Genomic DNA, 54,780 nt, shown 5'->3' with positions numbered 1-54,780 from the left:
TTGCGGTCCGAGTCGCCGAACAGCACCGCGAAGACCGGGGTGTGCTTCTGCCCCTCGGGCAGCGCCGCGTAGAAGGAGTCGAAGTGCCTGGCCCCGGCGCCCGCCGTGTTCTGCCCGTCCGTCATCAGCACGATCGAGGTGAACGCGTCCGCGTTGCCCTGCCCCAGGTGCTGGTACGCCGCCTCCAGGCTGCTGTAGACGGCCGTACCCCCCTCCGGCTGCAGCGACTTCACGTCACCCCGGATCGCGTCCAGCGCCGGCCCCGGATTTCCGGGCTCGACGACGTGCGTCAGCACCCGCTTCACCCGGTCGCCGAAGGGCAGCAGCGTCACCTCCTCACGGTCCCGGAACCGCTGCCCCGTCCCCGAACTCCCGCTGCCCGTGAGGTCGGTGAGCGCTGTCCTCAGCCGCCCGATGCGGTCCTCGTCGGCCATGGAGCCCGAGGTGTCCAGGACGTACACCGTCCGCGAGGGCCGGCGCAGTTCGTTCTCGTACGAGGCCAGCAGCCCGTCGGCGACCGAACGCGAGCCGGGGAAGGGCAGCTCGCGCCGCACCGAAGCGTCCAGCCCGGGCGCCGGCGCCACCCCGGCGGCCACCGGTCGGCGGAACGTCTGCCCGGTGATCGCCTTCTGCGCCTCGGGCCCGCGCAGGTACTCCGTCAGCGCCCGGCCCGACTCGCGGGCCCCGGCCGGGGCCGAGGCCAGCAGGGTCAGCGGATAGTGTGCGGTGACCACGCCGTCCCGCGGCCGGATCACCGTCAGGTCCGTGTGCGCGGTCCGGTTCATGGACAGCAGCACGGACTCGTAGTTGACGAGCGCGTCCACGTCCCCGCGCTTGCCGTACGCGCTCGCCAGCCAGCCGGAGGAACCCGAGGTCAGCTTCTGCCCGGCGAAGAACTCCTTCAGCGGCGGCCGGGCCTTCTGCACATCGGCGTCGGTCAGCGCCGACTGCGCCCCCGACAGCCCGGAGGCGACGGACACCAGCGCCGAGAAACCGGAGTTGGACCGCACCGGGTCCGTCATCCCGTACGTCAGCTTCCCGGCGGCCTCGGGCTGCAGCCGCAGATAGTCGTTGGAGGAGAGCCAGACCGCGTCGTACCTCCCGTCGGCCTTCCCGGAGGCGACCTGCTCGGCGGCGTCGAGGGTCCCGGACCAGGTGAGGTCCACGGTGACCCCCGTGGCCTTCCTGGCCTGCTCCAGCACCGGCTGCATGTCGGCCAGCTCACTGGAGGCCAGCACCCGCAGGGTGCCCTCCTTGTAGGCGGTGGGCTTCGGATCGACGGGCCCGTCGGAGGAGGCGCACCCGGTCGCGGCGGCGAGCACGACGAGGGCCAGCACGGATATCCAGCCTCGCCGGCGTTTGAGGCGCGGGGTCTGGGGCGGAGCCCCCGTCACGGGAAGGGGCGGGGCGGGGGAAGCCCCGCGCAGCGGCCCCACCCGCCGTCGGCCCTGTGCGCGCCCGCTCACGAGGCACCGCCTTCCAGGGCGGAGGCGGTCCGGGTCCGCGCCAGATGGGCGGAAGCCGTCTGGAGCTCCCCCGTCAGGGACTCCACCGTGGCGGCCATGCTCTCCGTGGCCTGCACCTTGAACGTGTCGATCGCGTCCAGCGTCCGGTAGATCTGCCCGAACGCCGCCCGCAAGGTCTCCGCCCCCACCGCCGGATCGGCCGCGATCCGCTGGATCTCCCCGCTCTGCGTGGACAGCATCTCCGCGTTCCCCCGGATCAGCTCCTCCGTCGTGCCCTTGAGCGCGTTGACCTGCTCGACCACCTTCCGCTGGCTGTCCAGCGCCGAGGCCAGCATCACGGCGATCCGCAGCGCCGACACGGTCGTCGTGGCCGCCCGGTCGACCCCCTTGATCAGCTCGTCGTTGTTGCGCCGGACCATGTCCATCGCCAGATAGCCCTGCGCGCACACGGCCAGCTGGGTCAGCAGGTCCTGGTGCTTCTGCCGCACCGGGAACAGCACGTCCGCCCGCAGCACGTCGGCCGCCTGCGGATCGGCGTACTCCGTCTCGGCGATCCGCTGCTCGACGGCGGAGTCCAGGGCCTCGGTGAGCACCGCGTACTCCTGGAGCTTGCCCATCGTCTCCCACAGGCGGGCCCGCTCGGTGTGCAGGGCGGCGTTGTCGCGGCGCAGCTCGTCCTGCCCGCCGCGCAGTGCGCCCACGATCCGGTTCAGGGTCGCCTGGGAGGAGGCGTACTTCGCCACGTGGTCCCGGAACCGGTTGCCGCCCGGCAGCTTCGAGAGCAGCTTGCCGAGCCCCTTCGCGGGCGCGTCCCGCGGATCGAGGTCCTCGACGGTGCGGCGCAGTTCGACGAGCGAGCCGGCCACCCGGGCCTGGGCGTCACCGCCGCCGTCGGAGCCGAGGGAGCGCACGGCCCGCTCCAGCATCCGGTTCGACTGCTGGGCGGCGGAGCGGATGTCGGCCGTGCCGAGCCCGGTGATCTCCCCGATGCGCTGCGCGAACTCGGGGGAGCGGCTGTCGATCCCGGCGAGCGAGCCGACGTACTCTCCGGCCCGGCGGGCCATCTCCTCGCGGACGCCGTCCTCGAGCGGCACCAGGCCGGCGGCCTGCTCCTTCTTGACGGGGGCGACGGGCTCGGGAGCGGTGAGGACGAGCGGGGCGTCCGCCCCGTCGGCGGGTGGTGTCAGTGTCACGGTGTGTCCCCCTGGCCCTTGGCGCGTGCGGCCAGCGCCATCAGGATCTTGACGGTGGGTGTGCCGACCTGGCGGATGCCGGCCAGCGCGGGGTTGAGGTAGGCGGCGTGCGGGGCGGTCGCGGCGGTGAACTCGGCCACGCCGTCCTGCGGGCGGAACCCGTGGCGCACGGCCAGCTCGCGCAGCTTCGGGTCGGTGGCGAGGAGGGTGCCGAGTTCCGCGGCCCTGTCGCCGAGCGGGACGAAGGTGTGCGCCGTGTTGACCGTGGTGTCCGGGTAGAGGACCACCATGTCGTCGACGTTCCCCGCTCCCTGCTTCTGCAGCAGCAGGGAGGCCACCTGGGACTCGTACACCAGGATCAGCGGTTCGCCGCTGCCGCTGATGAACGCCCGGAACGGGTCGTCGGTGCTCGGTTCCAGGGCGCCCTGGACGGAGATCAGCTTGCGCAGCAGCGGCGCGGTGCGCGCGATCGCGGCGTCGTCGGAGACGACGGTGTTGCCGTTCGCCACGTTGGAGGTCGCGGCGAGGAAGAGGGCACCGGAGTTGGAGGTGGCCGGGTCGGTGGTCTTGACGAACACGGTGCCGGTCAGCTCGGGGTGCGCGGCGGAGCCGGGCAGTTGCTGCCAGGTGCGGTCCTCGGCGGCGGCCTTGAGGAAGGGACCCATGAGGAGGGTCCCGGAGTTCTTCCCGTTCATCTTCACGAGGCCGTTGTCCGTCAGGACCCGGGCGGCGTTGGAGCGGGCGATGACGACGAGCGGGGAGAAGAAGGGCTTGGTCTCCTGGGCCCCCTTCACCCCGGCGGCCGCCTCCACCTCCTTGGCGGGTTCGCTGCTGCTGGGGAAGGCGAAGTCGTACTCCTTGAGGGCGAGCTGGTCCATCGCCCAGGAGCCCGAGGTCTCCGTCTTCACGGTGTAGCCCTTGGCGGCAAGGGCCTTGACGACGTCGGGGTCGCGGAAGAACTCGGACTTCTCCGAGCCGATGACGCCGCGCACGGTCTTCGTTGCCGTGCTGTCTGGGTTTTCCTGCCCCTTGAAGAGGGCGACGAAGATGACGCCGCCCATCAGGAGGAGGCCCAGGACGATTCCTAGGTTGCGTCTCACGGGTGCAGCGTGCTCGTGGAAACCCACATTCCGCGCGGAGTTGAGTGAACGCCAGGTGTCCAGGCGGTCCCACTTCGAAATGCTGTGTGAGCCCGCCGGTGCTGGTGGGCGGGGCGGTGGCCGAGGAGGATCGTGCCATGGGCGTGAGCACGAGCGCGTTGAAGTGGCAGGGCTGGCTGGTGGGTCTGGTGACACTGGCCGGACTGCTGGTGTTCGCCCCGCTGGGGCTGTACGTGTGGGCCAGCGGTGGCGGCGGCGGCCCGGCCGCGGCGCAGCCGCGGGCGGCTCTGGAGTCCGTACGGGTCACCGGGTGCCGCATTGATCCGGTGAGCCGTCGCGTGGTGGCCCCGGTGGAGGCGGTGGGCCGCCCCGAGGGCCCGGGCGAGTACATCGTCACGGTCGAATTCCGCGACTCACCCCCGCCTGACCCGAGTGCCCGCGCGGCACAGTCCCTGGTGAAACTCCCGGGCGTGGCCCCGGGCACGACGGAACGCGCGGAAGCGGTGGGCCCGGTCTGGCCCCCGTCGACAACCCCGTGGTGCGGGGCCGCGGAGGCGACGTTCACGCGGACGCCGTAGCCGCCACCCGGCCCGCGGGGACATGGCACCCGGTCCGGAGCCTCCGCGGCCCCGGACCGGGGCCGTCAGTGGGCGCCGGCCAGGTCCCGGGAGTCCAGGGACGCGAGGGCGGCGGCGTGCGCGTCCATCCGCTCGGCGGCGAGGATCGCAACGGTGGTGTCGGCGCGGGACGCGGCGACGAGCAGCGCGCGGGCGGCGACATCGTGCGCCCGCCGGTGCAGGGCAGCGGCGGCGGCACGGTCCGCGGCGGAGTCCGGAGCCGATGCCGGGGCCGATGCAGGGGCCGGGTCCTGCTGCGGAACCCGCGCGGGCTGGGCCCCGCGCAGCCGCGCGACCTGCGCGGCGATGGCGGCGGCACCCTCGGTGTCCCCCAGCCCGAGCTCGTCGGTCACGGCAAGGAGGGCCGCGAGGTGCCCGGCGAGCTGGATGTCCAGCGCCTCGCCGCGGCTGCGCTGCGGGTAGTCGTGCTGCTCGGTCGTGCTGTCACCCATGCGGTGGACGACCGACTTGGGGCGGATCGGCTCGTACATGAGGTGGCCTCCTGCGTGGTCAGGAGACCATCCTACATTGGATCCGTTCTAAAGTTGAGTTCGATCCTGAGGGTCCGGAGGGTTCTGGGAGCCTCGAAAGTCGACGGCAACGAGCGAGGGCCCGGAGTATCCGGGCCCTCATGCGGTCACGGCTGGCTGTAGCCGTCCAGGAAGTTCCCGATCCGCCTCACCGCATCACCCAGGTCCTTGGCGTTCGGCAGCGTCACGATCCGGAAGTGATCGGGCTCGGGCCAGTTGAAGCCCGTACCGTGCACGACCATGATCTTCTCGGCCCGCAGCAGGTCGAGGACCATCTGCCGGTCGTCCTTGATCTTGTAGACGGACGGGTCGAGCTTCGGGAAGAGGTACAGCGCGCCCTTCGGCTTCACGCAGGTGATGCCGGGAATCTGCGTCAGCATCTCGTACGCCGCGTCGCGCTGCTCCCGCAGCCGCCCGCCCGGAAGCACGAGATCGGTGATCGACTGGCGGCCGCCCAGCGCGGTGGCGACCGCGTGCTGCGACGGCATGTTGGCGCACAGCCGCATGTTGGCCAGGATCGTCAGGCCCTCGATGTACGACGAGGCGTGCTTCTTGGGGCCGCAGACCGCCATCCAGCCGGCCCGGTAGCCGGCGACGCGGTAGTTCTTGGACAGCCCGTTGAAGGTGAGGGTGAGCAGGTCCGGTGCGATGGCGGCGGTGTTCGTGTGCGTGGCGCCGTCGTAGAGGATCCGGTCGTAGATCTCGTCCGAGCAGACGACGAGGTTGTGGCGGCGCGCGATGTCCGTGAGCCCGCGCAGCATCTCGTCGTCGTAGACGGCGCCGGTCGGGTTGTTCGGGTTGATGATCACGATCGCGCGGGTGCGGTCCGTGACCTTGCGCTCGACGTCGGCGAGGTCCGGCATCCAGTCGGACTGCTCGTCGCAGCGGTAGTGCACGGCGGTGCCGCCGGCCAGCGAGACGGACGCCGTCCACAGCGGGTAGTCCGGCGCAGGGACCAGCACCTCGTCGCCGTCGTCGAGCAGTGCCTGCATCGACATCTGGATCAGCTCGGAGACGCCGTTGCCGAGGTAGATGTCCTCGACGTCCAGGTCGATGCCCTTGGTCTGGTAGTGCTGCATGACCGCGCGGCGCGCGGAGAGCAGCCCCTTCGCGTCCCCGTAACCGTGGGCCGTGCCCAGGTTGCGGAGCATGTCCTCAAGGATCTCCGGCGGGCACTCGAAGCCGAAGGCCGCGGGGTTGCCGGTGTTGAGCTTGAGGATGCGATGACCTGCTGCTTCGAGCCGCATCGCCTCTTCGAGCACGGGGCCGCGGATCTCGTAGCAGACATTGGCGAGTTTCGTTGACTGGATCACCTGCATGACGGGAGCTTACGGGCCCTGGCGCCCGCCCGCTGGGGTATTCCGGCGGACGGCGCGGGAGGGATATGTCCCGTTTCGCGCGATGGGAGGGTGCCGACCCGCTACGCCCTTGGAAACGGGGGCGACCCACCGCCGCGGCCTGCGGAATGGGTGGGGTCGAAGGGAGGGCCGGGCGGTGGTGTTGCGCTCGTCACTTGGGGGCGGGGGGAGGGTGCGGGGCCGGGGTGCGGGTTCTCGATGCGACTCCTGAGTACGGATCCTGAGTATGTGGGCTCATGCGACCGGCGGGCCCGGCTTGCAGCCTGGATCCAGGACCCGGACGGATGGATGCGGGCGCACCTCGGCGGGGCGCTCTGGGGAGGGACGGAGTCAGTGCGATTCGAAGTGGGCGACATGGCGATCACCACGGTCGGCACGGACGGCGACGACCGGACGATCGAGTTCCTGGTCACGCCCCCGGGCGCGGCCGACGAGGGCCGCTTCGCGATCCACCGCGAACACGGCCAGGGCTGGGAGACCGCCCGTCTCACCATCGACCCCGAGTCGGGCGGTATCCCGGTGGCCGCAGTGGAGTGGGCGGTGGAGTTCGCGCGCGAGTACCTCTAGCGCCTACCAGGACCTCTGGTCGCCGCTCGGCATCACAGCGCGTAGGTGGCCTGCGTGAAGCCGGCGCCGAGCGCCTTGGCCGACTGGAGGGTGAGCCGGATGTCCTTGCCGCCGAGCTCACCGAACAGCGGGATGCCCGAGCCGATCAGCACGGGCGCGGTGGTGATCGTCAACTCGTCCAGCAGGCCCTCCCGCAGGAAGGTCTGCACCATCCGGCCCCCGTCGACGTAGACGTTCTCGGCTCCGGAGTCGGTCAGCCCGGCCAGCAGCTCGTCCAGGGACCGGTAGACGGTGATCCGCGCGTCATCGGTGGTCAGCGTGGTGCTCAGGACGGCCACGCGCTTGCCCTCGTACGGCCAGAAACCGAAGGTCAGCACCTTCTCGTAGGTGTTGCGGCCCATGGCGAGGGTGTCGATCCCGGCCATGAACTCCTGGTAGCCGGTGTCGCCGACCTCCTCCTCGCTGTACCCGGTCAGCCACTCGATGTCGCCGTCGGGACGGGCGATGAAGCCGTCGAGGCTGACGCCGATGGTGACGGCCGTCCGGAAGGTGCGCTCGCTCACGGGGTGTCCTCTCGTTGGTGCGGGTGCGGGTGCGGGGGGATATGGGGGCGGAGGGAGGTCTCGAGTGCCGCGAGCCGACGCCCGGCCAGGGTCCCCTCGCGGTCCACGGCCCACAGCACCCCGGCGCCGGTCGTGGCCTCCTGGACCGACCGGGCCAGCAGGGCGGTGTCAGTCTCCGGCCGCAGCTCGCCGGCGGCCACCGCCTCGTCCAGCAACGTGCGTACGGCAGCCCCTTCGGCCTGCTGGGAGGTGAGGGCGAGCCGGTGCAGCTCGGGGTCCGCGAGGTCGGCGCACAGGAACGCCAGGTGGTTCGCGAACTCCTCCGCCGTCACCACGGCACTCCACGCCCCGGCCATCAGGGCCGCCAGCGCGGCCAGCGGCGAAGCATGCTCGGCCCGCACCCGCGCGTGCAGCTCCCCGACCTCGTGCGTACTGCGCTCGGCGAGCGCGACCAACATCCCCCGCTTGGACCCGAATCGCTGCACGAGCGTCCCGGCCACCAGCCCCACTTCCGCCGCGACGGCGGCAAGCGTCATCCCGCCCGGCCCAGCCCGCCCCATGACGCGCACGGCGGCCTGAAGGATCGCGGCATCGTCGATGCCACGGGGACGTCCGGCCATGCGCTCGCACCTCGATTTAATAAATGACTGTTCATTCATTAAATCAGCGACCCCGGATCCGGGCAAGCGTCTCGGCCGCCGTTGTCAGTGCCCAGGCATACGGTTCCCCCATGAAGCCGCTCAAGATCATCGCCGGAGACGTGACGAGCCCCCAGGCCAAGGGGCCGAAGATCATCGCGCATGTCTGCAACGACCTCGGGGGATGGGGCAAAGGCTTCGTGCTCGCCCTCTCGAAGCGCTGGCCTGGGCCGGAAGCCGAGTACAGAGCCTGGCACCGGGGCCGCGGCGGCAACGACTTCGGACTGGGAGCAGTCCAACTGGTCCGCGTGAAGCCGGATACCTGGGTGGCCAACATGATCGGCCAGCGCGGCATACGCACCGGCAGCGGTGGCCCCCCGATCCGCTACGACGCGGTGGCCCGCTGCCTCACGGCCCTGGCCGACCACGCCCTCGAACTCGGCGCCACCGTCCACATGCCCCGCATCGGCTGCGGCTTGGCCGGCGGCACCTGGCCCCGCATCGAACCCCTGATCACAGAAGCGCTGTGCGCGCGCAACGTAGAGGTGACGGTGTACGAGCAAGGGTGAGCCGCGAGAACGGGAGTTGAGCCCTCGATTGCTCAGGCAACGCGAGCGGTTGGCTGGTCAAGGCGCACGTTCGTCGTCTGAGCTGGCTGAATGTGTGCACTGTCCAACGGTGAAACTGGCACGCATGGTCAGGTCGTGCACATGTGCATTCGATCTGATCCGATCCGATCGGGCGGGGGCGCGGCGGATCAGCAGACCAGTGGAGGGGAGTTCACGGGGTGGGGTTCGAAGAGGAGTGGGGCCGTCTGCGGGCGGAGGCGGCGCAGCGTGCGATAGCGGCTCCGCACCCGGTGAAAGCCGGTCCGGTGGCCCGCCCCGGGGCCGAGTCGGCGGCCGGTGCGGTCGAGCGCCCGTCGGCGGAGCCGCTGGCCGCAGCCCGGGAGGCGGTGCTGGAGCGGCTCGCGGACTTCCGTAGCCGTCTCGTGCTGGTGCCGCTCGATGAGCGTGGTGGGCTGTGGACTGCCGAACTTGGGGGACTGACCTGAGGACGGCAGCCTGCTTGCCTACCCACCCCCCCCCGAGTCCGTGACCCCCGTACTCCCCCACCACGGTCGGCGCTGGCCACTGACCCTCGACGCGGACGGCGGGTACACGGTCACGGACCCCGAGTCCGGCCACGTGCGCCATTTCACGGACGAGGGCGTGCTCAGCCAGCTCGACGACCGCAACGGAGCCTGGATCGCCTTCACGTACGACGAGTCGGGCGCCCCCACCGCCCTGACCCACAGTGGCGGCTATGAGCTCCGCCTCACCTCGTCCGAAGGCCGAATAACGGGCCTCGCCCTCGCCGACGGCACCCGGATCCTGCAATACGCCTACACGGACGGGCACCTCACGCACGTCACCAACTCCTCCGGCCGTCCGCTCCGCTTCGGCTACGACGAACTGGGCCGGATCACCTCGTGGACGGACACCAACGGCCGCCACTTCGACTACGTCTACGACGAGCGGCACCGCTGCACCGCCCAGTCAGGCACCAACGGCCACTTGAACGTCCGCTTCACCTACGAGGACGGCGTCACCACCCTCACCGACTCCCTCGGCCACGACACCCGGTACCTCGTCAACGAGCGCGCCCAGATCACCGCGGAGATCGACCCGAGCGGGGCCGTAACCCAGTTCACACACGATGCGTACAACCGCCTGCTGTCCCGCACGGACCCGCTGGGGCACACGACGCGCTTCGACTACGACGAGCAGGGGCGGCTCACTCGGGTGGTCCGCCCGGACGGCCGCGAGGTGCGGGCGGAGTACGACGACCTGGGACTGCCACTCCGGGTGAGCCAGCCGGACGGCCGGATCACCCGCACGACGTACGACCAGCGCGGCAACCGCACCTCCGTCACCGCCCCGGCCGGTACCAAGACCCGCTTCACCTACGACGCCCGCGGCCATCTGGCCTCGGTCACGAACGCCCTCGGCCACACGACGACGGTCCGATGCGACCCTGCGGGCCTGCTCCTCGAGGTCACCGACCCCCTGGGCGCAACGACCACCCAGACCCGCGACGCCCTCGGCCGACCGATCACCGTCACCGATGCGCTCGGGCACACCACACGCCTCACCTGGAGCATCGAAGGCCGACTGCTCGGCCGCGAAACCGCAGACGGAGTCACAGAATCCTGGACCTACGACGGCGAGGGCAACTGCACCACCCACACCGACCCCCTCGGAGCGACCACGGTCTTCGAGTACGGCGACTTCGACCTCCTCACGGCCCGCACCGGCGCCGACGGCGTCCGGTACTCCTTCACCCACGACACCGAGCTGCGGCTCACCGGCGTCACCAACCCCGAGGGTCTGACCTGGACCTACGCCTACGACCCGGCAGGCCGGCTCGCGGTCGAGACGGACTTCGACGGCCGGACCCTGACGTACGGGTACGACCCGGCGGGCCGACTGGTGTCCCGTACGAACGCACTCGGCGCCACGATCACGTATGTGCACAACGCCCTTGCCCAGGTCATCCGCAAGGAGACGGCGGACGGCATCACGTCCTACGTGTACGACGCCTTCGGCCAGCTCGCGCGGGCCGTCTCCCCGGACGGCACGGTGCTGACACGCGAGCGCGACCCACACGGGCTTCTGCTCTCGGAGACGACCGACGGCCGGGCGGTCTCCTACACCTACGACCTCTTGGGCCGCCGTACGGGGCGCACGACCCCCACCGGAGCGCAATCCCAGTGGACCTACGACGCGGCCGGCCACCGCACTCAGCTCACCACCTCGGGCCGCACGATCACCTTCGAGCGCGACGCGGCGGGCCGCGAGCTCACCCGCACGATCGGCGCCGACCTCGTCCTGCGGCACGACTACGACCCGCTCGGGCGCGTCACAGGCCAGCGCGTGGTCGGCCAGGACGGCCGCACGCTCCAGCGCCGCGGCTACAGCTACCGCGCGGACGGATCGCTCACCGCGATCGACGACGCGCTGGCCGGCCACCGCACCTTCACCCTGGACTCGGCAGCCCGCGTCACCGCGGTCGATGCCTCCAACTGGTCCGAGCGCTACGCCTACGACGAGGCCGGCAACCAGACCTCCGCCTCCTGGCCGACGCGCCACCCGGGCTCGGACGCTCACGGCGAGCGGGCCTACACCGGCACCCGCATCACCCGAGCCGGCGCTGTCCGCTACGAGCACGATGCCCTGGGCCGCACCGTCCTTCGCCAACGGACCCGCCTCTCACGCAAACCCGAAGCCTGGCGTTACGAGTGGGATGCGGAAGACCGCATGGCCGGGGTGACCACCCCCGACGGCACGGTATGGCGCTACCGCTACGACGCCCTCTCCCGCCGCACCGCCAAGCAACGCCTCACCGCCACCGGCGAGGTGGCGGAGCAGACCCTCTTCGCGTGGGACGGAGCCACCCTGTGCGAGGAGACCACCGGCCCGGTCACTCTCACCTGGACCCACGACGGCCTCCACCCCCTCACTCAGGCCGAACGCCACCTCGGCACCACGGACCAGCGTTTCTTCGCCATCGTCACCGATCTCATCGGCACCCCCCAGGAGCTGATCGCCGAGTCGGGCGAAATCGCGTGGCGCGCCCGCGCCACCCTCTGGGGCGCCACCACCTGGCCCCGCGACGCCCCGGCCTACACCCCACTCCGCTTCCCGGGCCAGTACTTCGACCGCGAGTCCGGCCTCCACCACAACTACTTCCGCACCTACGACCCCGAGACCGCTCGCTATCTCTCCCCGGACCCCCTGGGCCTCACCCCGGCCCCCAACCCGGCCGCCTACGTCCACAACCCGCTCACCTGGTCCGATCCCCTAGGACTCTATTCTTGTCCCGAGTTGGGGCTGAGCAGTGACGCTCAGCGCGCCATAGAGAAGCTCGAGAATATTAAGGCGGACCCTGTCGGGGATATTAATTCGCAGCCTAATCACAATCACTACGATGCTGCTCGGCGAGAAGCGAGAGGGGAAGTTGTGGCGCGAAAGCCAGATGGAACCCCTTTTGACCATATTTCCGACCTGAAGCAAGCGCGCAATGGTCTCGATAAGGTGAGGAGGGTGCTGGAGCGTGAAATCGAGTTTCTCCCGGAGTCCCTCACTGATCGAGGCTTGGAGGTTTTGATCGGCAAGCGCAAAGAAACAATTCAGATGCTGGACCGGTTGAACGGATTCCTGCATTCGATTGGGCATCGATAGTCCGCCATACTCCATGTGGAAGTCGTCATGAACAAGCACCCTGAACGCAGCCGGACCCTCGATGAGCTTGAAGGGATTCGGTGGCCGGATCCCCCGCTTGGATCAACGGGGCTAGTCAGGACTGTCCATATGCTGCGACGGAAGCCCATTTCAGAGCTGACTGCTTATGAACTGGGCCGTCTGATCGGGCAGGATGTCGGCCTCCGGTGGACACTCCCGCTCGCGATTGAAATTCTCCGTGACGCGGCGTCGCGCCAGGCCGAAGGAGGATTCTTTGATGATGACCTCCTTTCGGCGGTTCTTACGAGGAGCGCAGAGGTCTGGTCCGCGCACCCTGGCCTTGCGGCAGAGGTGAGGGAAGTCGTAGGCACATTGACCGACCTCTCGCCGTATCTCGAAAGCGACGTGGATGGATTCAGAAAGGCCTCTGAAGGCAAGGGGTGACGCCGTCACGCTGCGCCCACAAGGATGCCGTGAGGGTTTTACGCCGGCGCGTTGACCGCGATGGCTCGGGACCGGGCGTTGCTCGTTGCGGATGACGCAGGGCGGGCCGAGGCGGTGGTGGCGTTCATCGTGGACGGCAAGGTCACCTCCTGGAAGGTGCACGTCGACGGTCTCGGCATGGTGCCTTGCCGCGCTGGCCGATCAGGTCGTCGAGCTGGGTGCGAGCGTCCATATGCCGCGCATCGGCTGTGGGTTGGCCGGCGGCAGGTGGTCACGTATCGAGCCGCTGATCACCGAAGCGCTGTGTGCGCGGGACGTCCAGGTGACCGTCTACGACCATGGGTGAATGGTCGGCGGACCGCGCGAAGTGACGGACCCCGGGCGGTTCCTCGCCGCGACCGTTCCGCTCCTGGGACGATCCGGAGATGGAATTTCGATACGCCGCTGAGGGTGATGTGACCGCGATGGCCGCCTTGTTCGCGGCCAACCATCGGGACGCGCTGACGGAGGGCCAGCGAACCGCTCACGGCTTCGTGCAGGGGACGTTCGATGCGGCCGTGTTGACCGCGATGGTCGCGAAGCGGGCGCTGCTGGTCGCGGATGATGCGGGGCGCGTCGCCGGGTTGCTGGGGCTGTGCCCGGCCGGAGAGGTGGGCGAGTCGTCACCGCCCGTGGCGGGGCTGTTGGCGGCGCAGGGGGCGCTGGAGTGGCAGGGGCGGCCGCTGAGCGAGGTGCGGTGGCTGCTGTACGGCCCGGTGGTGGTCGACGCCGCCTATCGGGGGCACGGGGTGGCCCGCGGCCTGTTCCGCATGGCTGTCGGAGAGGCGGCCGGGCGGGCGGAGGCGGTGGTGGCGTTCATCGAGGACGGCAACGCGACCTCGTGGAAGGTGCACGTCGACGGCTTCGGCATGACTCCGCTCGGCGGCTACGTCGCGGCCGGCCGGAGCTACACCGCGGTCGCCGCCCCGGTCGGGACGGCGGTCTGACCCCTAGCGCTCCACGATCACCAGCGGCAACTCGCGCGGTGCGGCCGCCGCCTGGTAGTCGTCGAAGGCGGGCCAGAGGGCCGTCATCGCCTCCCAGTACGTCTCCCGCTCCGGCGGCGTGGCCGTGCGGGCGGTGGCCTTGAAGGCGGCGGCGCCGACCTGGAGGCGGACCTCGGGGTGGGCGGTGAGGTTGCGGTACCAGGAGGGGTGGTCCGGGGCGCCGTAGGCCGCGGCGACGAGGATCAGGCGGTCGGCGTCCTCGCCGTAGATCAGCGGGGTGCGGACGGTGCGGCCGGTCGTGCGGTCCAGCGTGGTCAGGAGGAGGGTGGGGACCCCGTGCCAGAGGTGGCCGTCGGCGCCGGCCGTGGCCACGTACGCGCGGACGTGGTCGAGTCTCGGGCCGGGGAGGGGGTCGGCCGGGTGGTCCCAGTCGATGTCCAGTGCGTGCATTTACCTGTCCTTCGGGTTGTGGCCCCCTTGCGGCTAACGAGTCTTCGTTGCTTCTGGATGCGGGTGCGTGTGGCTGCGCCGCGTCGTCGGTGCCCGGTTGCTGCCGCTGCCGTTTGGTGTGGCCGGGCGGGCCGGCGGGTCCGTGAGGTGAGTGCGGGTCCGCTTCCTGGGGCTCCGCCCCAGACCCCGCGCCTCAAACGCCGGCGGGGCTGGATGTGCCCGCAGGGCTGGATGTGCTGGCGGGGCTGAAGGTGCCCGCGGGGCTGGAGGTGCCCGCAGGGATGGAGGTGCCCGCGGGGCGAGAGGTGCCCGCGCGGCCGGCTGTGCCGCGCGGCCGGCTGTGCCGCGCGGCCGGCTGTGCCGCGCGGTCGGCTGTGCGGCGGGACTGGATGTGCCCGCGAAGGCCCCGGTCCCGGGGCGGGCCGGGGGCCGGGGCTGGGCGTGGCATCCTTGCGGAGCGTTACGGCAGGTAGCGCTCGATGACCTGCGGGCCCTCCTTCGCGATCAGCTGGCGGGCCTTCTCGACCCGCTCCGGAGTCGGGTCGTGGCCGGTCGCCATCACGAGGTCCTCGGGGTCATACGGTCGGTCCCCGCCCGTGTGGAGCTGGTCCGACCTCGTCGGCTGCTCGTCCGATTCACTGTCCATCGCGTACCTCCATCCGGGTTTCCCCTGGCCCCATCCTCCGGCGGGAGCCCCATGAACGCACCTCGGGCGCGTGGGGGGACGTCGTGGGGCGGCGGGAGCGGGGATCGGCGGGGAATTCAGGAGGTGGCGGCCGAGCCCACCGCCACCGCCGCGGCCAGCAGGCCGCAGATCGACAGGTTCACGGCCCTGTGCTCCCAGAACACCGCGACGAACTCGCGGAGGGTGGCGCTCGGCCAGAAGTACCGGGCCGTCGGTGAGCCCAGAACCTGGCCGTTCACCCCGGCCTTGCGGGCCATCATCGCCGCCCGGAAGGCGTGGAAGTCGTTGGTGACGACCACGCACCGGTAGCCGGGCTCGGCCGCGGTCATGATCTCCCGGCTGAGCAGCATGTTCTCCTCGGTCGTACGCGACCGGTCCTCCAGCGTGACGTGCTCGGCCGGCACGCCCCGCGCGATCAGCCAGTCCGCCATCGCCCGCGCCTCCGGGACCTTCTCGTCCGAGCCCTTGCCGCCCGAGGGGAGCAGCACCGGCGGCCGGGCGCCCCGGGCCAGCTGGGCCTCGTAGATCTGCTGCCCCTTGCGCAGCCGCGAGGCCAGCAGCGGCGGCACCTGGTCGCCGCCGGTGAGCCCCGCGCCCAGTACCACCACGAAGTCGACGTCGCCGCGCACCTTGATCCGTCCGTACAGGAAGGCGTAGCCGAGGAAGCACATGAAGACGAAGGAGACGTATGCGACGACGAGGGCGAGGGCCGTCATGACGCCGTCGGCCAGCGGGGAGCCGAGCCGGCCGACGAGGGCCGGCAGCGCGATCATGCCGAAGATCCCGATTCCGGCGGCCATCGACAGCAGGTTGGCCGGGCGGCGGCCCTCCTTGCGCACCATGGTCACGCCGTTGGCTATCAGGAAGACGCCGAGGGCGAGGATGCCGAGGGCGGGCAGACCGAAGACGAGCAGGAGGACGGCCGGACCCGCCCAGCCCGGGAGCTTGGCCACCTGGAGGAGCAGGGCGAAGCAGGACGTGAGGAAGGTCAGGCCCAAGAGCACGGCGTTGCTGAAGCGGCGGCGGTCTTTTCGGACGCTTATGCCGAAGGCGAGGAGGAACAGGGCGGCAAGGGCGAAGGCGACCATGCCGATCATCGTAAATGTCAAGAATGTCGCCGAGGGACGGCGAAGGGAGAGGAGGACGGGCACGGGGACGGGGACGGGGACGGAAAGGGAGTGCGCCTGATCGACCGGCCCGCCAGGACGTCCGTGCGCCGGCCGTCCCGCATGACGAAGCGCCCGTCGATCAGGACGTGCGGAATGCCGGTGGGCAGGGTGCGCGGGTTCTCGTACGTGGACCCGGCCGCGACCGTCTGCGGATCGAAGAGGACCAGGTCGGCGCGGTGGCCGAGGCGGATCAGGCCCCGATCGGGCAGGCGCAGGCGTGCCGCCGGGCGGCCGGAGAGGTGTGCCACGCATTCCTCCAGGGAGAGCGTGCCCAGCTCGCGGACGTAGTGGCCGAGGTAGTGCGGGAAGGTGCCGTAGGCGCGCGGGTGCGGCTTCGCGCCCCGCAGGATGCCGTCCGAACCGCCGGTGTGCACGGGGTGGCGCATGATCGCGCGGACGTTCTTCTCGTGGCCGACGTGCTGCAGGACCGTCGGCCCCAGCCGGTCGCCGAGCAGCCGCCGGGCGGTGTCCCAGCCGTCCAGGCGCGTGCCGACGTACGCGGCGAGCGCCGGGTCGGTGACGCCCGAGATCTCGATCGTCGACCAGTCGACGGGGACCCCGTGGCAGCCGTCGGCGCCGGTGACCTCCAGCGCGTACCGGATCCGCTCCGCCTCCGCGTCGTCGCGCAGGCGGGCGAGGACCGCCTCGGGGCCGCCCTCGTTCGCCCAACTGGGCAGCAGCGCCACGAGCGTGGTGCAGCCCGGGGTGTACGGGTAGCTGTCGAGGGTGATGTCGCAGCCCTCGGCGAGCGCCGCGTCCAGCAGGGCCAGCAGCTCGGGGGCCCGGCCCTCGTTCTCGGCGAAGTTCATGGTGGCGTGCGCGAGGTGCAGGGCGCAGCCGGCCTCCCGGGTGAGGTGGATCATCTCGGCGTAGGCGGTGGACGCATCGCGGCCGTACGAGCGGTGGTGGGGGCAGTAGTAGCCGCCGTACGAGGCCACCACCCGGCACAGCTCGGTCAGTTCGGCCCGCGAGGCGTACATGCCGGGGGTGTAGGTGAGGCCGGAGGACAGGCCGACGGCGCCCTGCGCGAGGCCGTCGGCGACCAGCTGCCGCATCCGGTCGAGCTCGGCGGGCGTCGCGGGGCGGTCGTCCCAGCCGAGGGCGTAGGCGCGGACCGTGCCCTGGGGGACGAGGTAGGCGGCGTTCACGGCGCAGCCCTGGCCGCCGTGGGCCCGGTCCAGCCGGTCGAGGTACTCGCCGACCGTGCGCCAGTCGAAGTCGATGTCGTCCCCGGAGCCGTTCCATCCGGCGATGGCGGCCCGCACCTCGCCGAGGGTGCGCTCGTCGGCGGGCGCGTACGACAGGCCGTCCTGGCCGAGGACTTCGAGGGTCACGCCCTGCGCGGCCTTCGCGCTGTGGTCCGGGTCGCGGAGCAGCGCGAGGTCGCTGTGGGCGTGCATGTCGATGAAGCCGGGAGCCAGGGCCAGGCCGTGCGCGTCGAGGGTCCGGCGCCCGCCGCCCGGGATGCGGCCGATCCCGGCGATCCGGCCCTCGTGCACGGCGACGTCCGCGGTGTACGAGGGCCCGCCCGTGCCGTCGACGACGCGGGCGCCGCGGATGACGAGGTCCATCAGGCCGTCAGAAGAAGGTGCGGACGTAATCGGTGACCGTGCCGTCGGCCTCCACCACCGGGATCAGCGGCCACTTCTCGAAGATCGTGCAGGGGTGGGACATGCCGAGGGCCACCCAGTCTCCGACCTGGACGGCGTCGGCGGAGTCGGTCTCCAGCCAGGCGTGCTGATCGGAGAGCCTGACCACGCGGACGCCGGCGGCGGGCCGTTCGTCGCCGGTGAGCGCGTCGCGGACGAGCTCCGCCTCGGGCAGGCCGAGGTCGTAAGCGATGTCGCGCTTGCCGGCGTTGACGAAGGCCTGGGTGGGGGAGGGACGGGAGACGACCTGGGTCCAGAGGCGGAACGCGGGGCGCAGGCCGCCCTCTTCGGGGTGACGGTTGAAGGGGGTGAGGCGGGTGTACCAGCCGTGGTCGTGGGAGACGTACGCGCCGGAGCGGAGCAGCCTGAGGACGGGGCGGGACAGTTCGGGGATCTCGGCGAAGACGTCGGCGACGGCGTCGAACCAGGCGGAGCCGCCGGCGCTGACGACGATCTCGTCGAGGTCGGCCGGGAAGCGGGCGGCCTTGTCGAACTCGACGGCGAGGGAGGTAAGGCGGCGCAGGTACGCGTGGACGCGGGCTGGGTCGGCGTCGGGGACCTCGGCCTCGTAGCCGGCGATGCCGACGAGGCGCAGGGTGCCGGCCTCGGCCACGGCGTCGGCGACGGCGCGGCAGTCGTCGTCGGTACGGGCCCCCGTACGGGCGCCTTCGCCGGCGCCGAGTTCGACGACGACGTCGATGCGGGCCGGGGCGTCCCGGAGGGCGCGGTCCATGAGCTGGACCCCGCGCACGGAGTCGACGTAGCAGACGAAGCGGAAGGCGGGGTCGGCGGCGAGCTCGGCCGCGACCCAGCGCAGGGCGGCGGGATCGACGAGCTCGTTGGCGAGGAAGATCCGCTGGATGCCGAAGGCGCGGTAGACGCGGGCCTGGTGGGGGACGGCGGCGGTGATGCCCCAGGCGCCGTGGTCGAGCTGGCGGCGGAAGAGCTGGGGGGCCATACAGGTCTTGCCGTGCGGGGCGAAGGCCAGGGAGTGGCGGGCGGCGTAGGTTCCGAGGGCGGTGAGGTTGTGCTCCAGCGCGTCGGCGTCGAGGGTCAGGACGGGGGTGGTGAACCCGCCGGTGTACAGATCGCGCCGCTCGGCGGCGAGCGCGCCGACCGTGAGGCCTGCGGCCTGGGCGTCCGGGGGGAGGCCCTTGAACCGGTGGTCCACCGGTTCGTCGGCGAGGTCCTTGACGGGGTCGCTGGCGCTGGCCATGCGGGTGCCTCCCGGGGGTGTGGGTTGCGTGGTGTGCAACGGTCGTTGCGTGTGCCGCTGCATGCTGTCTAACATCCGGGATGACGAAGGGTCAACGCGCCGGGGCTCCGCCGGCCGTGCCCGTGCGGCCCGGCTTCCTGGGGCTCCGCCCCAGCCCCCGCGCCTCAAGAGCCGGCGGGGCTGGGTGTGGCTGGGCTGGTTGTGTGTGTGCGGCTCAGGGATTCGGGGCTCCGCCCCGTGCCCCGCGCCTCAAGCGCCGGCGGGGCTGTTGGTTGGCCTGGCTTTGCTGTCAGGTGCGGGTGGTTTGCCTGCAGTGCAAGCTGCCCACGGCGGGCTGGATTGCCCGCAGGGCAATTCCAGCCTCGCCGGCGTTTGAGGCGCGGGGGTCCGGGGGCCGGCCCCCGGCAGCGGCGCCGCAGGGGCATCTCCAGCCCCGCCGGCGTTTGAGGCGCGGGGGCTGGGGCGGAGCCCCAGGAAGCCGGGCCGCAGGGTCGCAAGGGCCGTACGAGAGGACGAGGGATGAGTCAGTCCGTGGAGCGGGCGCTGCGCATCCTGCCCGTGCTCGCGAAGGGGGCGGCCGGCCTCGGGGACGTGGCCGACGCGCTCGGCGTGCACAAGAGCACCGCCCTCCGACTCCTCCGCACGCTGCAAGCGCACCGCTTCGTCTACCGCCGGCCCGACGGCCGCTACCGTCTCGGCGCCCAGTTGTTCGCGCTCGCCGCCGAGGCCATCGAGTCCCTCGACGTCCGCGAGGTCGCGCATCCCCACCTCCTCGCGCTGAACAAGGCCACGGGCCACACCGTGCACCTCGCCCTCCACCAGGACGACGAGGTCGTGTACATCGACAAGGTCGACAGCCGCTACCCCGTCCGCATGTACTCCCGCATCGGCAGGCCCGTCCCCCTCACCGTCGCCGCCGTCGCCAAGCTGCTCCTCGCCGACCTCCCCGAACCGGAGCGCAGGAGCCTCGCCGAGCGGATCGAGTACCCCCGCTACACCGCCCGCTCCACCCCCGACGCCGCCGCGTTCCTCCGCGAACTGGAGCTCGTGCGCGACCAGGGCTGGGCCACCGACTTCGGCGGGCACGAGGAGTCCGTCAACTGCCTCGGCGCGCCCGTGCGCGGGCCGGACGGGCGGGTCGTCGCCGCGCTGTCCGTCTCCGCGCCGAGCGTGGTCGTCACCGCCGAGGAGTTGCTGGAGCTGCTGCCCCTGGTGCTCGCTACCGCCGAGTCCATCAGCCGTGACTACTCAGGAGAGACAGAATGACCGACAAGGCCGAGAAGACCGCCGTCACCCCCGCCGGCCACACCACCCCGCCCGCGAAGTTCTCGCACGGCGTCCGCAAGGGGAACATCCTCCAGGTCGCCGGCCAGGTCGGCTTCCTCCCGCACGTGGACGGGCAGCCGCCCACCCCCGCCGGGCCGACCCTGCGCGAGCAGACCCTCCAGACGCTGGAGAACGTCCGCTCCGTGCTCGAGGCGGGCGGCGCGGGCTGGGACGACGTGATGATGATCCGCGTGTACCTCACGGACACCGGGCACTTCGGCGAGATGAACGAGATCTACAACGCCTACTTCGAGGAGCAGGGCCTCAGGGAGGCCCCCGCCGCCCGCACCACCGTCTACGTCGGCCTGCCGGCCGGGCTGCTCATCGAGATCGACGCCCTCGCCGTCCTGGGATAGAGACGCACGCGGGAGGGGCGCCCCCCTGGCGGTGGGGCGCCCCCTTCGTTCAGCCCCTACGCGGTGCAGTACTGGGCTTCCTTGCCGATCGAGCGGTACATGCAGTCCGCGTTCTCCAGCAGCTGGAGCACGGCGTCCTTGTTGCGGGCGGTCTCGCGGTCGATGACCTCGTCCGGCGGGTAGAACCCGCCACCGCCGCTCTCCGGGTACATCTCGAAGGTGTAGGCGAAGATCTTCTGGTTGCCCCACAGCCAGTCGTCGATCGTGCCGTCGGTGATGTACAGGTCGCTGGACTGCTCCGGGGTGTAGCCGTTGCTCGCCGCCATGCTGGTGCCGATCTTCTTGTAGACGGCGAGGTCGTCGGCGGTCAGGCCGGGCGCGGTGTCGTTGTAGGTCCAGCCGAAGGGCCACAGGACCAGTTCGCTGTACGTGTGGAAGTCGATCGCGGCCGTGATCTGCTGCTTGCCGCCGACGACGCGGCTGCGGACGAAGTCCGAGACGACCTTCACCTCGGGCGCCGACTCGGCGGCCGCGCCGCGGTAGGTCTCGGAGCTCTTGCTGCCGCTGGAGCCGCCGCAGCAGCCCCACTTGTAGTTCCAGTTGCGGTTCTCGTCCGTGCCCACGTACGAGGATCCGCTGTTGGGCTGGCGGTTCTTGCGCCAGGAGCGGTAGGAGCCGCTGGCGATGTCGTACTCGCCGCCGTCGGGGTTGAGGTCGGGGATGATCCAGATCTCGCGGCCGTTGACGGCGTTGGTGATCCGGGACTCCGTGCCGTACTTGGAGCCGAACTCCTTGAGCAGGTAGAGGGCCATCTCGACGGTCAGGTGCTCGCGGGCGTGCTGGTGGTGGGTGAAGAGCACCTCGGGTTCGGCCTCGTCCGTCGCGACGTTGTCGCTGATCTTGATGGCGATGAGGTCCCGGCCCTGGTAGGACTTCCCGATCACCTTCTTGCTCATGATCGAGGGGTAGGCGGCGATCCGCTGGTCGATCTCCGCGTTCGCCTCGGCGTAGTTGTGGTACTTCGAGTCCGCCGAGGGGAAGTCCATCGGGCTCGCCGCGATGCCGGGCAGTGAGCGGTCCGGTGGTCCTTCCAGCGGGGTGAGCTCGTAGCCGAGCGCCCGGAGCTTCTTGGCCTGCATGGTGTCGGCGCTGACGACGACCGAGCGGGCGTCGACCTCGTCGATCGAGACGCCGGTGCGCAGCAGGGCGGTGCGCTCGGTCGGCGTGGACGGGCCCTGGATCTCGTACTGGACGATCGCCTCGTCCTGGGTGGCGGTGGACGGGGTGGGCGGTGGTGATGCCGTCGCGCTCATGCCGTAGGCGGGTGCGCCCAGTGCGAGCGCCAGGAGGGCCGCCGTGACGGCGGCCCTTCGGCGGGTGTGGAGCCGCATGCGTTCTCCTGGGTGGGGAGTGTGGGGGTAGCCGTGCGGACGCGCACAGCGTGCTCTCGTGGCATGTTCCGGTCAAGAACTCCTCGCCTCGGCCGGACCCGAATCAGCCACGGGCCGGCCGCGGCTCGGCCACCCCCACACCTACCGCCTACGGGAGCCCGTGGACCTTGGGACCCACCGCGTTGGACCAGGCATTACCCGCCTTGGCGTCCCAGTTGGTCGACCAGGTCATCGCACCGCGCAGCCCCGGGTAGGTCTTCGACGGCTTGAAGGATCCGCAGTTCGTGCCCCTGGCCAGGCAGTCCAGCGCGTTGTTGACGACGGTCGGCGAGACGTAGCCGCTGCCCGCTCCGCTGGGGGAGGCCGGGACACCGATGCCCACCTGCGAGGGGTCGAGGCCGCCCTCCAGCTGGATGCAGGCGAGGGCGGTCAGGAAGTCGACCGAGCCCTGGGAGTAGACCTTGCCGTCGCAGCCGTTCATCGAGCCGCTGTTGTAGTACTGCATGTTGACGACGGTGAGGATGTCCTTGATGTTCAGCGCCGTCTTGAAGTAGCCGCCCTGGGGGGACTGCATGTCGATGGTCTGCGGGGCCATCGTGATGACGAGGGAGGGCCCCGCCTTGGCCGACAGCGCGCGCAGCGCCTGCGTCATGTAGGTCGGGTTGAGGCCGTTCTCCAGGTCGATGTCGATGCCGGAGAAGCCGTACTCCTGCATCAGCGCGTACGCCGAGTTCGCGAGGTTGGCCGCGGAGGCGGAGTCGTTCACCGAGATGGTGCCCTTCTCGCCGCCGATGGAGAGGATGACCGACGTGCCGGCCGCCTTCTTCGCGGCGATGTCAGCCTTGAACCGGTCGACGGTGTAGCCGCCGAGCCCGGCCGAGTCGAGGGTGAACGCGATGGCGCCGGGCGTGGTCGTGGCGTCGGCGAAGGAGACCGCGATGATGTCGTACTGGGCGGAGACGTCGGAGATCTTCTGGACGGTCGCGCCGTTGTTGAAGTTCTGCCAGTAGCCGGTCAGCGCGTGCTTGGGGACGCCCGGGTTCGGGTTCGGACCGCCGCCCCCCGTCGTGGTCCCGGTCACCGGGGCGGACTTCGGGCCCTCGCCCGCCGCGTTGTACGCGCTCACCTGGAAGGAGTACGAGGTGGACGCGGCGAGTCCGGTGATCTGGGCGGAGGTGCCCGTCACGGTCCGGACGCGGACGCCGTCCTGATACACGTAATAGCCGGTGGCCCCGCCGACCGCGTTCCACGAAAGGGTGAGCCCGCTCGCGCTCTGGCCGGAAACGGCGGTTCCGGAGGGGGCGCCGGGGACGCTCGGGCCGGGGTCGGTGCCCCCGCCGCCGTCCGGGCCGAAGACGCTGAACTCGTCGACGACGTAGGCGGGCTGGCCGTACCAGCCGTGGGTGTAGACGGTCACCTGGGTGGTGGCGGGGCCGGTGGTGAAGGTGGTGGAGAGCTTCTGCCAGCCGCCGCCCGAGCCGGGGGTCCAGGTGGAGACGTCCTGGGTGCCGGTCCCGGTGGCGCCGAGGTACACGTAACTGCCCTGGACCTGCGTGCTCAGCGTGTACGTCGAGTTCGGCTTGACCGTGACGGTCTGGCTGCAGCGGGCGTTGTCCTGGCCCGCCGGAGTGGCCTTGAGGGCGCCGGCCCCGGCGTAGACGGGTGAGGAGACGGCGGCGCCGGTGCCTCCCGTACAGGACCAGCCGGCGAGGCCGGACTCGAAGCCTCCGTTGCGGGCGACGTTGACGTCGGCGGCCTGCGCGGTACCGGTGGCGAGGGCGGTGAGGCCGCCGGCGGCGAGGACGGCGGCGACCGGCAGGGCGAGGGAGCGTATGCGGTTCACGTGGGCTCCGGTGGGGGGAGGAAGGGGAAGTGCGGGCAAGTGGGGTGCCCGTGGGCCAAGTTGGTCCAGACCAATCCTCGTGTCAAGACTCTTTGCAATGTGGCTTGAAATGCGCGACCGCCGGATCCTTGTTGTCCGGGTTTCCGGCTACCTGTGACATGTGCTCGTGGCACAGGAATTCCCAAGCCCCTGCCCTGCCAGGGGCGACGCGGATATGGTGCTGGAGCAAGGGGGGAAGTGCGGGGAAGGTGCGCCGAACGTTTGCGGTCGCGCACTCTGTGCGCGTACGCGGCCACGGCGCGAACGCCCGCGGTGTACGGGGTGAACAGGGGGATTCGCGTGCCGACCGCCATCGCTGTCACCAGCGCAGACCTGGTCCTTCCGGCCCCCGACCGGCACACGCCCGGGGCCGCCGTCCTGCACCCGCCCGGGCGGCTCGACCTCGCGGGCGCGCTCGCCGAGACCGCCGCGCTGCTGGAACGTCACGGCCACCTCGTGGTCCTCGTACCGCCCTGGCTCCCCACGGCCACCGCCCAGCGCCTGCACACCGTCCGGGCCATCCTGGAAACCGACCGGATCGCGCTGCTGGGCATCGATCTGCCGCCCCTGGGCCTGGCTCTGCTGGTGCGTCAGCTGCGCCAGCTCAGCGTCTGCGACTTCAGCCCCGGAGTCATCGCCTCCGCGGCCCGGCTGCTCACCCACTACATCCACGCGGGCGCCCTGCTGGGCTCGGTCGCCAAACTCGACCGGATCCCGGTCGGGCTGAAGGCGCACGCCAGGTCCTGGTCGCCGAGCGCGCAGTTCGCCGTACTGGCCCACCCGAAGCCGCACCTGGCCCGGCTGGGCACGGCGGGCCCCCGGGCGGCGGGCGGAGCCCGGGCGTCCGGGGTGGTGCCGGCCGGGCCCGGGTTCGCCACGCACCTCACCTTCGCCCGCGGCCAGCTCACCTCCGACTGGGTGACGGCCGAACTGGCCCCCGCCTGGCAGGTGCAGGGCGTCATGGAGAACCCGCTGCCCGCCGACTCCCCGGGCTGGTGGGGCACCCCGAAACTCGTCGAGTTCGCCGCCGGCATCCCCGACCTGTCCGTCCTCTACCAGCTCGTCGCCTCCGTCCGCCGCGAGGAGTGCCGCTGGTGCGGCTTCGAACTCATCGGCGACCGCTGCGGCTTCTGCGCCGCGCCGCTCCAGAGCCAGAGCCCGAACCAGAGCCAGAGCCAGAGCCCGACCCTGACCGCATCGAACGAACGAAGAACGGCGAGGTAGTACGGCCCATGAACTCACGCCAGCGCCGCGGCGTCATCCTGCTGCTCCTCTCGGTCCTGTGCGCCCTCGGGGCCTTCGCCGGAGTCCTCGTGGTCATAGGCGACGTCAACTCCAAGGTCGGGTCCGAGGTCGTCGCCTACCGGGCGAAGGGCGACATCGCCCCGTACAGCGCCCTCTCCGCGGGGCAGTTCGAGGAGGTCAGGATCCCGAAGCGGTGGCTGTCCACGACGGCCGTCACCGACCTCGGCGCGCTCCAGGGCAAGATCGCGCTGACCACCCTGAAGAAGGGCTCGCTGCTCCAGGCGGACATGTTCGTCGACCGGCCGCAGCTCCAGCCCGGGGAGCAGGAGATCGCCATCATGATCGACGCGGCGACCGGCGTGGCGGGCAAGATCACCTCCGGGGCCAAGGTCAACATCATCGCCACCTTCAAGGGCGCCAAGGACACCGATCCCTCGCGCTCCGTGATCATCGTCGCCAACGCCCGCGTCCTCGGCGTCGGCAAACTCACCTCCCTCGACAAGGACAGCGACCGGAAGGGCCCCGCCGAAGCCGTCCCCATCACCTTCGCCCTGAACACGAAGGACACCCAGCGCGTCGCGTACGCCGAGTCCTTCGCGGAGCACGTACGCCTGGCCCTGGTGGCCCCCGGCACCGATTCGGCGCCCAGTGCGGGCGACCGTACGTACACCCTCGACGGCGACAAGTGAGGCCGCCCGGATGACCACCCGAATCCTCCCCGCGGCCGGCGACCCGGACGCCGCGCGCCACATCGCCACCCTGCTCAGCCAGCTCCCGGCCGCCGAACCGGCCGTCCCGGTCCCCGACTCCACGACGCTGCTGGACACCCTGGCCCGGCTGGCCGCCGACTCCGTCGACGAACTGCCCGAGGTCGTCCTCGTCCACGAGCGGATCGGGCCGGTGCCCGCCCTGGAGCTCATCCGCGAGGTGGCCCTCCGCTTCCCGGCGGTGGGCGTCGTCCTCGTCTCCTCCGACGCCGGCCCCGCGCTCTTCTCCGCCGCGATGGACGCGGGCGCGCGCGGCCTGGTCGGGCTGCCGCTCTCCTACGAGGAACTCGCCGCGCGGGTGCAGGCCGCCGCCCAGTGGTCCGTGGGCGTACGCCGCCACCTCGGACGGGGCGCGGCCGCCGACGTCTTCACCGGACCCGGCGGCCGGGTGGTCACCGTCACCGGGGCCAAGGGCGGGGTGGGCACCACCTTCACCGCCGTCCAGTTCGCGCTGGCCGCGGCCGCCTCGGGACGGCGTACCGCACTGGTCGACATGGACCTCCAGGCGGGCGACGTGGGCTCGTACCTCGACGTGCAGTTCCGGCGCTCGATCGCCGACCTCGCCGGCATCCAGGACATCTCCCCCCGGGTCCTCCAGGACGCCGTCTACGAGGACCGCACCGGGCTGGCGCTCCTGCTCGCCCCGGCCGACGGCGAACGGGGCGAGGAGGTCGACGAACGGGCCGCCCGGCACATCGTCGGAGCCCTGCGCAGCCGCTACGAGATCGTCGTCGTCGACTGCGGGACCCAGGTGACGGGCGCGACCGCCGCCACCGTGGAGATGGCGGACGTGGCGGTGCTCGTCACGACGCCCGACGTGGTCGCGGTGCGGGCCGCGAAGCGGATGGTCCGGATGTGGGAGCGGCTGCAGGTGCGCAAGGCGGAGGACACCGCGATGGTCGTCAACCGCTGGAGCAAGCACACCGAGATACAGCCCGCCCTGATCGAGAAGATCACCAAGACCCGCGCCACCCGCACCCCGGTCCCTGCCGCCTTCAAGGAGCTCCAGGGGGTCGTCGACGCGGGCCGGGTCCAGGACCTCGACAACCGCTCGACGGTGAAGCAGGCCCTGTGGACCCTCGCGGGCGAACTGGGCCTCCTCGCCGCCGCGGAGGACCGGCCCCGGGCAGCGGCCGGACCGGGCGCGACGCTCGCCGTCCGCGCCCCGGGCCCGGTGGCCCGCCTGCGCCGCGGCCGGGAGGGCTGACGGATGCGGCGCCCCTGCCGGGGGGACCGGGGCCAGCTGGCGATCGAGTTCGCCGGCACGGTCCCGCTGATCCTGCTGCTCGTGGCGGCGGTGTGGGAGTGCGTCCTGATCGGGTACGCGTTCTCCCTGGCGGGCAACGCGGCGGACGAGGCGGCGCGGGTGGGAGCGGTGAGCGGGGACGGCGCGTGCGCGACGGCGGCGGCCAAGCACATCGGCGGCGCCTGGAACATGACCTCGACCTGCGGCCCGCAGGGCGAGGTCTACAAGGCCACGGTCACCCTCAGCGTCCCGGTCCTCTACCCCGGCCTCGACACCGGGCTCCGCATCACCGGCGAGGGCGGTTCCTCGAGGGAGAGGGGGGAGGAGGACTGACATGGACCGCTACCGGCACCGACGGCGGGACCGGGGCCAGGCGACCCTGGAGTACCTCGCCTTCATCCCCATCCTGCTGCTCGTCGCACTCTGCGGGATCCAGCTCGGCTGGGCCGCGTACGTCACCCAGCAGGCGCAGACCGCCGCCCGTACGGCGGCGCGCGTCGAGGCCCGCAAGCCGGGCGCCGGAGACGCGGCGGGCAGGGCGGCGATCAAGGAGAGCCTGCGCCCGGGCGCCGAGATCGACATCGCGAAGCCCGGGGACGCGGTCACGGTGACCGTCACGCTCCCGGTCAGATCCATCGTGCCCGGCGTCGGCAACCAGTCGGTCCGGCGTACGGCCACCATGCCCAACGACGACCCGGAGGGACCCCGACCATGAGCCTGCGCTCCCGGGTCAACACCCCGGACGACCACCACGGTCCGCGCGAGGACGGCCGGCTGGTCTCCTCCTACCGCGCGAAGCTGCTGGAGGAGATCGACCTCGCCGAGATGTCCGCGCTCGCACCCGCCGAGCGCCGGGCCCGCCTGGAGCGCGTACTGGGCCACATCATCAGCCGCGAGGGCCCCGTCCTCTCCACCGTCGAACGCGCCCAGCTGATCCGCCGCGTCGTCGACGAGGCCCTCGGACTCGGCGTGCTCGAACCGCTCCTCGAAGACGCCTCGATCTCCGAGATCATGGTCAACGGCCCCGACCAGATCTTCGTCGAGCGGGCCGGCCGCGTCGAACAGCTCCCGCTGCGCTTCGCCTCGCACGAGCAGCTCATGCAGACCATCGAGCGCATCGTCTCCACCGTCAACCGCCGCGTGGACGAGGCCAACCCGATGGTCGACGCCCGCCTGCCCAGCGGCGAGCGCGTCAACGTCATCATCCCGCCGCTCTCCCTGACCGGCGCCACCCTCACGATCCGCCGCTTCCCGCGCGCCTTCACCCTGCACGAGATGATCGCCCTCGGTTCCCTGGACGAGCAGATGCTCCTGCTGCTGTCCGGGCTGGTGACCGCGAAGATGAACCTGATCGTCTCGGGCGCCACCGGCACCGGCAAGACCACCCTCCTCAACGCCCTCTCCGGCCTGATCCCCGAGGGCGAGCGCATCATCACCATCGAGGACTCCGCCGAACTCCAGCTGCAGCAGGCGCACGTCATCCGCCTCGAATCCCGCCCGCCGAACGTCGAGGGCAAGGGCCAGATCACCATCCGCGACCTCGTACGCAACTCCCTGCGCATGCGCCCCGACCGCATCATCGTCGGCGAGGTCCGCGGCGGCGAGACCCTCGACATGCTCCAGGCGATGTCCACCGGCCACGACGGCTCGCTCGCCACCGTCCACGCCAACAGTTCCTCGGACGCGCTGATGCGCCTGCAGACCCTCGCCTCCATGTCGGAGGTCGAGATCCCCTTCGAGGCGCTCCAGGACCAGATCAACAGCGCCGTCAACGTCATCGTGCAGCTCACCCGCTTCGGTGACGGCTCGCGCCGCATCACGGAGATCTCCGTCCTCGAATCGCACGGCCGCGAACCGTTCCGCATCACGACGGTGTGCCGCTTCGTCGCGCAGCCCATGGGCGCGGACGGGCGCGTGCACGGCTACTTCGCGTACCACCCGCTGCCGCGCGCCATCGCCGAGCGCCTCTACATGCACAACCAGCCCATCCCGCAGGCCTTCGGGGTCGCGCCGCCGGACGCCACGACGGCGGCAGACCCCCTCACCGGGCCGCTGCCCTCGGGCCCCGTGCCCCCCGGCCCCGCCCCCTCGGGGCCCGTGCCCTCCGATTCCCTTGCCGCCCGTATCCACCGGACCGTCCTGTGAACCCACTGATCCTCCTCACCCTCGGCGCCACCCTGCTGGCCTGCGTGTTCGTGGTCGTCGGCCTCCAGGCGTACATGGCCGGCCGCGCCCAGCGCGCCGCCCTCATCGAGCGCCTCTCGGCGAGCGGAGTCCCGCAGCCCCCCGGCCGGGTGCGCCGCTTCCGGGAGATCGACCGGCGCCTGCGCAAGACAGCGCTGGGCCGGCGCATCGAGATCAAGCTCGCCGTGACCGGCCTGGACCTGACCGCCGGCGAGTTCTTCGTCTACATGCTGGCCGCCGTCACCGGGATATGGCTGATCGCGGCCTCCTTCCTGGCCCCGTTCTTCGGGCCGGTCGCGGGCCTCCTCGGCCTGTGGGCTGCGAACGCCTTCCTCAACTGGCAGCGGGCCCGGCGCACCGAGCGGTTCATCAACCAGCTCCCCGACCTGGCCCGCATCCTCGCCAACGCCACCCAGGCCGGGCTGGCCCTCCGTACGGCCATCGGCATGGCCGCCGAGGAACTCGACGCGCCCGCGGGGGAGGAGCTCGCGCGCGTCGCCGACCGGCTCGCCGTCGGGCACTCCATGGAGGAGGCGCTGGGCGAGATCGCCGAACGGCTCCCGTCGCGGGAACTGGTCGTGCTGGTCACCACCCTCGTCCTGTCCTCCCGCGCGGGCGGCGCGATCGTCGGCAGCCTGCGCAACCTGACCGTCACGCTCGAACAGCGCAAGGAAACCCGCCGCGAAATCCGCACCCAGCTGTCCCAGGTGACGGTGACGGCCTACCTGGTGCCGGTGATGGGCGTCGGCTCGCTGCTGCTCGTCGACACGTTGATGCCGGGCGCCCTGGACCGGATGACCGGCTCCGTCATCGGGCAGACCGCCGTCCTGATCGCCCTCGGGCTCTTCGCACTCGGCTTCGTCTTCATCCGCCGCCTGTCCAAGATCGACGTATGAGGAGGCCGGGATGATCGCTCTGCTCCTTGCCCTGGCCGTGTCCCTCTCGGTCCTCGGCGCCTTCCACGGCATCCGCCTCTACCGCGCCGAGGTCAAACTCCCGACCGACCTGGCGCTGGCCCTCGAAGTCGGCGCCACCCGCACCACCGTGGTCGGCTCGCTCGTCGACCGCGCGGGCATCCGCTACGCCCCGGCGATACTGCGCCTGATGGGTCCCGACCGGGTCGCCCGCAAGCGCCGCCAGATCGACACCGCCGGCAACCCGTCCGGCCTGACCATCGACCGTTACGCCGCACGCCGCGCCGTCTACGCCTTCCTGGGCGGGCTCGGCGCCTTCTCCATGCTGCTCAACGGCCAGCTGGTCCTGGCCCTCCTGATGGTCGCCTTCGGCGTCTTCTGGATCGAGGTCGGACTGTGGTCGGCGATCCGCATCCGCCGCGACCACATCGAGCGGACCCTCCCGGACTTCCTCGACGTGCTCGCGGTCGTGGTGAGCGCCGGGCTCGGCTTCCGGCCGGCGCTGGAGCGGGTGGCGGACAAGTACGAGGGCCCCTGGTCCGACGAGATCCGGATCACCCTGCAGCAGATGGCCATGGGCGTCAGCCGCCGCCAGGCCTTCGACGAACTGCGGCGGCGCAACGACAGCGAGCAGGTCGCGCAGTTCGTCACGGCCCTCCAGCAGGGCGAGGAACTCGGCTCGCCCATCGTCGAGACCCTGATCGCGATCGCCGAGGACATGCGCCGTACGGACGCGCAGAACGCCCGCCGGCGCGCCGCGCGAGCCGTCCCGAGGGCGACGCTGGCCGTCACCATGTTCATGCTGCCGGGGACGATGATCCTGCTGATCGGCGGGTTCGTGTACGGCGCGAACGTCGACTTCGGCGCCATGTTCGGGGGCCGCTGAACCATGGCCGCCACTTCGCCGGGCACAGCGGGGGCGCCCTCCGCCCACCCCATCGACCAGGCGGCCGCGGGGCGCGGGGCGCGACCCGCCCCCTCCCAGGAGGTCCCCGCCCTGCCGGCTCCCGCTGGGCCGGGCGCGGCCTCGACGGCGCCGCCGCGCCGTCCGGCCCCGCCGGCGCCGGAGACGGGGGTCCTGGCGGAGCCCCGGAGCGGCCCGAGGTACCTCCTCGCGGGCGCGCTCGCGGAAGGGGGCCGGTGATGGCGCTCCGCGTCCTGATCGCCGACGACAACCCGGTCATCCGCGCGGGCCTGGCGGCCCTCCTGGCCACCACCCCCGACATAGAGGTGGCCGCCGCCGCCTCGGACGGCCGCGAGGCCCTCCACCTGACGCGCCTCCACACCCCCGACCTGATCCTGCTGGACGTCCGGATGCCGGGCGTGGACGGCATCTCGGCGCTGCCGCACCTCGTACAGCTGGCGCCGGTGCTGATGCTGACGTACAGCCAGGAAACGGAGATCGTGCGGGAGGCCCTGCTGCTGGGTGCGGGCGGGTACCTGGTCCACGGCGAATTCACGCCAGACCAACTCGTCGCCGCCGTACGTGACGTACGTGCGGGACGGGCACATTTCAGCCCGACGGCGGCGAGCGCGGTCCTCGCGGAACTCCGAGCCTCTTCGCATCCGCAACGAAATGTGGCACAGTCTTCAGAGTGCTTCCGCTCCAACCGCCTTGTGTTCGGGCTGAGTTCGCGTGAGGAGGAGGTCATGGATCTCATCGCGTCCGGGATGAGCAACCAGCAGATCGCGGCCACCTGCTTCATCAGTGAGAAGACGGTCAAGAACCACATCAACCGCATCTTCGCGAAGCTCCAGAGCGCCACGCGGAGCGAGGCGATAGCGCGTTGGCTGGGAACCACCCGTCCAGGGATGGCCGGTCATGGGTAGACGGAGTGCGCAGTGGGTCCGTAATTGGGTCCCGGGGCCCTTTGCATCTGCTGGTGTCCCGCCGTACCGTCCGCGAATCGACTACGGCGCCGGCCCTGGAGGGGACCACCATGCAGAATCTCAAGCTGCTCAAGGCGATCGTCGACCGGCAGAACCGGCTGCGGGGGCGCCGGGGCGGGGACGAGGGGCAGACGGTCTTCGAGTACCTCGGGATCATCGTGATCATCGTTCTGATCATCGGGGCGATCGTGGGGTCGGGGCTTGCCAACACCATCGCGAACGCCATCACGGCGGCATTGGCGGAGATTACGGCCAACTGATGCCCGCGGCAGGATCGCAGGACAGAGGGCAGGCCTTTCCCATCTACGTCGTGGTGGTGACGGGCCTGCTCTTTGCCGCTCTCGCCTTCGTCGCTGTGGGGATGGCCGGCGCCACTCGCAGCGAGGCACAGGGTGCCGCCGATGCGGCGGCACTCGCGGCTGCCCGCGAGGTGAGGGACAACGCGTTCCTGGGCACGGACCTCCTGGCTCTCACGCAGGGCGACTGGGAGGAGATCCTGGAGGGTGATCGCCTGGGCGCGCAGGCGGGCTGCGGGAAGGCGCTGGCCTTCGCGGCCCTGAACGATGCCACGGCAACCTGCCAAGCGAACATCCCAGAGTTCACGGTCACGGCGACGACCAATGACACTGTCGGAAAGTCAGTCATCCCCGGCAGCGAGAGCATGCAGGGCCATGCCACGGCGAAGGCTGTGATCGAACCCCTCTGCACCCTGAAAGCCGGGCCGACCCCAACGCCGAGCCCGACGTCTTCGCCGGGAGGAGGAGGTGGTGCTCCGGGACCGCCTGCCAGCCTCGACTTCCGGTGCAAGGGCGGTGCAGTGGTCACGTTGGACCCGGCGAAACCAGGCTCGTTGACTCAGCTGGCGAGGAAACTCTTCAGTGTGCGGCTCACCGACTGACGGCGAACTAGAGACAAGGAAACGGCGTACATGAGCATTCGGCAGAAGGTGAAGGCCCGCGGGGGAGCGGCCGTTGCGGTTGCGGCGGTCTTGGCCCTCGCGTTGGCCGGGTGCGGCGGCGGTGATGAGAAGCCGAAGGAACCACAGAAGGCCGGTACGTCGCAGAGCCAGGGGAGCACTCCTCAGCAAGCTGCACCCACTGGCAGCAAGGGCTCGGCACCTCTTGAGGTGATAGCCACGGCGCCCGGGCCGGCTGGCGTCGTGCTGGAAATCAATTCAGCCGTGCGCGATGAGGACGGATACGTCACCGTCAGTGGCCAGATCAAGAACACGGGCTCCACACCCTTCTCTCAGATCGCCGCCTTGCGTGGGGACGAGAAGACTGCCAGCCCCGCGTCGGTCGCCGGCGCCACGCTGGTCGATGCTGCGGGCAAGAAGCGATACCTCGTACTGCGGGACACGGAGGGTAGGTGTGCCTGCACCACGGGGCTGAGCATCGTCAAGAGTGGGGAGAGCGTCCCCTTCTTCGCACAGTTCCCGTCTCCTCCGGCCACCACGACCGAAGTCGTGTTCGGCCTGCCGACCTTCGCCACGGCCACCATCAAAATCTCCGGGTGAACCCATGACCACACGCCACCGCACCACCGCTGCCACGGCCGTCGTCGGGCTGGTCATCGCCGGCGCCCACTTCATAGGCGCGGCCAGTGCCCACGCCGATGACGTCAAGCCCTCGGTACCCCCGGGCACGGAACCGTCGGCCTCCGCCCCCACACCAGTAAAACCGGACTCCCCCCGCCTCAAGCTCCCGCAGGGCGGCACGCTCGCACCCCCCAAGGTGCTCGACCTGGTCGAGGTCGTCGAGGACATCGGCGGCGAAGAGCGCCGTCAGGAGACGAACCAGACCGTCATGATGGCGCTCCAGTCCGAGGTGCTGTTTCCCGAGGACAGTGCCGTGTTCAACGCCCAGGCCGCCGCGCGGATCCAGGCCATCGCCAATGAGATCAACCAGGCGAAGGCGACCCGTATCCGGGTCTTCGGGTTCACAGACGACCAGGGCAGTTACGAGCACGGCAAGGAGCTGTCGAAGAAGCGGGCCGATGCCGTGCAGGCGGAGCTGGCCAAGACGGTCACCAACCCCAGCGTCGTCTTCGACGTCCGCGGCTACAGCGAGGACTACCCGATCGCCGACAACAGCACCGAGGAAGGCCGCAAGAAGAACCGCCGCGTAGAGATCACCTTCCCGCGCGGCGCGGTCGGCTAGGGGTATGGCGGGGGAGATACCCGGGGCAGCAGAGGAGTTGGGGCGTACCGCCCGGTGGTTGCGCGAGCAGATACGGGCGATCGCCCGCGCTCTGGACACCACCGGCGAGCCGCGCCTGGAGGAGTCGACGAAACGGTGGCTCTCCACGTACGGCGACGGCAGCGAGGAGTTCACGGTCCTGGTGCGGCTGCCCGTCGATCCCGGGCCGATGGATGCGGTCGCCGAGGCGTTCGCCGAAGCGGGCTGGCAGGTCGAGCGGTACGAGGACCGCGGGATGCCGCGCGTCCGGGCCAGCAGTGACGGATACCTGGCCGACGCCCGCGCCCTGGACTCCGGGCTGCTGATCAAGGGCACTGCGCCCGGCGTGTGGGTCGCCCGCTGGACCCGGCCGGAGCGCGCGGTCACCCCGAGCACGGTGCGGCCCGGCTACGAGATCTGCCGCGAATGCGACGGCTGGGGCACGTGTGAGGCGTGCGAGGGCCTGGGCTTCCTCAACGGCAGGCAGTGCCCGATGTGCGGTATCGGCACGGTCTGCGCGGACTGCGGGGGAAGCGGCCAGCTCCCCGTGAGCTGATTTCGGACCCCGAACGGCTCCGTCGCAGCGCCGGTGCCCGCCGCCGGGCTCAGTCGCTCAGGAGGTGGTCGGCCTTGCCGGCCTTGATGTCCCGGATCAGGGCCTGGAGGGCCGCTCTGCTGTCGGTCAGCGGGTGGTCCTCCTGACCGGCGACGGCGATGTAGCTGTTGCCGTCCCCGTCCACCCCTATTCGGTAGCAGCTCGCGCCCTCGCCGCAGAAGGCGGCTTCCCAGTCGATGTCGGCCATCAGGTCCCTCTCAGAGTTGGCGGGCCAGGGCGTGGATGAAGTCCCGCGATGCGGCGGGTGACAGGCTGAGCTGTTCCATCCAGTCCAGCTGGGCGCGGTACTTGGCCAGTTGCGCTTCGGTGTGCAGGAAGTCGGGGCCGTGGGTGCTGTCCACCTGCACGGTGTCGAGCCGGGGCATGGGCCCTTCCAGGTAGTTGACCGTCTGGCCGGCGCCGGGGAAGCCTCCCGCCTCGAAGGGCAGGACGCGCAGGATGACGTTGTCCCGTTCGGACATGTGCCCCAGGTACTCCAGCTGCGCCCGCGCCACCTTGCGTCCGCCGAACTGCATGCGCAGTGCCGCTTCGTGCACGACCGCGACGTATTCGGGCGCCGATTCGCCCTCCAGGACCTGTTGGCGTTCCAGCCTGTGTGCCAGACGCAGGGTCACCTGTTCTTCCGGGAGCGTGGGCACGACGAACCGGAACAGCGCCAGGGCGTGCTCGCTGGTTTGCAACAGGCCAGGAATGTGCACCGAGTGTGCACACCGCATGCGCGTCGCGTGGGCCTCGAGCTCGGCGATGTCGAGCACCGCAGCCGACAGAGAGCCCCGGTAGCGGTCCCACCAGCCGCGTTTGCGGGTCTGTGCCATGGCGACGAGGGCGTTGATGTACTCCTCGTCCGCGCAATCACAGTGACAGGCCAGCGAGCGCAGGCGCTCCTCGCTGATGGCACGGATCCCCTGCTCGATGGCAGAGACCTTGGACCGGTCGAGACCGAGCAACCCGGCGGCGGACTCTGCCGATACGTCAGCAGCCAGCCTCATCCTGCGCAGCTCGGCACCCAGTCGCTTCTGCCGTTCTGTCGGCGAGGTACGTGGCGGCATGCGTGAAGTCTGCCTGTCGTGGCCCATCGGATCCAGGAGGTCGCCCAATCTGGCAGTCGGGTGGGCAATAGCCCACTATTCGCGCTACGTTGGGTAGCGCACCGCTCACGGAGGGCGAGTTGAAGTGCATCGCCCGGCCCTGCCCGGGCGACGAGCCACCCTCGCCGCTCATGGGCCCTTGTGCGCGTCGAGCTTCCGAAGCCAATCCGGCTGCACGTACGACGACTTGGGAGCCGAACATGCCCACCCCCTACCCCTCCGTATGCCCCGCCGCCCCGGACTCCGGTCCCGCCGAACCGCCGGGAACGGCACACGCGTTGTCGTGCAGCATGACGCTGCCCGCCTCGCCCCGGGCCGCCGGCATCGCCCGGCAGGCCGTCCGGGCCGCGCTGCACGCCTACGCCCTCGACCCGCTCGAGCCGACCGCCGTCCAGGCCGCCTCCGAACTCCTCGGCTCGGCCTGGCGGATGGACCCGTACGGCGAGCTGTACCTCTCCCTCCGCTACCGCGACGACGCACTGCGCGTCATCGTCTACGACGGGCACCCCACCCACACCCACCCCCGGCTCGCCGCCCTCTGCGAGGCCCGGCGTCGCTCCACCCTCCGGGTGTTCACGGCGCTGGTGCGCGACCACGGCGGGCACTGGGGGCTGGGGCCCTCCCGGGAGCCGGGGGGCGGGACCCGGACCTGGGCCACGCTGCCCCACCGGCCGAATGGCTGACGGAAGATCGTTTTTTCGGGGGTCGCGGCGCGGCGGTGGGCCACCCTGGTGAGATGCGTCTCCGCCATTGCATCGCCGCCGCCCTCACGACCGCCGCACTCGTCGTCACCCTGCCCGGGTCCGCAGGCGCCGCCACCGGGACCTTCGGCTACATCTCGCCGGAGTCCGGTGACCTCGACATCATCGCTCCCGCCAACGGCGAGTGCCGGCTCCTGCTCCAGGGGGCGACGAGCGCCCTCAACGGCACGAACGCCACCGCCACCCTCTACGCGGACCGCGGCTGCGAGGAGCCGCTGGCCACGATGGCCCCCGGTGAGGCGCGCGGCTTCGCCGAACCCCTCCCGCACAGCGTGATGTTCAACCAGGCCGTGTAGCGACAACGGATCACGCGCTTAGAGTGTCGGCATGCCGCTGAGCCACATAGTCCTCTCCTCCGGTCGTTCGATCGCGCTCGCCGAGCTGCGGATGACCTCGACCTACGGAGGGCTGCTGGAGGGCTACCCGTTCAAGCGCATCAACGACATGAAGATCAGCGGCTTCCAGCGGCAGGCCGCACGCGAGTTTCCCCACGAGCCGGTCCACCTCGTACCACCCGTCCGCGCGTACCCGGACCAATTCGCCGGCGCCTTCGGCCCTGCTGAGATGCTGCCTTCGGTGGCGTGCATCGGCGTCTTCCAGTCGACGGCGGTCGCCCCTGAGCTCGATCCGGTGCTGTACCGCTCCGCTCTCGCCGTGGTCTGGTTCCAGCCCACATCGGACATCCCCTCGGGCGAAGATGCCGATCCCGCGCTGCGCGACATCCGCTGGGAGGAACTGGCTCGCGACTACGAGCTCTAGGTCGCGGCACTGGGCCGCGCGGCGCTCGCGAGGGTCGGCCGGGTCGACATGCGCCGGCCCGGCCGGTCCTCAGGTGGCCGCCGCCACCAGGCGTTCCGCGGCCACGCGCGCCCGGTGGGCGGGTTCCGGGCCGGGGTCCAGGGCGGCGATGACGGTCGCGCCCTCGACGAGGATCAGCAGGTGCTCCGCCAGCTCGTCCCGCTGGGGGCCGGCGACCTCTCCCAGCAGCTCCCGTAGCTCCGCCTTGTGGCGGCGTACGACCTCCAGTACCGCGGCGGGGCCCGCGCCCAGCTCCCCGTACGCGTTCAGGAACGCGCAGCCCCGGAAGTCCGGCTCGGCGAACCACCCCGCCAGCCAGTCGAAGACCGCGCGCACCGGATCCGGGGCGCCCGCCACGGCCTCGCGCAGGCTCGTGATCCAGCGCCGGTCGCGGCGCTGCAGGTAGGCCGTGACCAGGGACTCCTTGGCCGGGAAGAGCCGGTACAGCCGCTTGAGGGGGACCCCCGACTCGCTCCGGATGCGGTCCATGCCGACGGCCTGGATGCCCTCGGCGTAGAACAGTTTCTCCGCCGCGTCCAGCAGCCGGGTGCGGGCCTCTTCGTCGTCCATGGGGGCAGGGTAGTCCAGTTTCGCTTGCGCGGAGAACGCTCGTTCTCTACTCTCCGAGAACGCACGTTCTCCCGCTGTGACACGAGAGGATCCGCCATGACCGCCCCCGCCGGTGCCGCCGTACGCCCGCCCCTGCCTCCCTTCACCGAAGAGACCGCCCGCGCCAAGGTGCAGGCCGCCGAGGACGCCTGGAACAGCCGCGATCCCGAGCGGGTCGCCCTCGCGTACACGGAGGACTCGGTCTGGCGCAACCGCGACCGCTTCCTCACCGGGCGCGCCGAGATCAGGGCGTTCCTCGCCGAGAAGTGGGAGCGCGAGCTGGACTACCGGCTCCGCAAGGAACTCTGGGCGTACACCGGCAACCGCATCTCCGTCCGCTTCGAGTACGAATGGCACGACGCCACCGGCCAGTGGTGGCGCAGCCACGGCAACGAGCAGTGGGAGTTCGATGCCGACGGCCTGATGCGGCGCCGGGAGGCCAGCATCAACGACGTCCCGATCGCCGCATCCGACCGGCGCCTGCGCGGGTAGTTACCCGGCCCTCCGGAATGAGGGGGAGGTCAGCGGTTGCGGCGGTGGATGACCGTGCTGCCGACGGCCTTGTCGTGGAGGCCGCTGCCGTGCGGGCTGAGGACGATCGACGAGGCGTTGGCCACGCAGAGCACCGGGATGCCGGTGACGACCAGGTTGGCGAGGTGGCGGACGACCGCCGCGCCGTAGCCGAGGCGTGCGCCGTCCTTGAGGGTCACCACTTCCAGGCCCAGTGCCCGCTTGCCCGGCGTGGCGCCCCACCGTGAAACGGCCAGGGGGGAGTAGGTGAGGAGGAACGCGAGCACCCAGACCGCGCCGGCTCCCCGCCAGAGGGGGCCGGCGGTGGCGTCGGGGACGGCCAGGGCCCCGAGAGCCCGGTCGAGCGCGACGAGCGGGAGGAGGATCACCGCGACGGCGACGGTCAGGTCGATGGCGGTGGCGGCGCCACGGCGCACGATGCTCGCCGGAGAGCCGGGGCGGGCGCCTCCCGAAGGCCTTCCCACCGGCGGGAAGGCGCCGAGGTCGCCGAGAGGGCCGAGGTCGTCACCGGTGGACAGGGATCCGAGCATCGTCGTTCTTGCCTTCGGTCGTCCGGCGGAGCCGAGGGTGGTGTTCCGCCGGAGCAGTATGCACGGACCCCCGGACCGTACGCGGCGCAGGCCTCGTACCGGTGGCGGGAGGGCTCAGGACTCCTGGTGGTGGGCCTGTGTGATGAGGTCGATCGCGACCTCCAGGGCGGCCTGGCGGGTCTCCTCCGGGTCGCTGTCCATGTGCTGGAGGAACATCATCCCGGCGTGCAGCGTGAACAGGGCGCTCACGCTGCGGACCTGGTCCGTCAGCGGGTCCTCCTCCCGGCGCACCAGCTCCACCAGCCGCAGGAGGCGGTTCTTCATCGTCTCGCCGATGCTCAGCTCGCGCATCGTCGCCTGGTTCTCCTGCATGAAGCGGAACAGCGGCACGCACCCGGCGATCGCCTTGCTGTAGCGGCGCAGCACTTCGCGCTTGGTGTCCAGGGTGCGCGGCTGGTCCTCCGCCCACACGATCAGCTCGTCGATCGGACGCGTCAGGTCCTCGAAGAGGCTGATGATGATGTCTTCCTTGGTCTTGAAGTGGTAGTACAGCGCCGCCTTCGTGACCTCCAGCCGCTCGGCGATCTCCCTGAGCGACGTCTTCTCGTACCCCTGCTCTGCGAAGAGCTCCAGTGCGACGTCCTGGATCCGCTGCCGCGTGTTGCCGCGGCGCTGCTGCGGACTGCTGCTGGACATGGCTCTCCCCACACTTACTTACTTGACGCCCGGCTAGTTACGGGTCTACCGTCCCCAGTGTAGTGAACTAGCCGGGCGGCAAGTAAGTGCCCGTCCGCCAAGAGCGTGAACACGCAAGTGCAGTAGAAGTGCCAGGGGAGTGGACATGGGCGAGACAGTCAAGACGGCGGACACCTCGAAGGAGGTGAAGCCGCGCAGCGTGCGGGTGGTGCTCATGGCACTCATGATCGCGATGCTGCTGGCCATGCTCGACAACATGATCATCGGCACCGCGATGCCGACCATCGTCGGCGAGCTCGGCGGTCTGGAGCACCTCTCCTGGGTGGTCACCGCCTACACGCTGGCCACCGCGGCCTCCACCCCCATCTGGGGCAAGGTCGGCGACATGTACGGGCGGAAGGGCTCCTTCCTCACCTCGATCGTCATCTTCCTGATCGGCTCCGCGCTCAGCGGCATGGCCCAGGACATGGGCCAGCTCATCGGCTTCCGCGCGATCCAGGGCCTCGGCGCCGGCGGTCTGATGGTCGGTGTCATGGCGATCATCGGCGACCTCATCCCGCCCCGCGAGCGCGGCAAGTACCAGGGCATGATGGCCGGCGTGATGGCCCTCGCCATGATCGGCGGCCCGCTGGTCGGCGGCACCATCACCGACCACATGGGCTGGCGCTGGTCCTTCTACATCAACCTGCCGCTCGGCGCGGTCGCCCTTGCCATGGTCACCGCCGTCCTCCACCTCCCCAAGAAGGCGGACGGGCAGCGCCCCAAGATCGACTACCTCGGCTCGGCCCTGCTGACCGTCGCCATCACCTCCACCGTCCTCGTCACCACGTGGGGCGGCACCGAGTACGCCTGGGGTTCGGGCGAGATCATCGGCCTGATCGCGGTCGGCGTCCTGTCCATCGCCGCGTTCCTCTACGCCGAGACCAAGGCCGCCGAGCCGGTCATGCCGCTGCACATCTTCCGCAGCCGCAACTTCACGCTCATGTCGGTCATCGGCTTCCTCGTCGGCTTCGCGATGTTCGGCGGCGTGCTCTACCTCCCGCTGTTCCAGCAGTCGGTCCAGGGTGCCTCCGCCACCAACTCCGGCCTGCTCCTGCTGCCCATGCTGCTCTCGATGATGACCGTCTCGCTGATCGCGGGCCGCATCACCACCAGCAGCGGCAAGTACAAGATCTTCCCGATCGTCGGCGGCGCCCTCATGGTCGTCGGGCTCTTCCTGCTCGCCACGATGGACACCGGCACCTCCCGCCTCGTCTCCGGCGTGTACATGGCCGTCCTCGGCGCCGGGCTCGGCTTCCTCATGCAGATCACCATGCTGGTCGCGCAGAACAGCGTCGACATGAAGGACATGGGCGTCGCGTCCTCCTCGGCGACCCTCTTCCGTACGCTCGGCGGCTCCTTCGGCGTGGCCCTGATGGGCTCCCTCTTCACCAGCCGGGTCACCGACACCATGGCCGACCGCCTCGGTCCGGAGGCGGCCGGAGCCGCGGGCTCCGCCCAGCTGGACGCCGCCAGCCTGGCCAAGCTGCCGGAGCACGTACGCGACGCCTATCAGCACGCGGTGGCCGCCGGTACGCACTCCGCCTTCCTGCTCGGCGCGGCCATCGCCCTCCTCGGCTTCCTGGCCGCCTGGTTCGTCAAGGAGGTACCGCTCCGGGGCGCGGGCCCGGCCCCTGCCGGCGGCGCGGACGACAAGGACGGCAAGGACGGCAAGGACGGCGAGGGCAACGCGAAGGGCGCCACGGCTCCGCAGGAGTCCCTCGCGCACTGACCCGGCCTGACGTGCGGTGCCGAAGTCGAGGCCCGGCTCCGGGGGATGAACAGATCCCCCGGAGCCGGGCCCTTTCTGTCTCATTACGCCGAATTTATGGGGCAATTGGCTGGAACCTGCCGGCGGTGACGCACGTCTTGCTCCCCGGAACGCTCGCAAGGCGGATCTGGAGGGGACGCCCGCATGGACACGCAGACGAACACGGCGCGTACGAACAAGCAGCGGATCCGGGCCCGGATGGCCGTCGCGGCGTCGGCCGCGGCGGTGGCGGCGACGGTGTGGGGAGTGGCGACCCTCTTCGACACCGGCCACGCGGCCCCGCACGGCAACGTCGCCCGGGAGGGGCAGGCCCCGGACCAGCAGGGCCGGCCGGGACAGCCCGGGCAACGGGAACAGCCCGGACAGCAGGGTCAGCCGCAGCAGATACCCCAGGGCATAGCCCACGCCTCCGAGAGCGGAGGCAACGCCGTCAACATCACCATCGACGACGGCCCCGATCCCCGATGGACCCCGAAGGTGCTCGACGTCCTCGCGAGGCACGACGTAAAGGCGACCTTCTGCATGATCGGCCCCCAGGCCGGGGCCCACCCCGACCTCGTCAAGAAGGTCGTCGCGGCCGGTCACCGGCTCTGCGACCACACCATGGCCCACGACACCGCCATGGACAAGAAGCCCGTCGCCTACCAGGAGCAGCAGATCCTCGACGCGAAGCGGCTGATCGAGGACGCCGCGGGCGGCGGCGCGAAGGTCGAGTACTACCGGGCCCCCGGCGGCGCGTTCACCCCGGACAGCCGGCGGATCGCCGCCGAGAACGGGATGCGCCCTCTGGGCTGGAACGTCGACACCAAGGACTTCGACAAGCCCGGCGTCGCCGCGATCGTGGCCGCGGTGAAGAAGGAGATCGGCAACGGCCCGACCCTCCTCTTCCACGACGGCGGCGGCAACCGCGCCCAGAGCGTCGAGGCCCTCGACCAGGTGCTGGACTGGCTGGAGGAACAGGGCCGCCCCACCGGTTTCCCCGTCCGCACCGGCGACTCCTCCTGACACGCCGCCGGACGGCGAACGGGTGAGGGTCGACGCCCCGGGCCGCCCCGCGGTGTTCCCTGGTCGGGCAGCTGCACACGTACGCATGCACCCGTGCGCGCATGCACGCCCGGCCAGGAGGCCCCCGTGACCATCAGCCCCGCCAAGCTCTCCGACCCCGCGGTCGGCGCCTTCGTCGCCGCCGTCAACGCCCATGACAAGGACGCCTTCCTCGCGCTCCTGACCCCCGACGCGTCCATGTCCGACGACGGCTCGGACCGCGACCTCGCCGACTGGATCGACCGGGAGATCTTCGACTCCGGCGGCCACATGGACGTCCAGAAGGAGTCGGACGGCGGCCGCTCCCTGGTGGTCAACTACCGCAACGACACGTGGGGCGAGATGCGCACCGCCTGGCGCTTCACCGTCACCCCCGCCGGCCGGATCAGCCGCTTCGAGACCGGGCAGGCCTGACCCGCAACCGGCGCACCCCGCCGCCGCGCCGGGCGCTCCCGTACGGGTGAAAGCGCGCCCGGCGTCGTTCCGGCCCGCCGCGGGCCCCCGTTGGACCGGGCATGAAACCCACCCGAATCGCCGCTTTCGCCCTGGCCACCGCCGCGGCGGCCCTCGCCCCCGCCCTGCTCCAGTCGGCCACCGCCGCGCCGCCGCAGTCGCCGTACCTCCAGGACCCGGCCGGCGGCGACACCACCATGAAGTCGATGTGGACCAAGGACGAGCAGCACAAGGTGGAGGGGCAGTTCCGCTTCCACCCCGGAGTCCAGTACAAGACGGTCACCCGCCCCGGCCCCGCGGCCGCGCCGGACTACGAGCGCCAGGCACCCGATCCCAAGACCCTGGCATGGGAGCCGTCGTACGAATTCGCCTGGGCCGTATCGGACTCGACGGTGGTGAAGAAGGCGCTGACGGTCAAGGAAGGCGAGCACCCGATCGTCGTGCACGCCGTGCTGCGCACCTCGAAGGGCGCGAAGGCGGGGGAGGTGCGCCAGGAACTCACCGGGAAGCCGGCGACCGGGCGCGCGAAGGTCGCGGGCGGGAAGCGCATCGCGTGTGACACCGGAAAGTACACGGTGGAGTGGTCGGTCACGCGGTCCGGCTACGGCACGCTCACCGGCAGCCTGGGCTGGGACTCCAGCTGCGAGCAGTACCGCACGGCGTTCGCCTCGGACCACGGAAAGGACGTGGTGGGCGGAACGGGCTGAGGAGGCCGGCCGCCCCGCGCACCTCGTGAGTGCTCGGCGGGCGACTGGGCCGACGGCCTTGGATCAAGAGCCGCAGTGGCCATTGTGCCGCACGGGGTGGAGTGCGGCGGGGGTGAAGGTCCCGTGTCACGGGGTGACTTCAGTGCTTCTTCCTTGACGCCTCGGCGGCCTTGGAGGCGATCTCCTCCAGAACGACCTTCGGGTCACCGGAGGGTTCCACGGCGCGGCCGATGTTGCGCTTGATCGTGTCGCTGACGGTCACCCAGGAGGGTGCGTTGACCGGGTAGAGCTGGGCGCCGCGCAGCGCCGTCAGGAACTGCGTGTCGTTGGTGTCGATGCCGCCGCCCGAGGGGGTGCGCGAGGCGGAGACGGTGGAGGGGAGCAGGTGGTACCGGCTGGCGAAGTCCGTCAGGTTCTTGTCCTGGTAGAGGAAGTCCAGGAACTGGCCGATCTCGGCGCGCTTGCCGTTCTGCTTGAAGGCCATCATCCAGTCGGCCACGCCCACGGCCGGCGGGGTCTCCCCGGTCCCGAGGCTGTCGGAGACCGGCATCGAGACGGCGCGGACGTCGATGCCCTTCGCGCGGGCCTCGTGGGTGAGCGAGGGGTAGCCGTTGAGCATGCCGACCTCGCCCCGCAGGAACGCGGCGAAGGCGTCGGCGCGGTTGAGCTGGGACGGCGGGGTGGGTCCGACGAGGCCCGGATTGACCATGTACTGCTTGACCCAGTTCCAGGTCTGGACGTTCTGGTCGGAGGCCAGGGCGTAGTTGCCGCTGCTGTCGGCGTAGCCGCCGCCGTTGCTCAGCTCCCAGATCAGCGCCTCGGCGTGCGCCTCCTCCGGGCCGAGCGGCAGGGCGTAGGGGTACTTCACGCCGGCCTTGTCCTTGAGCGCCTTGGCGTCGGCCTTCAGGTCGTTCCAGGTCTTGGGCGCGTCCTTGATGCCGGCCTTGTCGAACAGCGCCTGGTTGTAGAAGAGGAGGCGGCTGCTCGCCACCCAGGGCAGCCCGTAGAGGGTGTTGCCGACGGTGCCGGCCTCGGCGAGCGGCGCGAGGAAGTTCGCCTCGGCGCTGATGGAGAGCAGTTCCTCGGCGGAATAGAGCTTGCCCTGCGCGGCGAAGTCCGAGTACGAGCCCATGAGGGCGATGTCCGGCGCCTTGCCGGCGTTGACCATACGGGAGACCTCGCGGTCGATGTCGGCCCACGGCAGGAGCTTCACGTCGACCTTGAGACCGGGGTGGGCGGCGGTGAAATCACCGGTCACCTTGTCCCAGAAGGCCTTTGAACTGGTGGCCGGAGTGTCGCCGTATTCGGCGGCCACGATGTGCAGGGTGCCGCTGTCGCCTGCGCCGTCACCGGAGCCGCCACAACCGGCCAGAGGTACCAGCAGACCGAGCACGACCGTGGTGGCGGCCGTCCCGAATATTCTTCGTTGCACGGGTGGATTCCCCTGATTTTCTTTTGGATCCCGTTATTACTTATGAGTTACTCCGGGCGGGGGTGTCCCTCCATGGCCCGTTGGCCGGAATTCTCTCCCGAAGGCGGCCGGTCGGTTCCATTGGGTCCGTACTTGTGGGCAATGCTCCAAGGCGGGCTTTTCCTGTTTGTGTTTTCCGATATACGTTTCCGAATTTCCACGCGCGTAGACATGCCGAAAGGCCCGTTCCGGCCGGGAACGGGCTGCGGGGTGCTGCGGGGGTCAGGATCAGTCGGAGAATTCGCCCGCGTACGGGTCGGGCTCGCCCGTCTCGGGGTTGCGGCCCTCCTGCCAGCGGCGCTGGGCCTTGCGCCAGTGCACGAAGCTGAGGTGGCCGCCGTCCCAGAAGGTGATGCTGACGGGGCTCACGTCGAACTCGTCGGAGCAGAGCCGGTAGAGGAACTCGGCCATGCCGTACGGGTACACGGCGAAGGAATCGGCCGTGTGCCGCCCGCACACCAGGACGGGCCAGCGGTCCGGGTCGGGGTCGGAGGTGAGCCAGCAGAGGATGTCGGAACCGCCGGTCACCCCCCAGGCGATGATGGCCTCGGGGTCCACGTCGAAGGCGGCCCGGCCGCCCTCCGCCGCCCACAACTGCCGGGCGTTGTCCGTCTCCTCCGCCATCTCGGCCGGATCCCACTGGAGGCCGGGCTTGGGGAGGGGCAGCAGGATGCTGGCCTCGCCGTTGATGGACCCGGCGCCGAAGCGGCCCATGAAGGCGACGAAGTCGGCCGGGAAACGGGTGCCCCAGGCGGCCTCCGCCGCCTGCCAGTCGATGTCCTCGTCGGCGCCGTGCGTCGCCGGCATGATCTGCTCCAGCGCCTTGATCCGCGCGTTCTCCGTCATGCCGCTCCCCTGCCACCCCAGCTCAACCGCCCCAACCTACCGCCGGGGCGGAGCGGCGCCTAGCCGCGCGTGAGACGCCCGGGTACGTCCAGGTTCACGGTGGTCCCGGGGGTGAGGCCCCAGCCGGCCATGGCTCCGGCCTCGGCCTCCAGGACGTGCCGGGCCCGCAGGCGGGGGCGGCCGAGGCGGCCGGGGGGCATGGTGACGACCGCGAGGACACGGAGGTGCCGGTCCAGGTAGGCCACGTCGATGGCGAACCGCATGCGGAAGGTGTGCACGCTCGCGGCGGGCGTGAGGAGCATGGCGCCGCTGATGCCGGCCCGGCCGAGGAGCCCGCGCGTCCGTGCGGAGTAGGAGGCGGCGACCTCCAGCGGCACGCACCGCCCGCCGACCCACAACGTCCCTCCGCCGTCCCCCCATGTGCCCACGCCTCCACCCTAGGGGGTGTCTTGGGCGCGGCGCCGTTGCCGGGGCTCTGCCCCGGACCCCGCGCCTCAATCGCCGGCGGGGCTGAGGGGGCCGTTCAGCCCCTCCGGCGTTTGAGGAGCGGGGTCTGGGGCGGAGCCCCAGGTCTTGGAGCCGCACCGGCGAGCGAGTCGGCACCTGCAGCCTCGCCGGCGTTTGAGGCGCGGGGGTCTGGGGGGCGGAGCCCCGCAGTTTCGGGAAGGGGCGGGGTGGGGGAAAGGCTCCGCGCAGCGGGGGTCATCCGGGGCCGGGGCGGCGCTACGGTCGGCGGATGGTTGTTGCGCTGATCGTGCTCGCCGCCGCGTACGGGGTGGTTGCAGGGGGGCTGATGCCCCGCGCCCTGTACCGGTTCTCCGTCGAGCCGGGGGAGCCCTGGCGAACGCATTGCCCTCAGGGGCACCCGGTCACCGGCTGGCTCGGCCCCGCCCACTGCCGGCCCACCACCTCGCGCACGCACCAGCCGCCGAGCGGGCGCGCCGCCGTCGGCGCGGATCGGCCGGTCCCGGAGGGCGGCGCCCCAGGCGGGGGTTTGCCCTCGCCGTCGGCCGCCGGGGGGCCTGGGGTGGCCGATGGGTCGGTGGTCGCCGGGGCGCGGCTCCCGGCGCCGCACCGGTACGGGAGGTCCGCCGCGCGGCTCGGCGCGCTGGGCGGCGGGGTGTGCGCCCTGATCGCCGGGACCGTCGGGGCGCGGCCCGAGGGGGTCGCGTACGTCGGGCTCGCGCCCGTGCTCGTACTCCTCGTGCTCGTCGACCGCGCCGTACACCGGCTGCCCGACGCGCTCACCCTCCCCCTCGCCGCCGCCACCCCCGCCGCACTCGGCTGCGCCGCCCTCGTGCCCGGCGCCACCGGCTCCTGGCGGCTGGCCCTGCTCGGCGGGGCGGCGCTCGGAGCCGCGTACCTCCTCCTCCACCTCATCAACCCCGCCGGCCTCGGCTTCGGCGACGTCAAGCTGGCGCTCTCCCTGGGGGTCGCTCTTGGGTGGTACGGGTGGGGGGTATGGGCTGCCGGGGCCTTCCTCGGCTTCCTTTACGGGGCCCTGTACGGGCTCTCCCTTGTCCTGCGGGGCCCCGCGACCCGGAAGGAAGCCTTCGCCTTCGGGCCCTTCATGGCCGCCGGCGCCCTCACCGGAGTGCTCCTCGGCGGTTTCGGAGCGTAATCGTCTTGCGCCAATGCACGCATCACGCTTTACGAAGGGTTATGGTGGAACCCCCCCCTCGGGCCGGTCCGTATCCCCCCCACGGACCGGCCCGTTTTCCGTTCCACCGGCCCCGCCGACGTCCCCGCAGGTCAGCCGCGGGGCAGCCGCAGGCCATCCGCCGGGCAGCCGCAGGCGGGCCGCCGGGCAGCCGCAGGATCAGCCCCGCTGGGCCCAGATGTTGGTGCCCGGGGTGGAAACCGCGAACGAGTCGATCTCCTTCAGCTCCTGCTCCGAGAGCGGGGCCCCGCCCAGCGCGGCCACGTTCTCCTCCAGCTGCCGCACGCTCGACGCCCCGATCAGCGCGGACGTCATCCGGTCGTCCCGCAGCACCCACCGCAGCGCGAGCTGCGCCAGCGACTGGCCCCGCCGGGCCGCGATCTCGTTCAGCCCGTTCAGCCGGCGGACGACGTCCTGCGACAGCAGGTCCGGGTTCAGCGACTTGCCCTGGGTGGCCCGCGAGCCCTCCGGGATCTCCTTCAGGTACTTGCCGGTCAGCAGCCCCTGCGCGAGCGGTGCGAAGGAGATGCAGCCCATGCCGGACTCCTCCAGGGTGTCGAGCAGCCCGTCCTCCTCCGTCCAGCGGTTGATCATGGAGTACGAGGGCTGGTGGATCAGCGGCCGCACGCCCATCTCGCGCAGGATCCGTACCGCCTCGACCGTCTGCTCCGCCGTGTAGGAGGAGACGCCCACGTACAGCGCCTTGCCCTGCTGGACCGCGGACGCGAGGGCGCCCATGGTCTCCTCCAGCGGCGTCTCCGGGTCAAAGCGGTGCGAGTAGAAGATGTCGACGTAATCCACGCCCATCCGCTTCAGCGAGGCGTCGAGCGAGCTGAGCAGGTACTTCCGGCTGCCCCACTCCCCGTACGGCCCCGGGTGCATCAGATAGCCGGCCTTGGTGGAGAGGATCAGCTCGTCGCGGTGGGACGCGAAGTCCTGCGAAAAGATCTTGCCGAAGTTGAGCTCGGCCGAACCGGGCGGCGGACCGTAGTTGTTCGCCAGGTCGAAGTGGGTGATGCCCAGGTCGAAGGCCCGGCGCAGGATCGCCCGCTGGGTCACCAGCGCCTTGTCGTCGCCGAAGTTGTGCCAGAGGCCGAGGGAGATGGCGGGGAGCTTGAGGCCGCTGTGGCCGGTGCGCCGGTACTCCATGGAGTCGTAGCGCGAAGGCTCTGCCCGATAGGGATTGGTATCAGTCACGATGTCCTCCCTATCACGGAGTTGTGACAGACCGAGTTGGGTACCCGATCCCGCCGCGCAGTAATGTGGCCGCCTCGGGGGAGGACCGCATTCGCACGGGGGCACTGCACGGAGGGGCTGCAAGATCGTGAAGCTGCGCGACCTGGTGTACAGGCTCTACGCACGCCGGGTGGAAGGCCGCCTCGACCATGACGCGTCGCCCAAGCACATCGGCGTGATCCTGGACGGGAACAGGCGCTGGGCGAAGGCGTCCGGAGGTACGACGGAGCAGGGCCACCAGGCCGGAGCCGACAAGATCTCCGAGATGCTGGGCTGGTGCACCGAGACGGACGTCGAGGTCGTCACCCTGTGGATGCTCTCCACCGACAACCTGGACCGGCCGGAGGTCGAGCTCCGTCCGCTGCTCAACATCATCGAGAACACCGTCCGGGGCCTGGCCGCGGACGGCCGCTGGCGCGTCCACCACGTCGGCAACCTGGACATCCTCCCCTCCCGGACGCAGACCGTGCTGAAGGAGGCCGAGCAGGCCACGCACGACGTCGACGGGATACTCGTCAACGTCGCCGTGGGCTACGGCGGCCGCCAGGAGATCGCCGACGCGGTCCGCTCCCTGCTGCTGGAACACGCGCAGAAGGGCACCTCCTTCGAGGAACTCGCCGAGATCCTCGACATCGACCACATCGCGGAGCACCTCTACACGCGCGGCCAGCCCGACCCGGACCTCGTGATCCGCACCAGCGGCGAGCAGCGGCTGTCCGGATTCATGCTGTGGCAGAGCGCCCACTCGGAGTACTACTTCTGCGAGGTCTTCTGGCCGGCCTTCCGCAAGGTCGACTTCCTGCGGGCACTGCGCGACTACGCCGCCCGTCACCGGCGGTACGGCACCTGAGAGGTGCCGGGGGGTTCCCGCACTCCTCCTGACACCCCCTCCGACGCCCCTCCGGCCCCGCCGCCCCCACCCCTCGAAGCCTTCACCAGGGATTCACCGAGCGTCCGTCATATGCCAAGGCATGGCCTGGCCTGATCGGGGAATATCCCTGTCAGGTCGATGCCCGATCCACGGGTGTCGAGTCTCAGCGGACGGCATGGGGTCGTCCGCCCGGGAGGCCCTTTGCACCAGGACGCACGTGCGGTTCGCACGGACGAAGTGGGAGGGCCGGAAATCGGCCCTGGCATGGGTGCCGATGACCGGTCCGGTCTTCATGGCCCGACCTCTTCCGAGGGGGTACGTCCTTCCGTGGTGACCAGCACAAAGCGCCGCCTGCCCGACAGGCGGACCTACGTCCTCGACACCAGCGTCCTGCTGGCAGACCCCCACGCGATCACCCGTTTCGAAGAGCACGAGGTCGTGCTCCCGATCGTGGTGATCACCGAGCTGGAGGCCAAGCGGCACCATCCCGAACTCGGTTACTTCGCCCGCCAGGCCCTGCGCCTGCTCGACGACTTCCGGGTCCGGTACGGACGCCTCGACGCCCCCATCCCGCTGGGCGATCTGGGTGGCAGCCTGCGCGTCGAGCTCAACCACTCCGACCCGGGCGTACTGCCCGCCGGCTTCCGACTGGGGGACAACGACTCGCGGATCCTCGCCGTCGCCCGCAATCTGCAGGCCGAGGGCTACGACGTCACGGTGGTCTCGAAGGATCTCCCGCTGCGCATCAAGGCCTCCTCCGTGGGGCTGATCGCCGAGGAGTACCGCGCGGAGCTCGCGATCACCGATGCCGGCTGGACGGGCATGGGCGAGATCGCCCTCTCCGGGGAACAGGTGGACCTCCTCTACTCGGAGGAGCGCCTCTACGTACCGGAGGCCGCCGAACTGCCCGTGCACACCGGACTGGTCCTCCACTCCGAGCGCGGCAAGGCGCTGGGCCGCGTCACGGCGGACGGCAACGTGAAGCTCGTACGGGGCGACCGCGAGGCCTTCGGGCTGCACGGCCGCAGCGCCGAGCAGCGCATCGCGCTGGACCTCCTCCTCGACCCCGAGATCGGGATCATCTCGATGGGAGGCCGGGCCGGCACCGGAAAGTCGGCGCTGGCGCTGTGCGCGGGCCTGGAGGCGGTGCTGGAGCGCAGGCAGCACCAGAAGGTGATGGTCTTCCGGCCGCTGTACGCGGTGGGTGGCCAGGACCTCGGCTACCTGCCCGGCGACGCCAACGAGAAGATGAGCCCCTGGGCGCAGGCGGTCTTCGACACCCTCTCGGCGGTGGCCGGGCGCGAGGTCATCGAGGAGGTGCTGAACCGGGGGATGCTGGAGGTCCTGCCGCTCACGCACATCCGCGGCCGCTCGCTGCACGACGCCTTCGTGATCGTGGACGAGGCGCAGTCGCTGGAGCGGAACGTCCTGCTGACCGTTCTGTCCCGAATTGGCGCCAATTCGAGGGTGGTTCTGACCCACGATGTCGCCCAGCGGGACAACCTGAGGGTCGGCCGGTACGACGGAGTGGTCGCCGTGGTCGAGAAGTTGAAGGGACACCCCCTCTTCGCCCACGTCACGCTGGCCCGGTCCGAGCGTTCCCCGATCGCCGCCCTGGTCACCGAGATGCTCGAGTCCCTGTGACGCACGCAGGGGCAAAACGCCCATAGCGGGAAGGTGAGTTGACGCCGCCCGGCAAAGGCCCGAGAGCCTAGCCGGGCGGCGTCGTGCTGCACAGGCCTTTCGCGAAAACAACGGTGACATGCCAGGTGTGACCTTTCCCACGCAACGCAGAATTGCCCTGCGGCGTCGCGGTCCGGCAGAGTCTGTTTTCCGTCAGGCCCCGCATACGGCACACCTGTACCTCCAGTGAGGTACGCACACAACTCCACAGCCGATTGCCGTATGCCGCCCGGAGTTTCACGCGGCAGCCCCGCAAGGGACTGTCCACGGGCCCGTGCCTCCAGTGACCGCAGAACCACGGAGGCCAGTGTCGAGGGGCACTCTTGCGCCGCGCGGTCACTGCGGACGCTGCTGGAAGGACATCATGTGAGCCGGATCTCGGTCCGGGGGTTCGCAGTGGCTTCGGCCACCGCGGTCACCACCGTCGGCGCAGTCGTGGGCGTTGCCACCGGCGACCCCTCCTCGAACGATCTCGAGACGACCGCGTCCGGCGCGACTCTCCTCACTGACATCCCGGTCGGCGACCAGGCACAGGTCCAGAGCGCGTCCCTGACGCAGCAGGCCGACGCCATCGTCCACGCCGCCGACGCCGACGCCAAGCGCTCGGCGGAGGAGGCCGCCCGCCTCCAGGCCGCCGAGGACGCCAAGGCCAAGAAGGCCGAGGCGGAGAAGGCGAAGGCGGAAGCCGACGCCAAGGCGAAGGCGGACCGCGAGGCGAAGGACGTGGCCAGCCGCTCCGCCGCCCGCGACGCCGGCGACTTCGCCGTGCAGAGCTCCTACACGGTCGCGCAGGTCAAGGCCATCGCCCAGCAGATGGTCCCGTCCGGCCAGTTCCAGTGCTTCTCCAACATCGTCAACCAGGAATCCACCTGGAACTACAAGGCCGTCAACTCGTCCTCGGGTGCCTACGGTCTCGTCCAGGCGCTCCCGGGCTCGAAGATGTCCTCGGCCGGTGCCGACTGGCGCACCAACCCCGCCACGCAGATCAAGTGGGGCCTGAACTACATGAACGAGCGGTACGGCAGCCCGTGCGGAGCCTGGAGCTTCCACCAGGCCAACGGCTGGTACTAGAAACCGCCCCCGCACCCGCTCAACGTCCGGGAGCCCCGCACCGTCCTACGGTGCGGGGCTCCTCGCGTGTACGGTCTTTCGAGGTGTGACCAGTAGGCGGGGGAAGGGAACGACATGGCGAAGAGGGCGGGCTGGCTCGGCCGGCTCGGGAGCAGGCTGAACCGGATGGAGGCGCGGCTGCAGGAGCGGCGTGCCGAAGTCGAGGCCGAGGACGGGCTGCCCGCGCGGTCCGTCGTGCCCGCGCGGGTCCAGGGAGCGGCCACCGGCCCGGAAGCGGGAGCGGAGGGGGGTGCCGGGGCCGCGCCCGCGGCGCAGCCGGCCGCCGTCGCCGTCCTCCCCGAGCGCCCCGACCCGGTCAGCGTGGTCCCCTGGGGCATGCGGGTCGCCGCCGAGGTCAGCTGGCGGCTGCTGCTCCTCGCCGGGATGCTGTGGGTGCTGATGAAGGTGATCAGCGAAGTCCGCCTGGTCGTCCTCGCCTTCGCCGCCGCCCTGCTCGTGACCGCGCTGCTCCAGCCCTTCGTGGTCCGGCTGCGCCGGCTCGGCCTGCCGCGCGGGCTCGCCACCGCCGTCACCGCGATCCTCGGCTTCGTGATCATCGGACTCGTCGGCTGGTTCGTGGTCTGGCAGGTCATGGAGAACCTCGACGACCTCTCCGACCGGGTCCGCGACGGCATCAACGAGCTCAAGCTCTGGGCGCTGGACAGTCCGTTCCACGTGACCGAGAAGCAGATCAACGACATCGCGAAGAACCTCAGCGAGACCATCGGCACCAACACCGAGCAGATCACCTCCGCCGGCCTCCAGGGCGTGACCGTCCTCGTCGAGGTGCTGACGGGCATCCTGCTCTCGATGTTCTCGACGCTCTTCCTGCTCTACGACGGCAAGCGCATCTGGACCTGGACGCTCAACCTCGTCCCTGCCGCCGCCCGTCCCGGTGTGGCCGGAGCCGGGCCGCGCGCCTGGCGCACGCTGACCGCCTACGTACGCGGCACCGTGCTGGTCGCGCTCATCGACGCCATCTTCATCGGCCTCGGCATCTACTTCCTCGACGTGCCGATGGCCGTGCCGCTCGCCGTCTTCATCTTCCTGTTCGCCTTCATCCCGCTCGTCGGCGCGGTGGTCTCCGGCGCCCTCGCGGTGGTCGTCGCGCTCGTCACCCAGGGCGTGTTCAGCGCCCTGATGGTGCTGCTCGTGGTGCTGGCGGTGCAGCAGATCGAGGGGCACGTGCTCCAGCCCTTCATCCTGGGCCGTGCGGTACGGGTGCACCCGCTCGCGGTGGTCCTCTCGGTCGCCGCGGGAGGCATGATCGCGGGCATCGGCGGGGCGGTGGTCGCCGTACCGCTGGTCGCCGTCACCAACACCGTGGTGGCCTACCTGAAGGCGTACTCGCGCGAACAGCTCCACCACGGGGCCGGATCGGTGGGGCCGGCGCCGCACGGGGCGACCGCCCTCGGCTCGGCGGCGCGGGAGCCGGGTACCGGTGATCACTGAGCCGGAACTGGACGGTGAGTGGGAGCCGGAGCACCCGGCCGAGCCGGCGGAGCCGGGTGAGGGGCCCGTGGGGCGGCCGCCTGCCCGGCCGTGGCTCTGGGCGCTGGGCGGCGCGGTGCTGGCCTCGGCGGTGTGGGCGGGGGGCCTGACGGCGCAGAATCGATTCGCCGCTGGGCCGCGGATCGACTACCGGCACTCCGAGAACCTGTGCCAGGAGGCGCCGCTGACGACGCTCGGCACCTTGACCGGAGGGTTCGAGAAGGGACTGCGGCGCCACAGCGAGGGTCCGGCCCTGGACTGGTCCTACTGCACCTACGACTCGACGCGGAGCGAAGACCGGCCCGACTACCACGGCCAGGTCCAGGTCCACCTGCACAAGCAGACCGACCCGGGCCCCGAGTTCGGCGCGGCGCCGGGGCTCAGCATCTTCATGGACGTGGTGCCCGGCGACGCGGAAGAGGTGCCCGGCCTCGGGGAACGGGCGCTGATCAGCGGACAGGCGGTGGAGCAGAGGCTCCAGGTCCTCGACGGTGGAGCGGTCTTCACGCTCACCGTCCAGGCGTTCGGTGAGGACGG

General features: G+C 70.9%; 60 protein-coding genes and 1 pseudogene (2 of these 61 running past the window's edge). 38 read left to right on the top strand and 23 right to left on the bottom strand.

What is annotated here, in order from left to right:
* The 3 genes from ACIP5M_RS20745 to ACIP5M_RS20735 form a co-directional block, all read right to left on the bottom strand.
* Positions 1–1,337, bottom strand: partial view of a substrate-binding domain-containing protein gene (locus ACIP5M_RS20745; protein WP_401199012.1) — the 5' portion only. It extends 106 nt beyond the left edge of the window; the window shows 1,337 of its 1,443 coding nt (coding positions 1–1,337); it begins with the start codon at positions 1,335–1,337; its stop codon lies off the left edge, out of view.
* Positions 1,338–1,462: 125 nt separating this feature from the next.
* Complete coding sequence (locus ACIP5M_RS20740) at positions 1,463–2,659, bottom strand: toxic anion resistance protein (RefSeq protein WP_401199010.1); 1,197 nt, start codon at positions 2,657–2,659, stop codon at positions 1,463–1,465.
* On the bottom strand, positions 2,656–3,786 hold the full coding sequence (locus ACIP5M_RS20735) for a hypothetical protein (protein WP_401199008.1): 1,131 nt from the start codon (positions 3,784–3,786) through the stop codon (positions 2,656–2,658). The genes ACIP5M_RS20740 and ACIP5M_RS20735 overlap by 4 nt, the downstream gene beginning before the upstream one ends.
* A gap of 110 nt (positions 3,787–3,896) precedes the next feature.
* On the opposite strand from ACIP5M_RS20735, the gene ACIP5M_RS20730 reads away from it, so the two are divergent.
* On the top strand, positions 3,897–4,337 hold the full coding sequence (locus ACIP5M_RS20730) for a hypothetical protein (protein WP_401199006.1): 441 nt from the start codon (positions 3,897–3,899) through the stop codon (positions 4,335–4,337).
* A 65-nt stretch (positions 4,338–4,402) separates the two neighbouring features.
* On the opposite strand, the gene ACIP5M_RS20725 is transcribed toward ACIP5M_RS20730, so the two are convergent.
* Both ACIP5M_RS20725 and ACIP5M_RS20720 read right to left on the bottom strand, forming a co-directional pair.
* The gene (locus ACIP5M_RS20725) at positions 4,403–4,867 is read right to left on the bottom strand and encodes a hypothetical protein (protein WP_401199004.1); all 465 of its coding nucleotides are present in this window, start codon (positions 4,865–4,867) and stop codon (positions 4,403–4,405) included.
* A gap of 146 nt (positions 4,868–5,013) precedes the next feature.
* Positions 5,014–6,225 carry a pyridoxal phosphate-dependent aminotransferase gene (locus ACIP5M_RS20720; RefSeq protein WP_401199002.1) on the bottom strand — a complete coding sequence of 404 codons (1,212 nt, stop codon included), beginning with the start codon at positions 6,223–6,225 and terminating at the stop codon, positions 5,014–5,016.
* 372 nt (positions 6,226–6,597) lie between these two features.
* Here ACIP5M_RS20720 and ACIP5M_RS20715 point away from each other — a divergent pair, with 372 nt between their 5' ends.
* Complete coding sequence (locus tag ACIP5M_RS20715) at positions 6,598–6,831, top strand: hypothetical protein (RefSeq protein WP_401199000.1); 234 nt, start codon at positions 6,598–6,600, stop codon at positions 6,829–6,831.
* Between the two features lie 32 nt (positions 6,832–6,863).
* On the opposite strand, the gene ACIP5M_RS20710 is transcribed toward ACIP5M_RS20715, so the two are convergent.
* A complete protein-coding gene (locus ACIP5M_RS20710) occupies positions 6,864–7,394 on the bottom strand; it encodes a dihydrofolate reductase family protein (RefSeq protein WP_401198998.1) in 531 nt (176 codons plus the stop codon).
* Entirely contained in the window at positions 7,391–8,014 is a 624-nt protein-coding gene (locus tag ACIP5M_RS20705) for a TetR/AcrR family transcriptional regulator (protein ID WP_401198996.1), read from the bottom strand. Before ACIP5M_RS20705 ends, ACIP5M_RS20710 begins: the two co-directional genes overlap by 4 nt.
* Before the next feature lie 110 nt (positions 8,015–8,124).
* Between ACIP5M_RS20705 and ACIP5M_RS20700 the strand changes: the two genes are divergently transcribed.
* The 6 genes and pseudogenes from ACIP5M_RS20700 to ACIP5M_RS20675 all read left to right on the top strand — a co-directional run bounded on the left by ACIP5M_RS20700 (position 8,125) and on the right by ACIP5M_RS20675 (position 13,685).
* Positions 8,125–8,601 carry a macro domain-containing protein gene (locus tag ACIP5M_RS20700; RefSeq protein WP_401198995.1) on the top strand — a complete coding sequence of 159 codons (477 nt, stop codon included), beginning with the start codon at positions 8,125–8,127 and terminating at the stop codon, positions 8,599–8,601.
* Positions 8,602–8,819: 218 nt separating this feature from the next.
* Positions 8,820–9,086 carry a hypothetical protein gene (locus ACIP5M_RS20695; protein WP_401198993.1) on the top strand — a complete coding sequence of 89 codons (267 nt, stop codon included), beginning with the start codon at positions 8,820–8,822 and terminating at the stop codon, positions 9,084–9,086.
* 40 nt (positions 9,087–9,126) lie between these two features.
* On the top strand, positions 9,127–12,255 hold the full coding sequence (locus ACIP5M_RS20690; protein WP_401198991.1) for a polymorphic toxin type 28 domain-containing protein: 3,129 nt from the start codon (positions 9,127–9,129) through the stop codon (positions 12,253–12,255).
* Positions 12,256–12,282: 27 nt separating this feature from the next.
* Positions 12,283–12,699, top strand: a complete 417-nt coding sequence (locus ACIP5M_RS20685; RefSeq protein ID WP_401198989.1) for a contact-dependent growth inhibition system immunity protein — start codon at positions 12,283–12,285, stop codon at positions 12,697–12,699.
* 184 nt (positions 12,700–12,883) lie between these two features.
* A pseudogene (locus tag ACIP5M_RS20680) lies at positions 12,884–13,045 on the top strand (Appr-1-p processing protein); the annotation flags it as partial.
* 79 nt (positions 13,046–13,124) lie between these two features.
* Positions 13,125–13,685, top strand: a complete 561-nt coding sequence (locus tag ACIP5M_RS20675; protein WP_401198987.1) for a GNAT family N-acetyltransferase — start codon at positions 13,125–13,127, stop codon at positions 13,683–13,685.
* Positions 13,686–13,688: 3 nt separating this feature from the next.
* Here ACIP5M_RS20675 and ACIP5M_RS20670 read toward each other — a convergent pair whose 3' ends face one another.
* The 5 genes from ACIP5M_RS20670 to ACIP5M_RS20650 all read right to left on the bottom strand — a co-directional run bounded on the left by ACIP5M_RS20670 (position 13,689) and on the right by ACIP5M_RS20650 (position 18,854).
* Positions 13,689–14,135: a nitroreductase/quinone reductase family protein gene (locus ACIP5M_RS20670; RefSeq protein WP_401198985.1), complete on the bottom strand. Its 447-nt coding sequence runs from the start codon at positions 14,133–14,135 to the stop codon at positions 13,689–13,691.
* A 460-nt stretch (positions 14,136–14,595) separates the two neighbouring features.
* The gene (locus ACIP5M_RS20665; RefSeq protein WP_215013267.1) at positions 14,596–14,781 is read right to left on the bottom strand and encodes a hypothetical protein; all 186 of its coding nucleotides are present in this window, start codon (positions 14,779–14,781) and stop codon (positions 14,596–14,598) included.
* A gap of 116 nt (positions 14,782–14,897) precedes the next feature.
* Positions 14,898–15,908, bottom strand: coding sequence for an ElyC/SanA/YdcF family protein (locus ACIP5M_RS20660; RefSeq protein ID WP_401198983.1), 1,011 nt, complete (start codon positions 15,906–15,908; stop codon positions 14,898–14,900).
* A 17-nt stretch (positions 15,909–15,925) separates the two neighbouring features.
* On the bottom strand, positions 15,926–17,560 hold the full coding sequence (locus ACIP5M_RS20655) for an amidohydrolase family protein (protein ID WP_401198981.1): 1,635 nt from the start codon (positions 17,558–17,560) through the stop codon (positions 15,926–15,928).
* A 7-nt stretch (positions 17,561–17,567) separates the two neighbouring features.
* Entirely contained in the window at positions 17,568–18,854 is a 1,287-nt protein-coding gene (locus ACIP5M_RS20650; protein ID WP_401198979.1) for an amino acid deaminase, read from the bottom strand.
* Positions 18,855–19,373: 519 nt separating this feature from the next.
* Between ACIP5M_RS20650 and ACIP5M_RS20645 the strand changes: the two genes are divergently transcribed.
* Both ACIP5M_RS20645 and ACIP5M_RS20640 read left to right on the top strand, forming a co-directional pair.
* Positions 19,374–20,120, top strand: a complete 747-nt coding sequence (locus ACIP5M_RS20645) for an IclR family transcriptional regulator (protein WP_401198977.1) — start codon at positions 19,374–19,376, stop codon at positions 20,118–20,120.
* Positions 20,117–20,536, top strand: coding sequence for a RidA family protein (locus ACIP5M_RS20640; protein ID WP_401198975.1), 420 nt, complete (start codon positions 20,117–20,119; stop codon positions 20,534–20,536). Before ACIP5M_RS20645 ends, ACIP5M_RS20640 begins: the two co-directional genes overlap by 4 nt.
* 56 nt (positions 20,537–20,592) lie before the next feature.
* Here the strand turns inward: ACIP5M_RS20640 and ACIP5M_RS20635 are convergent, their stop codons facing one another.
* Together ACIP5M_RS20635 and ACIP5M_RS20630 are read right to left on the bottom strand one after the other, a co-directional pair.
* The gene (locus ACIP5M_RS20635) at positions 20,593–21,927 is read right to left on the bottom strand and encodes a M14 family metallopeptidase (protein ID WP_401198973.1); all 1,335 of its coding nucleotides are present in this window, start codon (positions 21,925–21,927) and stop codon (positions 20,593–20,595) included.
* Between the two features lie 148 nt (positions 21,928–22,075).
* Entirely contained in the window at positions 22,076–23,770 is a 1,695-nt protein-coding gene (locus ACIP5M_RS20630) for a chitinase (protein ID WP_401198971.1), read from the bottom strand.
* A 339-nt stretch (positions 23,771–24,109) separates the two neighbouring features.
* On the opposite strand from ACIP5M_RS20630, the gene ACIP5M_RS20625 reads away from it, so the two are divergent.
* The 14 genes from ACIP5M_RS20625 to ACIP5M_RS20560 all read left to right on the top strand — a co-directional run bounded on the left by ACIP5M_RS20625 (position 24,110) and on the right by ACIP5M_RS20560 (position 34,788).
* The gene (locus tag ACIP5M_RS20625; RefSeq protein WP_401198969.1) at positions 24,110–25,033 is read left to right on the top strand and encodes a hypothetical protein; all 924 of its coding nucleotides are present in this window, start codon (positions 24,110–24,112) and stop codon (positions 25,031–25,033) included.
* An 8-nt stretch (positions 25,034–25,041) separates the two neighbouring features.
* Positions 25,042–25,743: a Flp pilus assembly protein CpaB gene (gene cpaB / locus ACIP5M_RS20620; RefSeq protein WP_401198967.1), complete on the top strand. Its 702-nt coding sequence runs from the start codon at positions 25,042–25,044 to the stop codon at positions 25,741–25,743.
* Positions 25,744–25,753: 10 nt separating this feature from the next.
* A complete protein-coding gene (locus ACIP5M_RS20615; protein WP_401198965.1) occupies positions 25,754–27,028 on the top strand; it encodes a CpaE family protein in 1,275 nt (424 codons plus the stop codon).
* A 3-nt stretch (positions 27,029–27,031) separates the two neighbouring features.
* Positions 27,032–27,400: a TadE/TadG family type IV pilus assembly protein gene (locus tag ACIP5M_RS20610; RefSeq protein ID WP_401198963.1), complete on the top strand. Its 369-nt coding sequence runs from the start codon at positions 27,032–27,034 to the stop codon at positions 27,398–27,400.
* Between the two features lies 1 nt (position 27,401).
* Positions 27,402–27,782: a TadE/TadG family type IV pilus assembly protein gene (locus tag ACIP5M_RS20605; RefSeq protein WP_401198961.1), complete on the top strand. Its 381-nt coding sequence runs from the start codon at positions 27,402–27,404 to the stop codon at positions 27,780–27,782.
* Entirely contained in the window at positions 27,779–29,212 is a 1,434-nt protein-coding gene (locus tag ACIP5M_RS20600; protein ID WP_401198959.1) for a CpaF family protein, read from the top strand. The genes ACIP5M_RS20605 and ACIP5M_RS20600 overlap by 4 nt, the downstream gene beginning before the upstream one ends.
* Positions 29,209–30,147, top strand: coding sequence for a type II secretion system F family protein (locus tag ACIP5M_RS20595; protein WP_401198958.1), 939 nt, complete (start codon positions 29,209–29,211; stop codon positions 30,145–30,147). Before ACIP5M_RS20600 ends, ACIP5M_RS20595 begins: the two co-directional genes overlap by 4 nt.
* A gap of 13 nt (positions 30,148–30,160) precedes the next feature.
* Positions 30,161–31,051, top strand: coding sequence for a DUF5936 domain-containing protein (locus tag ACIP5M_RS20590; protein WP_401199092.1), 891 nt, complete (start codon positions 30,161–30,163; stop codon positions 31,049–31,051).
* Between the two features lie 257 nt (positions 31,052–31,308).
* Complete coding sequence (locus ACIP5M_RS20585; protein ID WP_401198956.1) at positions 31,309–31,995, top strand: response regulator; 687 nt, start codon at positions 31,309–31,311, stop codon at positions 31,993–31,995.
* Positions 31,996–32,105: 110 nt separating this feature from the next.
* The gene (locus tag ACIP5M_RS20580) at positions 32,106–32,315 is read left to right on the top strand and encodes a hypothetical protein (protein ID WP_401198954.1); all 210 of its coding nucleotides are present in this window, start codon (positions 32,106–32,108) and stop codon (positions 32,313–32,315) included.
* Complete coding sequence (locus ACIP5M_RS20575) at positions 32,315–32,953, top strand: pilus assembly protein TadG-related protein (RefSeq protein WP_401198952.1); 639 nt, start codon at positions 32,315–32,317, stop codon at positions 32,951–32,953. The genes ACIP5M_RS20580 and ACIP5M_RS20575 overlap by 1 nt, the downstream gene beginning before the upstream one ends.
* Before the next feature lie 30 nt (positions 32,954–32,983).
* Positions 32,984–33,571 carry a hypothetical protein gene (locus ACIP5M_RS20570; RefSeq protein WP_401198950.1) on the top strand — a complete coding sequence of 196 codons (588 nt, stop codon included), beginning with the start codon at positions 32,984–32,986 and terminating at the stop codon, positions 33,569–33,571.
* A gap of 4 nt (positions 33,572–33,575) precedes the next feature.
* Complete coding sequence (locus tag ACIP5M_RS20565; RefSeq protein WP_401198948.1) at positions 33,576–34,214, top strand: OmpA family protein; 639 nt, start codon at positions 33,576–33,578, stop codon at positions 34,212–34,214.
* Positions 34,215–34,272: 58 nt separating this feature from the next.
* On the top strand, positions 34,273–34,788 hold the full coding sequence (locus ACIP5M_RS20560) for a hypothetical protein (protein ID WP_401198946.1): 516 nt from the start codon (positions 34,273–34,275) through the stop codon (positions 34,786–34,788).
* A gap of 49 nt (positions 34,789–34,837) precedes the next feature.
* On the opposite strand, the gene ACIP5M_RS20555 is transcribed toward ACIP5M_RS20560, so the two are convergent.
* Positions 34,838–35,035: a hypothetical protein gene (locus ACIP5M_RS20555; protein ID WP_401198944.1), complete on the bottom strand. Its 198-nt coding sequence runs from the start codon at positions 35,033–35,035 to the stop codon at positions 34,838–34,840.
* Between the two features lie 10 nt (positions 35,036–35,045).
* The gene (locus tag ACIP5M_RS20550; RefSeq protein WP_401198942.1) at positions 35,046–35,897 is read right to left on the bottom strand and encodes a helix-turn-helix domain-containing protein; all 852 of its coding nucleotides are present in this window, start codon (positions 35,895–35,897) and stop codon (positions 35,046–35,048) included.
* Positions 35,898–36,136: 239 nt separating this feature from the next.
* On the opposite strand from ACIP5M_RS20550, the gene ACIP5M_RS20545 reads away from it, so the two are divergent.
* The 3 genes from ACIP5M_RS20545 to ACIP5M_RS20535 are packed head-to-tail and all read left to right on the top strand — an operon-like array spanning position 36,137 to position 37,456.
* The gene (locus ACIP5M_RS20545) at positions 36,137–36,619 is read left to right on the top strand and encodes an ATP-binding protein (RefSeq protein WP_401198940.1); all 483 of its coding nucleotides are present in this window, start codon (positions 36,137–36,139) and stop codon (positions 36,617–36,619) included.
* A gap of 53 nt (positions 36,620–36,672) precedes the next feature.
* Complete coding sequence (locus ACIP5M_RS20540; RefSeq protein ID WP_401198938.1) at positions 36,673–36,993, top strand: hypothetical protein; 321 nt, start codon at positions 36,673–36,675, stop codon at positions 36,991–36,993.
* Positions 36,994–37,024: 31 nt separating this feature from the next.
* Positions 37,025–37,456 (top strand): hypothetical protein, encoded by a 432-nt coding sequence (locus ACIP5M_RS20535; protein WP_401198936.1) that lies wholly within the window; start codon positions 37,025–37,027, stop codon positions 37,454–37,456.
* Between the two features lie 69 nt (positions 37,457–37,525).
* Here the strand turns inward: ACIP5M_RS20535 and ACIP5M_RS20530 are convergent, their stop codons facing one another.
* Entirely contained in the window at positions 37,526–38,065 is a 540-nt protein-coding gene (locus ACIP5M_RS20530; protein ID WP_401198934.1) for a TetR/AcrR family transcriptional regulator, read from the bottom strand.
* 96 nt (positions 38,066–38,161) lie between these two features.
* Between ACIP5M_RS20530 and ACIP5M_RS20525 the strand changes: the two genes are divergently transcribed.
* Positions 38,162–38,596 carry a nuclear transport factor 2 family protein gene (locus ACIP5M_RS20525; RefSeq protein ID WP_401198932.1) on the top strand — a complete coding sequence of 145 codons (435 nt, stop codon included), beginning with the start codon at positions 38,162–38,164 and terminating at the stop codon, positions 38,594–38,596.
* 29 nt (positions 38,597–38,625) lie between these two features.
* Here ACIP5M_RS20525 and ACIP5M_RS20520 read toward each other — a convergent pair whose 3' ends face one another.
* Positions 38,626–39,165 (bottom strand): RDD family protein, encoded by a 540-nt coding sequence (locus tag ACIP5M_RS20520; RefSeq protein ID WP_401198930.1) that lies wholly within the window; start codon positions 39,163–39,165, stop codon positions 38,626–38,628.
* A gap of 114 nt (positions 39,166–39,279) precedes the next feature.
* Positions 39,280–39,861 (bottom strand): TetR/AcrR family transcriptional regulator, encoded by a 582-nt coding sequence (locus ACIP5M_RS20515; RefSeq protein ID WP_401198928.1) that lies wholly within the window; start codon positions 39,859–39,861, stop codon positions 39,280–39,282.
* A gap of 145 nt (positions 39,862–40,006) precedes the next feature.
* On the opposite strand from ACIP5M_RS20515, the gene ACIP5M_RS20510 reads away from it, so the two are divergent.
* From ACIP5M_RS20510 to ACIP5M_RS20495, 4 genes are all read left to right on the top strand, one after another.
* Complete coding sequence (locus ACIP5M_RS20510; RefSeq protein WP_401198926.1) at positions 40,007–41,632, top strand: MDR family MFS transporter; 1,626 nt, start codon at positions 40,007–40,009, stop codon at positions 41,630–41,632.
* A gap of 183 nt (positions 41,633–41,815) precedes the next feature.
* Positions 41,816–42,676, top strand: a complete 861-nt coding sequence (locus tag ACIP5M_RS20505; RefSeq protein WP_401198924.1) for a polysaccharide deacetylase family protein — start codon at positions 41,816–41,818, stop codon at positions 42,674–42,676.
* Positions 42,677–42,802: 126 nt separating this feature from the next.
* Positions 42,803–43,129 (top strand): nuclear transport factor 2 family protein, encoded by a 327-nt coding sequence (locus ACIP5M_RS20500; protein ID WP_401198922.1) that lies wholly within the window; start codon positions 42,803–42,805, stop codon positions 43,127–43,129.
* A 101-nt stretch (positions 43,130–43,230) separates the two neighbouring features.
* On the top strand, positions 43,231–43,875 hold the full coding sequence (locus ACIP5M_RS20495; RefSeq protein WP_401198920.1) for a hypothetical protein: 645 nt from the start codon (positions 43,231–43,233) through the stop codon (positions 43,873–43,875).
* A gap of 139 nt (positions 43,876–44,014) precedes the next feature.
* Here ACIP5M_RS20495 and ACIP5M_RS20490 read toward each other — a convergent pair whose 3' ends face one another.
* From ACIP5M_RS20490 to ACIP5M_RS20480, 3 genes are all read right to left on the bottom strand, one after another.
* A complete protein-coding gene (locus ACIP5M_RS20490; protein ID WP_401198918.1) occupies positions 44,015–45,307 on the bottom strand; it encodes an extracellular solute-binding protein in 1,293 nt (430 codons plus the stop codon).
* Between the two features lie 267 nt (positions 45,308–45,574).
* Positions 45,575–46,192: an SMI1/KNR4 family protein gene (locus ACIP5M_RS20485; protein ID WP_401198916.1), complete on the bottom strand. Its 618-nt coding sequence runs from the start codon at positions 46,190–46,192 to the stop codon at positions 45,575–45,577.
* A 59-nt stretch (positions 46,193–46,251) separates the two neighbouring features.
* Positions 46,252–46,620 (bottom strand): DUF192 domain-containing protein, encoded by a 369-nt coding sequence (locus ACIP5M_RS20480; protein ID WP_401198914.1) that lies wholly within the window; start codon positions 46,618–46,620, stop codon positions 46,252–46,254.
* 599 nt (positions 46,621–47,219) lie between these two features.
* On the opposite strand from ACIP5M_RS20480, the gene ACIP5M_RS20475 reads away from it, so the two are divergent.
* Positions 47,220–47,813 carry a prepilin peptidase gene (locus tag ACIP5M_RS20475; protein ID WP_401198912.1) on the top strand — a complete coding sequence of 198 codons (594 nt, stop codon included), beginning with the start codon at positions 47,220–47,222 and terminating at the stop codon, positions 47,811–47,813.
* Positions 47,814–48,011: 198 nt separating this feature from the next.
* On the opposite strand, the gene mgrA is transcribed toward ACIP5M_RS20475, so the two are convergent.
* On the bottom strand, positions 48,012–49,049 hold the full coding sequence (gene mgrA, locus ACIP5M_RS20470) for an L-glyceraldehyde 3-phosphate reductase (RefSeq protein WP_401198910.1): 1,038 nt from the start codon (positions 49,047–49,049) through the stop codon (positions 48,012–48,014).
* 127 nt (positions 49,050–49,176) lie between these two features.
* Between mgrA and ACIP5M_RS20465 the strand changes: the two genes are divergently transcribed.
* The 5 genes from ACIP5M_RS20465 to ACIP5M_RS20445 form a co-directional block, all read left to right on the top strand.
* The gene (locus ACIP5M_RS20465) at positions 49,177–49,938 is read left to right on the top strand and encodes an isoprenyl transferase (RefSeq protein ID WP_215013356.1); all 762 of its coding nucleotides are present in this window, start codon (positions 49,177–49,179) and stop codon (positions 49,936–49,938) included.
* A gap of 348 nt (positions 49,939–50,286) precedes the next feature.
* Positions 50,287–51,603, top strand: a complete 1,317-nt coding sequence (locus ACIP5M_RS20460; protein ID WP_401198907.1) for a PhoH family protein — start codon at positions 50,287–50,289, stop codon at positions 51,601–51,603.
* A gap of 405 nt (positions 51,604–52,008) precedes the next feature.
* Positions 52,009–52,713, top strand: coding sequence for a transglycosylase SLT domain-containing protein (locus ACIP5M_RS20455; protein ID WP_401198906.1), 705 nt, complete (start codon positions 52,009–52,011; stop codon positions 52,711–52,713).
* 114 nt (positions 52,714–52,827) lie between these two features.
* Complete coding sequence (locus ACIP5M_RS20450; RefSeq protein ID WP_401198904.1) at positions 52,828–54,204, top strand: AI-2E family transporter; 1,377 nt, start codon at positions 52,828–52,830, stop codon at positions 54,202–54,204.
* Positions 54,194–54,780, top strand: partial view of a hypothetical protein gene (locus ACIP5M_RS20445; protein WP_401198902.1) — the 5' portion only. Its footprint extends 79 nt past the window's final position; the window shows 587 of its 666 coding nt (coding positions 1–587); it begins with the start codon at positions 54,194–54,196; its stop codon lies off the right edge, out of view. Before ACIP5M_RS20450 ends, ACIP5M_RS20445 begins: the two co-directional genes overlap by 11 nt.

The organism is Streptomyces sp. NPDC088762, assembly GCF_044750905.1.
GTDB lineage: Bacteria > Actinomycetota > Actinomycetes > Streptomycetales > Streptomycetaceae > Streptomyces.
Note: the sequence above shows the minus strand (reverse complement) of the source record. Positions and strands in the feature narration are given on the sequence as shown.

Coding starts and splice junctions, on each gene's coding strand:
- ACIP5M_RS20635 (WP_401198973.1), bottom strand. CDS start 21,927: ATGCGGCTCCACACCCGCCGAAGGGCCGCCGTCACGGCGGCCCTCCTG.
- ACIP5M_RS20685 (WP_401198989.1), top strand. CDS start 12,283: ATGAACAAGCACCCTGAACGCAGCCGGACCCTCGATGAGCTTGAAGGG.
- ACIP5M_RS20505 (WP_401198924.1), top strand. CDS start 41,816: ATGGACACGCAGACGAACACGGCGCGTACGAACAAGCAGCGGATCCGG.
- ACIP5M_RS20555 (WP_401198944.1), bottom strand. CDS start 35,035: ATGGCCGACATCGACTGGGAAGCCGCCTTCTGCGGCGAGGGCGCGAGC.
- ACIP5M_RS20700 (WP_401198995.1), top strand. CDS start 8,125: ATGAAGCCGCTCAAGATCATCGCCGGAGACGTGACGAGCCCCCAGGCC.
- ACIP5M_RS20670 (WP_401198985.1), bottom strand. CDS start 14,135: ATGCACGCACTGGACATCGACTGGGACCACCCGGCCGACCCCCTCCCC.
- ACIP5M_RS20570 (WP_401198950.1), top strand. CDS start 32,984: ATGAGCATTCGGCAGAAGGTGAAGGCCCGCGGGGGAGCGGCCGTTGCG.
- ACIP5M_RS20660 (WP_401198983.1), bottom strand. CDS start 15,908: ATGGTCGCCTTCGCCCTTGCCGCCCTGTTCCTCCTCGCCTTCGGCATA.
- ACIP5M_RS20665 (WP_215013267.1), bottom strand. CDS start 14,781: ATGGACAGTGAATCGGACGAGCAGCCGACGAGGTCGGACCAGCTCCAC.
- ACIP5M_RS20645 (WP_401198977.1), top strand. CDS start 19,374: ATGAGTCAGTCCGTGGAGCGGGCGCTGCGCATCCTGCCCGTGCTCGCG.
- ACIP5M_RS20530 (WP_401198934.1), bottom strand. CDS start 38,065: ATGGACGACGAAGAGGCCCGCACCCGGCTGCTGGACGCGGCGGAGAAA.
- ACIP5M_RS20545 (WP_401198940.1), top strand. CDS start 36,137: ATGCCCACCCCCTACCCCTCCGTATGCCCCGCCGCCCCGGACTCCGGT.
- ACIP5M_RS20525 (WP_401198932.1), top strand. CDS start 38,162: ATGACCGCCCCCGCCGGTGCCGCCGTACGCCCGCCCCTGCCTCCCTTC.
- ACIP5M_RS20640 (WP_401198975.1), top strand. CDS start 20,117: ATGACCGACAAGGCCGAGAAGACCGCCGTCACCCCCGCCGGCCACACC.
- ACIP5M_RS20495 (WP_401198920.1), top strand. CDS start 43,231: ATGAAACCCACCCGAATCGCCGCTTTCGCCCTGGCCACCGCCGCGGCG.
- ACIP5M_RS20575 (WP_401198952.1), top strand. CDS start 32,315: ATGCCCGCGGCAGGATCGCAGGACAGAGGGCAGGCCTTTCCCATCTAC.
- ACIP5M_RS20675 (WP_401198987.1), top strand. CDS start 13,125: ATGGAATTTCGATACGCCGCTGAGGGTGATGTGACCGCGATGGCCGCC.
- ACIP5M_RS20725 (WP_401199004.1), bottom strand. CDS start 4,867: ATGTACGAGCCGATCCGCCCCAAGTCGGTCGTCCACCGCATGGGTGAC.
- ACIP5M_RS20610 (WP_401198963.1), top strand. CDS start 27,032: ATGCGGCGCCCCTGCCGGGGGGACCGGGGCCAGCTGGCGATCGAGTTC.
- ACIP5M_RS20520 (WP_401198930.1), bottom strand. CDS start 39,165: ATGCTCGGATCCCTGTCCACCGGTGACGACCTCGGCCCTCTCGGCGAC.
- ACIP5M_RS20585 (WP_401198956.1), top strand. CDS start 31,309: ATGGCGCTCCGCGTCCTGATCGCCGACGACAACCCGGTCATCCGCGCG.
- ACIP5M_RS20510 (WP_401198926.1), top strand. CDS start 40,007: ATGGGCGAGACAGTCAAGACGGCGGACACCTCGAAGGAGGTGAAGCCG.
- ACIP5M_RS20720 (WP_401199002.1), bottom strand. CDS start 6,225: ATGCAGGTGATCCAGTCAACGAAACTCGCCAATGTCTGCTACGAGATC.
- ACIP5M_RS20565 (WP_401198948.1), top strand. CDS start 33,576: ATGACCACACGCCACCGCACCACCGCTGCCACGGCCGTCGTCGGGCTG.
- ACIP5M_RS20540 (WP_401198938.1), top strand. CDS start 36,673: ATGCGTCTCCGCCATTGCATCGCCGCCGCCCTCACGACCGCCGCACTC.
- ACIP5M_RS20535 (WP_401198936.1), top strand. CDS start 37,025: ATGCCGCTGAGCCACATAGTCCTCTCCTCCGGTCGTTCGATCGCGCTC.
- ACIP5M_RS20730 (WP_401199006.1), top strand. CDS start 3,897: ATGGGCGTGAGCACGAGCGCGTTGAAGTGGCAGGGCTGGCTGGTGGGT.
- ACIP5M_RS20655 (WP_401198981.1), bottom strand. CDS start 17,560: ATGGACCTCGTCATCCGCGGCGCCCGCGTCGTCGACGGCACGGGCGGG.
- cpaB (WP_401198967.1), top strand. CDS start 25,042: ATGAACTCACGCCAGCGCCGCGGCGTCATCCTGCTGCTCCTCTCGGTC.
- ACIP5M_RS20650 (WP_401198979.1), bottom strand. CDS start 18,854: ATGGCCAGCGCCAGCGACCCCGTCAAGGACCTCGCCGACGAACCGGTG.
- ACIP5M_RS20580 (WP_401198954.1), top strand. CDS start 32,106: ATGCAGAATCTCAAGCTGCTCAAGGCGATCGTCGACCGGCAGAACCGG.
- ACIP5M_RS20485 (WP_401198916.1), bottom strand. CDS start 46,192: ATGACGGAGAACGCGCGGATCAAGGCGCTGGAGCAGATCATGCCGGCG.
- ACIP5M_RS20705 (WP_401198996.1), bottom strand. CDS start 8,014: ATGGCCGGACGTCCCCGTGGCATCGACGATGCCGCGATCCTTCAGGCC.
- ACIP5M_RS20450 (WP_401198904.1), top strand. CDS start 52,828: ATGGCGAAGAGGGCGGGCTGGCTCGGCCGGCTCGGGAGCAGGCTGAAC.
- ACIP5M_RS20605 (WP_401198961.1), top strand. CDS start 27,402: ATGGACCGCTACCGGCACCGACGGCGGGACCGGGGCCAGGCGACCCTG.
- ACIP5M_RS20550 (WP_401198942.1), bottom strand. CDS start 35,897: ATGCCGCCACGTACCTCGCCGACAGAACGGCAGAAGCGACTGGGTGCC.
- ACIP5M_RS20600 (WP_401198959.1), top strand. CDS start 27,779: ATGAGCCTGCGCTCCCGGGTCAACACCCCGGACGACCACCACGGTCCG.
- ACIP5M_RS20615 (WP_401198965.1), top strand. CDS start 25,754: ATGACCACCCGAATCCTCCCCGCGGCCGGCGACCCGGACGCCGCGCGC.
- ACIP5M_RS20515 (WP_401198928.1), bottom strand. CDS start 39,861: ATGTCCAGCAGCAGTCCGCAGCAGCGCCGCGGCAACACGCGGCAGCGG.